Raw genomic sequence first — 56,229 nt, 5'->3', positions numbered from 1 at the left:
ACCGATGGCAGTTACAGCGCAAATCTAATTGTGACGTTTGTTCTACAAAAGAGTGAAAATAATCGATTTATTTTGATATAAAAAATTGGTTTTGATAATTTACTATATTGTCGGCTCAGTAGCTTAAATATTGGCTTTTTTGCACTCAATAAGCTGGGTATAAATAATAAATCGGGAACAATAATATAAGGTCAGTATACCCTATACCTATTGTCTTTATAGGGTATATTGCCTTTGTAATTTTAGTATTTTGTTTAAAAATAAAGATATATATTTTTTTAATAGTAAAAGTATGTTTGATTGAAAAATGCACTAAATATTGTTGGGGCGGCTATATTTTTTAACTACTGAATCAATAAAACCTTCATTACGTAATTTATTTAGATTTTCATTTAATACAGATACAACCTCATCACTTATATTCTTATTTAGTGCTAACCATAAAGGACTTTTGTTAAATTTGTAAACAACTTCTAAGTTATGCATGCTATAGCGTTTGGCTATTATAGGGCCAGAAAGCGAGCTAGTTGCCCATAAATCAATTTTCCCAAGTTTTAATTTAGCAGCGTTTACTACATCCCCTTTTGCTTTAATAAGCTTAATGCCATTTCTCATTAAATATTTGCTGATTTCATCCTGTTCATAACTTCCTACCCGGTACTTGTTTAATTCTTTTAACTGACCTATGGTGATATTTTTATGCTTTGGCGCAAGGATAATCCAGTCTTCTTCAAAAAGAGGTCCAACCCATTTGAAGGTACGTTGGCTTTGTTCGGTTTTAAAAGCTGTGAAGATACCATAGTTATTACTTTGAATAACTGTTTCTTGGCTTTCTTCTGAAGAAGGTTGCAGGGTTATTGTGTATTCAATATTAGCTCTGGTAAACAGTTGATTTATAATTTCAGTTGCAAGGCCTGTTACATTTTCATCTTTACCAAAACCATTGTTGCTAACAGTCATGTGTAATGGTGGAAAGGGGTTGGTAAGTAAATGAATAGGTTGGCTGTAGGTTTGAGTGGAGATTGTTAGAAAAAAAAATACACTCAAGAGACTTTTTATATAAAAATTCATAGAACAATCCGTATCCAAGTAAAAAAAATAACCAAATAAAATAAATAGTACCCAAGCAAATAAGTAAGGCTTCTGAAGGGTAAGTTGGCTCCTCATTATATGAAAAAAATAAAATATTACAATATATTACCTGGTTATAAGAGGATATAGTTTCTAACCTAGAAATTAGAAACCTTAGAGTTTGTATCATTAGTGTTTAGTTTTGTTACAAACGAGTATATTTGTTTTTTATGCGTGAAGATAATTAAAATAGTACCATCGTTTTGTATGATAAGTCGATAAAATAGGTGTTTAAAAATCATACATTTTATGCTGTTTGAAGGCGTAAATGTACATACTTTCTTAGTTATACTAAAGTATTAAATTTGCCAATTTTTATAAATTATATGGCAGTTATATTATTGAATGTTCTTACAAATATTTGATTAGAAAACACTAATATTAGAGAACTTAATAATAGGTTAATAATTAACTGCTAATTATATCTTCAAATTCACAAATATCCCCTTAACTAGAGTTTTACAGTGTATATGTTATGTGAATTTTGATAGTAATTTATATTTTCGGTTACAAAAATAATAACAAGGAAAAACTATGTCTGCTAATATTGGCCGAAGAACTTTTGTTAGTTTGCTTGGGGGGGTCATAACAGCCCCTTATTTATTAACGATAAATAAGCTGAGAGCCAGCACTAATAATACCCCAGCAGAAAGCTATCATGGTGTTAATGGGTATAATAATGCTGATTTGCCAGATAATACTTCAGTAGATTCAGAGCTTTCTAATACCGTGTTTCCTGTCTCGATAGCTTCTGGTGATCCAAGTGATACGGGTATTATTCTTTGGACCAGACTAAGCCCAACTGAATATATAGAATATGAACCGTTGGTTTTTGAAATTTATGCTGACTATAAGGCAGATATTTTATTAGTTCAGGGGCAAGTTGATACCAAATTAATTCAGTATACTGATTTTACGATTAAAGTTGACTTATCTGGCCAGCTACAACCTGCGACTACTTATTATTACCGATTTATTTATAAGGGAGTAAATAGTCGAATTGGTCGTTGTAAAACTTTACCTGCTGCCTCTCATGAAATTGAAAAAATTAAGTTTGCAGTATTAACTTGTCAGGATTACACCAATGGCTATTATGGCGCTTATCATGCAGTAGCAACAAATCGTGAAATTGACTTTGTCGTACACTTAGGGGACTTTATATATGAAAGTGTTGGTGATAAACGCTTCCAATCAGATAAATATACTGATCGAAAAATAAAACTTAGCAATGATTATGGTGTGGCAATGAGTTTGGATGATTACCGAACAATTTACCGTACTTATAGACAAGATCCCTGGTTGAGGCAAGCATTAGAAAATCATAGTTGGATCATTACCACTGATGACCATGAAGTTGCCAATGACTGCTATTGGGATTATCAACAAGACACTTTGGGGGCTCCAGATCACCCTTATGCAAATAAACCGGAGTTTGCCCATCAACGACTTGATAAATTACGGGAATTAAAGTTATCTGCTCAGCAAGCCTGGTGTGAGTACACGCCTACTCGAATTAAGTTAAACCCAAGCAACACTCATCCTCACCGTTATAGTCAAATTTATCGTCAGTTTCAGTTTGGCAATTTAGTTAATCTGTTTATGTTAGATACTCGTACCTATCGTACTGCTCAACCTTGTGGACAGGGTGATGTATTTGAACGCTATTTACCGATTGGTTGTACCAACGGTGCCAATCAAAATAATACAATGTTTGGAAGCCAGCAACGAGACTGGCTATTTAGCGGTTTAGCAAGTAGTCGTTGTCGTTGGCAAGTGTTAGGCAACCAAACCTTTATGGGGCGTTTAGCAGCTACCTTGCTAGGGCAGGAATTAGCACCTTTTTCCGTTGATAGTTGGGATGGTTACCAGGCGGAAAGACAACAACTGGCTGAGATTTCACAAAACTATGGAGTAGACAACTTAGTCGTATTAACAGGTGACTTGCATGCTAGCATGGCCTCTTATTTAAAAGTTGATTATAGCAAATCACTGAACTGGAACTGGAATAATCTGTCGGGTGTTGAATTTATGACGCCTGCTATGACTTCAGCAGGACTGATTGAAGGGGCTAGCCGACTATTGAAGTATAAAGTTAAGCGCCCAGAAGTTGTGAAAATGCTTAGTGAAGCCATGGTGAGATTGAATAACCCTCATATTAAACGGTTCAATGCTAATGATCATGGTTTTGCAACCATTGAGTTTAACCAGAGTCAATGTGAGTGGCGGGTGTATAAAGTAAGTAAAGAGCTAAAGAAACCAGATGGTAAGCAACAAACAATGAAAATTACCAAGTATGACGGAGTACCTTGGTTATACAGCTAATGAAATAATTCAATATATGTATTTATAAAGTCGGTTACTAAACGATCTTGACTATGAATATAGTCATTCGCGAAAAGTATACTTACTGAGTAGATAACTGGCCTGAATATTTCATCAAGTATCAAAAGTTGCGAGGCTTATGATAAGTTCTGTGGTTTGGTGAAATATTCAGGGTAGTCTTGTTTGTATTTTATATAAAATTAGTCGTTACTTAATACTGGCACAGGCTAGTCGTCCACCAGAGCCGCCAATGGGTTGGCTGGTATGATCATCTTTGTTGGCATGAATAATTAGTGCTGAACCATCTTCATCAAGCAATTTCGCAGGTCCTTCCTTTAACTGAACCATTTGACTATATAATTCTACCTCTACTGTTCCATCATTGCTAACAATTAGATTAGGTAAGTTGCCTTCATGAGGGCCTTTTGAGTTCAAAAAGCCATGGGGTTTTTGATGTGGGTCAATATGGCCTTCTGCTGATTTAAATGTGGCCAGATCACCGCAGTCCCCTTTACGATGAAAATGCATGCCGTGATAACCGGGAGGTAAATCCTTTGCTTTTATATTGATCAATACACCCTCGGTTCCTTGCACTATAGTAACCTTGCCAATGGTTTTACCTTTGTTATTAATAAGAGGGAAGTCAGCTCCTGCCAAGATACTTGAAGAATAAAAAATGGCCAGAGGTAAAAGCATTTTTTTTAACATAGTAAACACCCTTTAAATATTTGGAGCATGTATACAGTAACTGTTGTTGTGAGTATTTTTGAAGCGTTGAGTATGACATTTAGTTGAGGATAGTTGACAATTAGTATCGTTAATATATTTGATAGAAATATCTAAATGACTAGCTATATCCATCGCTTTAACTGAGGCAAGTTGATGCCAGAAGCTATTTTTTGCAAGCTGAATTTCTATTTAAGGTTCAATTAATCAAAGTCAATTATTCTGGCTACAGATTCGAGAATGACTATTCGCGAGAGCAAGTTATCAATGTTCTGATTGACCGCACATTGGTTAACAGGAGTACATTTTAGGTTTGAGGCAAAAAGCCACCTTAATCAGGAGTAGCAGCATATGCAAAAAACTAAATTTATACCTTTTATTGGTAGTCTGGTTGGTTGTATAGTTGAGCCTCAGGCTGTTGCATGGGAGTATTACGAGCCTCAAGCACAATATCCGTCTCAGGCTAGTTATCAGCATACTCCTCCAATACCGAAAAGAAAGCGTGTCACTTTATTTAGGCACTGTGACTTTCAGGGTAACTATGCTAATTTAAAACGAGGAAAATACAACTTAGCGAAGCTTAGTCGTTATGGTGTATTAAACGATGATGTATCATCTCTCTATATACCGTCTGGCTATCAAGTTACTTTATTTGAGCATGATAATTTTCGGGGCCGGTCAATAACGCTAACAGGGAATGATCGTTGTCTTGTTAATAATGGGTTTAATGACAAAGTTTCTTCATTAGTAATTAGTAAATATCGCCCTGCACCTCAACAGCCGTATAGACCATATGACCCTAATTTAGTTACAGCCTACCAGCATTGTAAATTTAAAGGCTATCGCTCATCATTACGGCCTGGACAATATAACTTAAGACAGTTGCAGAAGCTTGGTATTCAAAATGATGACATTTCATCATTTAGTGTACCAAGAGGGTATCAAGTTACACTATACGAGCATGATAATTTCCGGGGACGTTCTATTACCTTACAAGGAAGTGATAAATGTCTGGTGAATAATGGCTTTAATGATAAGTTATCATCATTAGTTGTTCGTAAAGTGCGTCCTTCATGGCCAGTTGCTACTAAACCACCAGCCACTGTTTACCAGCACTGCAATTTTGATGGGTATCGTGTTCGTTTAGCACCCGGACATTATAATTTGCGACAACTGAGAGGCTTGGGTATTAAAAATGATGATTTATCATCTATTCGAGTACCCTATGGGATGTCGGTTACTTTATACGAACATGATAACTTTAGAGGTCGTGCCTGGAGGTTAAATTCAGACACTAGTTGTCTGGTTAGCAGAGGGGCAAATGATCAAGTGTCTTCTATAGTGGTTGAGTAAAGTACTCGTTTATCAGCACTCTCTTAGGAGAGTACTGAGTAAGAAATAATAAATATTAGAAATTAGCCCACTTTGGGGGTAAGTGCCTCAATTACTGCATTAGCCAAATCATTGGTGACAAATTTGGTTAAAGAAGCATTGGCACCGCAGAGTGTGGCATTGACAGAACTTACGGTACTAGCTAAAGAGGTATGTAACAAAATATAGGTTGAAGATAACTCTTCATCAGAGTCTCTTCTAATCTCTTGGGTTAAGGTGTAGCCATCCATTGTAGGCATTTCGATATCAGAGATAATCATATCTACCCGTTTGTTATGGGAATTCAACTCATGAATTTTTTCGATTGCTTGCTTCCCATCACAAGCTAATACATATTGTACACCTATCGATTTGAGAGTGTTGGCTACTTGTTTACGGGCCATTAATGAGTCATCAACTACTACAACTAACTTATTTTTTAACTCTTGTTTAAACTCATAAGGTAGTTCACTGGCGAGCTGGGTATTATAGTCTGGTGTAGGAGTGATTTCATTTATTACTTTTTCAACATCAACTATCTCTACTATTTCCCCATTTAGTTTGGTGATTCCAGTGATATAAATATCATTACCAATAGCTTTTGGGGTAGTAGAAATATCATTCCACTTACAGTTAATAATGCGATTAACATGGTTAACCAGAAAACCCTGCATAGAACGGTTAAACTCTGTAATAATAATCGAGCCATTTTGATCAGTTGTTTGGTAGTCTGCTATGCCTAGTGCATGAGCAAGGTCTATAACCGTCAAAGGGGTTCCACGCAGTTTGGCGATTCCGACGACAGCAGGGTGAGAAAAAGGAAGTTTAACTAGTCGTTGAAGTGGGATGATTTCTTTAATTTTAAGAACGTTAATACCAAACAGTTGCTTGTCTATTAATTGAAAAATTAACAGCTCTTGCTGGTTTAGCAGAGATGTTTGTTGGGCAGTGTTTTGTATGGGCATTGTCTATCCCTGACAAGTTTTGAAATGCTACTCCTTATTATAGACAATGCCACTAATGTGGTTATTAACAGCTTATGCTAAAGAAAAGCTTAGTGATTATTTTTCAATAAGATGTCTTTTAGATAACCAAAATATTCTGCTCTGATTGAGTGGCTTTCGTTAACCAAGTGGTGACGAGCTGTTGAATGATAATAGATAGTAGGCTCACTAAATAATTTTTGTAAAACAGGAATATTATATTGCCAGTCAACAGTTTGGTCATCTTTGCCTTGAATAATAATTGGCGATAAAGAAGAGGCTGGCATTTGTTCTATTCGCTTAATCCATTGTTTAAGGGCGCCTAACCACTTTACCGATGAGTGGCTGGGCTGAAGGGGATCTTTATTTTTTACAAAATCCAAAAATGCCTCATCATGGGAGTTTGGTGCGTAACTGCGTTTAACGTTACGAATCCACGATCCTAAAACACGGTGTGCTAGCTCAATAAATCCCCAGTTTTTGGGGCGAATCAGCGGTGCAAATAATACTACTTCGCTAAAAGGGTTGTTAGTTGTGGTAAATTTCTCGCTTAAAAGATAATCAGTAATAACTGCTCCACCAGTACTTTGTCCTAATAAAAACCAGGGTTTTGGTACTGTACTGGTAGCCATATTGATGCACTGTTTTAACGCTGTCACATAGTCTGCAAAATCAGCAATGCAAGCCCGATTGCCTGAGGACAAGCCATGGCCTGGTAAGTCAAAGGAGATTACATTGAAGCCTTGGTCCAATAGAAACTTAATTAAATTACCGTATAAACCAACATGATCATAATAGCCATGAACGACAAAAGCGGTACCTTTGCTTGAGGGTTGCCAATAATAGTGGCAAGCAACCCGATAATGGATTGAGTCAAAATAACCCATACAGTGCTTGATATCTGGACTTTGAGTATCAAAGTCGATTCCATAAAAAGCACTGTATTGTTGCTCAGCTTCTGTTAATGGTTGAGGGGTAGCCAAGTGAAGTGGCTTAAGTTGAGTAATGAGATGCTGGTTGATAATTGGGTGTTGCATTATGACACCTGGATAGAGGGTTTTGCTGAAACACTATAATCACTATTCAAACATATGTTTGAAATGGTTGCAAACCCCACTTGTTTCCTCCAGTTTGTTTTGTATTCAACTTTTTTGTTTAGTTCTTCATTTATAGACACTGTTACACCATTTTTTTATAAACTACTGGTATTGTACCATTATGACGTTAGGTATCGCTTTGTTTGGTTTTTTTAGTTTATGCCAACTACTGCAAAGAACAAGATAAGCTTGAAATGTGTAATGAATACTCTTTGAGTATCTGTTGTCGTTTTGTTTTCCTTTGAAAATAAATAAATCTTATGGCCATGCTTTAATTTCCAAGTTTTATTCTAATAATTTAGTTAGCTCAGGTGTATTATATTTTTTTAAGATGGCTTTGTACTTCCCTTGTTTTTTTAAATTAATATAAACAGCATTAAATTTATCTAACAAGACTTTTGCATTAGGCCATGCTTTGCTCACTCCAGCATGGAATGAACGAATTGGACCAATAGATTTTGGTATGTAGTCAATATTATTCTGCCATTTAGGGTTGTTCTTTAAATGAAACAAACAAACATTGATTTCACATATAACTAAGTTAACACGAGAGTTATAAAGGTTTTTTAAGTGCTGTAACTCGGGTCTGTCACTGGCTGCTATTTTTCTAGCTATGAATTCTTTATTTGTTATTGCTTTCAGAAAACTACTGTGGTAATTGTAACCATCTGTGTATCCAATTCGATAATTTGCTAAGTCTGATAATTTTTCCCATTTAGTTTTTAGTTGCTTCTTTTTAAAGAAAACATCTGCTATAGGTATAATTTCATCAGTAAAGAAAAAGTCTTGTTTGCGTTTTTCATTTTGAGTAAAAGTAAACAAAATGGCTGCTTCACCTTTGGCTGCTGTTAGGTAGGCACGCTTCCAAGGTAGCATTCTTACATGTGGCTGATAGTTCATTTCTGCTACAACTGTGGTCACAATGTCATAACTGATACCATGCATCTTTCCTTGCTGATCAACGTAGTTAAAAGGAGGAAAGTTAGCAAATAAGACTGGCAACCTATTTTCAGCCAGAGATGTTTGATAGGTTAAAAAAACAATCAATAAAGCAATCGCTGTTCTAGCCATTAACTGCTTTCCTTACTACAGAGTAAAATCTAGTAAAGCTTTTAAGGATTTCACTTATTTAATAAGCATAGCAATTTTGAAACATAATACTGAGTGAATGTTATTTACTGAGGCTTTTAGTTGAAAAGTAACGAGATAGCTATAATAGCAAGATAAGCTATGTAATAAAAAATAATTATAACAATGGAGAGTTATATGCAAAAATCCGTCAACTACTGCTTACCTTACGCTGTAGCTATTGTACCTGGATTGTCTTTTGTGGTTGGGGGCTGGGGTTATAGCATCTTTCTGGCTGTTTACCTTGGTTTCCCATTATTAGATTTTTTTATCGGAAAAACTTTCCATAACCCGACTACTAATGAAGAAGCTGCTCTTAGTCGGCAGTGGCGTTATGCTGCTATTTTGTGGGGCTATAGTGTAGTCCAACTCAGTTATTTAGCTGCTGGTAGTTATCTGGTTTGTTTACGACAAAATTGGTTTGATACTTGGTTTTTTGCGATGAACACAGGCTTATTGATAGGGGCAGCTAGTATTACAGTTGCACATGAATTGATTCACAAGACCAATCGCTTTGAGCGTGGTTTGGGTGGTTTTATGTTGGCGTTGGTTTGTTATGGTACTTTCAAGATCGAGCATGTAAGGGGACATCATGTTAATGTAGCAACGCCTAAGGATGCTTCCTCAGCACGACTGGGTCAGTCAATTTATCATTTTGTCCCCAAGGCAATAGTGCGTAATGTTTTAAATGGATTTCGTTTAGAGGCTAAACGCTTGAAACGAAAAGAGCTTCCTATATTACACTGGCATAATGAAGTGCTTGCTTGGACTTCTTTAAGTATTTTAGTTGCCATTGCCTGTTATATATTAACCGGAATTCATGGTTTGGCTTTCTTTTTAGTCAGCAGTTTTTTTGCGGTATTGGCTTTAGAAATCGTTAATTATGTCGAACACTATGGTTTAGAACGTCGGCAGCTGAATAGTGGTCGTTACGAAAGGGTAAGCCCACTACATTCGTGGAATGCCAGTGAAAAATTAGCTAATGCGGGTATATATAATCTTCAGCGCCACTCAGACCATCATGCTTTTCCTACCCGCCGGTATCAAATTTTACGTCACTATGATCAAAGCCCTCAATTACCTACCAGTTACGGTGGAATGATTATTTTAGCTTTGCTGCCCCCTCTATGGCGCAAAATTATGGACCCTTTGGCCAAAGAACATATGGAAAAGCTTCGGCAGTCAGAACCTGATCCAGTGGATTTTGAGTATAAGTCGCTAAGCTGACTTATGATAGGTAAACAGCGCAGTAAGCTATATCGGAAATCAGGGTTAGTTTTCTTGTGCTGCTTTTTCTTTATTAGTCATAATGCGTACAATTAGTCGAGCAAATACGGTAAATAAAATAAGGGGATACCCAAAACTAATATTACCAGCAAAACGAAAAGCAGTTGGGTCTTGGACTAGTTGGTAAGCAAAGATGCCAATACCGGCTATGCCTGTGAGAACTGCGAGTGTACCGAGTAGTGTCTTCATAATACAACCCAAAACTATGTCGATGGTGAAATAGTATACTGGTATAAGGTAGTTAATACTATTGTACCTTTGTCTTTGTTACTTAAGGTATACTCAGTAGTTATTTATTTGATTGGTAGGGAGAAATCGTTTGTTACAACTAGGTCCAAACCTGATTCAGTTTCAAACAGCTGAGGAGTTACTAGGGCTCTGCCCAGCTGCGAAGGAAATTTTGCAGGAATTAACCACAATAAATCAACAAAGTGGAATAACCTGGGTGTTTGCGAATGGCTTCTGGGATCAAGCAAAAGACAAGTGTAGTGTGATTTATCATAATGCTAGTGAACTGAGTAATGAAGACTTCCAGCTTACCGTTTTTGCCAAATTAGATGGCAGTGCTTGGCAAATTAGTCACCAGCTCAAATTACCATGCTGAAGATATATAAGTAAATACTGAAAAACTTTAAGTTGTTGTTAAAGTGCTCGACCTGTAAAGATAACTTTTCCCACAATGGAGCAAGTGCCTTTCATGGGAATAATTTTTTCTGGCCAGTCGGGATTAAGTGGCTTTAAGTAATGGCGGCCATCTTCAATAATTAGTTGTTTGAATGTGGCTTCATTAGGCTCATCTAATCTAGCTACGATAAAAGAGCCGCTATGACAATGGGCTTCTGGGTCAACAAATAACAAGTCCCCTTCATGAAATACTGGCTCCATGCTGATGCCCTGAACTCGTAGTACAAAAGTTTGATCACTACACTTTACTGGACAGGGAATCAAGTCAGCATCATTAGAATCAACTTCATAAATTGGTTGCCAGCTACCAGCTTGAACCCAGCTAATAAGTGGGCAACGCCCCTTTTTGGGCTCAAATGTAATAGCATGTGAGGTGTTATCAAACCAATTAGGTGGGTTAATGCCGTACTGTAGCCATTCAGGCGACACTTTTAATGTTGTTGCTAGCTTTTTGGTGGACCGAGGCTGTTGTGTAATCCCATCTTCAATTTTATAAATAGCCGTTTGGGAAACACTTACTAACTCTGCTAGTTCTTCTTGGGTTAGCCCCAAATGTTCCCGTGCTTGTTTTAATCGTTTGCCAATCATGAATTATAACTTTTTGTGGTAGCGAAGTTCAAATTTAGATAGTATTATACAACTTATAGTTGTATAATAAGTTCTGATGATGGTCATTGGCAATACCAATAAAGAAATATTTTTGATCGTTATTTCCTCTGGCCTATCTATGACTGATTGTTCCTGTGTAGTAGTCGTGTTGTAAACTGTGGCATTTTTTGTTGTTTTGCTTTATTAGGAAACTGTTGACTATAAGTCAATTATATAGCTCTGTCTTTAATTTATAACCTGTGGTGAAGCACATTGAAAGGTTAAGTAAATCTAAAAGCTGTTATAACAAGGAGGGTTTAACATTTTATGGCTCAAGCAAAAGTTATCAGCTCTAAAAGAGCGGGTGACATATTTGGTCTAGTACCAAGCACAGGTGCTATCCATCACTAATGGATTAAAAAAATATCCAGCAGTAACTAGTCTGGGATTATCTACTGTATTGGGTCAACATGTCTTAGTAAAAAGAAGTGAAATGCGAAAATATCAGTTTTTTGATAGGTGGATACCTATACATTAAAAACTTGAGTTTTTTCGATAACATCAACAACAAGAGAAAAACATGGGATATACACTAACACCACAAGACTTAAATGGTACGCTTGAAGAAGTTGCCCAGGTTATTGGGGTGCCTGCAGCTATTATGTTAGCGCAACGAATGGGTGGAGCAAGAGTTTACATTCCAGAAACCTCAAGACAGGACCATCCGATTGCTTTAGCTATTGGTTTTGATAATGCAAAAAAACTAAGCGAAAAATTTTCTAGAGAATACCTGGAAATACCAAGTAAGTCAGCGTTTCGTAAAATAAGAAACAAATTGATTTGCAAACTATATATTGATGGTAAAACAGCCAATGTAATAGCGCCTTTGTTTGGTCTAACACGAAGGCAAGTATTCAATATAGTAAGTGAAGTAAAAAGACATACAATACATTAAGAGTATTGTAATAATGTCCTTTCTCTGTAGTAGAAATTTATTATAAAAATAAAATTAAGTGAAATTTTTCACCTGATCAAAGCTAAAAGTGCATATTAAAATATATAACAGAAAGCATAGAGTATTAAATGAGAATGTATTTTTATAATACTTCCTAATTATCACTATACCTAAGCCATTAACTGCTGTATATTTGAACAGCATGGAAACTTAATTGAGAAGGTATAAATAATGGCTATCAACAAAGTTCAATTTCAAAAAGGCCTGAGTTTAAACGAGTTTCTCAAACAATATGGTACAGAAGAACAATGCTTTAATACCTTATACAAATTGCGATGGCCAGAAGGTTTTCAGTGCCCCAATTGTGGATACGACAAATGCTGTCAACTCACTACTAGAAAGCTTCAGCAGTGCTATAAATGTCACCAGCAAACATCTGTAACTGCAGGTACTATCTTTGAATCAACCAAATTACCATTAAAGACTTGGTTCCAAGGGATGTATTTGATCTCCCAAGACAAAAAAGGTATATCAGCCATAGAATTACATCGCCATTTAGGTATTTCCTATCAAGCTGCCTGGAGAATGAAACATAAGCTCATGAAAGTGATGCAAGAAAGAGAAGGCACCAAGCAATTGTCGGGTTTTATTGAAATTGATGATGCCTATCTTGGTGGCGAGCGTACAGGTTGCAAAAGAGGTAGGGGAGCAGATGGGAAAATACCTTTTGTAGCAGCCGTAGAAACAACAAAACAAGGTCAACCGACACGAATTAAACTGAGCATTTTAAAAGGGTTTAATAAAGAAGAGATAACGGCTTGGAGTAGGCAGAATTTGGCCAAGGGCAGTACCGTAATCTCCGATGGACTGGCCTGTTTTAATGGTGTCATAGAAGCAGGTTGTCTTCATGATAAAATTGTATGCGGTGGTGGTCGTGCATCAGTAGAGGAACCTGAATTTTATTGGGTTAACACCATCCTTGGAAACTTAAAAAGTGCTTTACGTAGTACTTATCATGCTATTCGGGCTAAATATGCACAACGTTATCTTGCTGAATTTCAGTATCGATTTAATCGAAGATTTAGCTTAGTAGAATTTATTCCTAGGCTAGCATTTGTAGCACTGAGAACACCTCCACTACCAGGTAAGCTACTAAATATAGCTTAGGTATGATGATAATTAGGTAATACTTCATAAAACAGTTTATAAAACCGTTCTAGAAAAGGGATAAATATGAACATACCGGGACAAATAAATCCATTAGAAGAGGCCCATGTAAAGAACTGGCACTTAGATAGAACAGTTAGTATAACGCATATAGTTAGTACAGTAGCAGTTGTGGTTTCACTTTTTGCATGGGGTGGCTCAATTGATAAACGAATTGACCAAAACTCGCAAGCTATAAAACATTTAACTGAATTGCAAAAACGTCAGGAAAATAGAATTAATGAAGTGAAGAGTGAAATAAGAGGTGATTTGCAGGCTATAAATAGCAAGCTAGATAGAATGATGGAAGGGAGAATAAGTAAGTAATGTGAAATAAGGGTGATTAACTCTTTTAAAGAAGGCATGCAGGTGAAATTTATATTTTTGCTTTGGGCGTGCCTTTATCTAAAATATTAGATGAAATCTAGTATTATATTAATGTAATATTCGTTACAAATTATTTGCAGGTGTAAAGCAGGTTTTTTAATTATTAAACTCAACCATCTTGACTACTCATGATGGAAAAAATTCTTGATAGTGTTTATTATGACTGCTTAAGCAATTTTAATGAGCTTTTTTGATGGAAGCAAATTTATCATAATAGCAGATATATCAAACGTTGTTTCATGATATGTTTTTAGGATTTTGGGCCTACTGTAATAATTATCATATTTTCTAGGTCTACATATTTAGCAAAGGCTTGTTTAATGTCCTGTGTGGTTACCTTTTGAATACTTTTCATAAAATCATCTAAATAAGTTAAGGGTAGTTGGTAAAAACCAATAGAACCTAATTGACCAACTATATGACTATTGCTTGCGTTACTTAAGGGGAAACTACCTAAAATATTTTGTTTGGCATTTGTTAACTCTTTTTCGGTGGGACCTTCCTTAATGAATTTTTGAATGGTTTTTTTGATGATATTTAAGGCTTGTTCTGTTTGGTTGGCTTTAGTTTGTAGGTTAATTAGGAAAGGCCCGGCAGCACGCATTAATATAAAGCCACTGCCCACACTATACGCTAGCCCTTTTTTCTCCCTCACATTTTCAAATAATCGAGAGCCAAAGCCGCTGCCTCCTAAGATGTGATTACCCACATAAATAGCAGGGTAGTCTGGATTACCTTTTTTAAGTCCTAAAGCACCAAAATACACATGAGTTTGGCTGGAAGGAAACTCTATCTTATTTTTCAGTTGTTTGATTGATTTTGGTTCGGCAAGGACTTCTGCATGACCACCAGCATTCATTGGTGAAGTAATTTGATTAGCTAGTTGTTTTGCTTGTTGTTGAGTAATATCACCAACCATGGCAATAATTAAGTTTTTAGCTACGTAGTATTCCTTATAAAAAGTAATTAGATGATTTTTTTTAATGCTGGGAATGGATTTCTCGGTGCCTTCTTTCGGAGTACTGTAAGGGTGGTCACCATAAAGCTTTGTATAAAATGCTTGCTCAGCTAATTTACCAGGTTGTTGTTTTATATATTGTAAACTGGTCATGATCTGGTTTTTAACCCGGTTAATAGCATCATCAGGAAAGCTGGCATCAGTAACAACTTCTGTAAATAGCTTAACTGCCGGCTGAAGATATTGTTCATCAGTTAAGGTGCGTAAAGAAGCAATTGCCATATCACGATAAGAGCCATTACTAAATTGTGCGCCTAATGATTCGAACTGTTCCGCAATTTGATCATTAGTTAGATTTTTTGTGCCTTCACCTAACATGCCATTAGCCAAATAGGCTAAACCTGGTATATAAGCATCTCTTGCAGAACCAGCATCAAACACTAGGCGAATATCCAGCATAGGGGTTTCAGGTGCAGTCACAAAATAAACCTGGGCTCCATTATCGGTTTTCCACTGTTTAATTGAAATGTTTCTTTTAGGTAAGTCTTTACTGGTTAACACTTCGAGTGACTCAAAGCGTGGATCAATCATTTTTTTATCTGATTGTTGATGGGGCTTTTTAGGTGCTGTTTGCGGGTTAGGTATTGGTTGAATTTCTTCTGATGCTTTAACAACCGGTCTTGTGTTATCCTGCTTTTCCGCTGGCTTCTGTTCGAGTGGTTGTTTAGCATCAGAGGTTTTTATTTCTTTTTTAACTTGTTCCTCAATTGATTTAGCTTGTTGAGCTGGCTTTTGGTCTACAGTTACTGGTTCTAGTTTTTTTTCTGATTTTGGAATCAACTCAGGTTGTGCTCTTTGTTGTGGTTTAATCAGAGTGACCGGTTTTTCTCGTTGTTCAGGCAAATCTGGTGGAGTAGGTTTTATCTCTTTAACTGTAGGAGTAGCTTGCATTGTTGCAGTTTCTTTGACTGGCGGCGTTGTTTCTTCTTCAGAATTTTTTACTTCTTTATTTGTATTATTAGTTATTTCGGAAGCTTCGACTGGCTGTTGTATCCCAGCAGGTTCTTTGCTTAACTTATCTGGGTTAACATCAATTGTTTCTGTAAATTGTTCTTGAGCTATTGGTTTTTTGGTAGGTGTTGTATCAGGTGTTTGTTTTACAGCAACTGGCTGCTCTTGAGATTGATTAATTGTGGGTGTTCTGGTTTTGCTCTCATCTTTTTCTTCAGAGGACCTAGTTATGGCGCTTTTTTTAGCTTGGGACGCTGGTGAACCAATTAAAGTTGCCTTTGCTTCTTCATAACCTGTTTTGTGTAGTGCCAAAATCACTATAGGTAAAATAAAAACTAGCGCCCATAGTACTTTACGCTTATGTTTTTGGTTCTTTAATAAGTACATCATTTTAGGTGTAATCCTTTAGGTTTTAGTTCCGCTATAGTAAGACGTTCTCTCACTAAATATTTTTTGGCTACTTGCTGGATTTGATGTGGGGTGATGGCTTTTAATTTATCTAAATCTTGGTCGGCCAGTTGCCAATCTAACCCAATGGATTCAAGCCCACCAATAAGGTTGGCTTGTGTCCTGATAGAATCTTGTTGATAAATTAATCCTGAAATAACCTGAGCAACAATTCTGTTTAGTTCTGTTACTGTGGGGGGGGCTTGTTGTATTGCGGTTATTTCTTGCCATAAAGCATTTTCCAGGTCTTGCATGTTTTTTTGTTTTTGCCGGTTTGGAGATCCATTCAATATAAATAATGAATCGGAACGACTAAAGGCGTTATAGGAGGCGTTAGCAAAGGCGGCAACTTCTTTTCCTCGCACAATATTCTTTTGAATACGAGCGCTATAACCTCCATCTAAAACGGCAGCAAGCAACCTAAGTGCATAGGGTTCCCAAGCTTGTTTGGTGGTTTTAATAACAGGTACATTGAACCCCATTAATAACACAGGAAGCTGTGCTGGTAGCTCAACAGTCAGTCGGCGTTCACCGGGTGTATTATGCTCATAAATGGGTTTAAGCACAGGTAGTTGTTTAGGTTTGATAGGACCAAAGTACTTTTTAGCCAGTTCTAAGACTGCCTTTGGCTGTATATCACCAACCACCACGATAACTGCATTATTGGGGGCATACCATTGTTGATACCAATGTCGTATATCTTCGCTGGTCATGGCTTCTAAGTCCCGTTGCCAGCCGACAATAGGATTTTTGTATGGGCTAGTTTGATGAGCGGTGGCGAGAAAACGCTCATAAGTTAATGATGTAGGCTTGTCGGTGGTGCGTAATCGACGTTCTTCCATTACCACTTTAATTTCTTTACTAAACTCCTGGTCATCAATAATCAGGTTTTGCATCCGTTCGGCTTCAAGCTCAAAACTAACGGGTAGTCGCTCTGCACTTAGCATTTGGTGATAGCTCGTTGCATCTTTGCTAGTAAATGCGTTTTCCTGAGCGCCGATTTTAGACATGATGCGTGAAAACTCGCCTGTCTTCAGTTTTTTGGTGTTTTTAAACATCATGTGCTCCAGCACATGGGATACCCCTGTTAGCCCAAGAGGCTCGTAACTGCCACCTACTTTGTACCACACCATAGATACAACAACTGGGGCTCGATGGTCTTCTCGCACAATCAGCTTTAGTCCATTATCAAGTAAGAACTCGTGAGTAGCAGTTGTTTTGGCTGTGGCTAAAGTAGCTGACAGGCTTAGCCATGTTACAATTACTAGTGTTTTAAGCGAGTGCTGGATCATCAAACGATTCCTTAAGTCAGTGATTTTTCGTACCCCCAAACAATGAGAAGTGTTACGATATCCAGTATAGATTTATCAAACCGATACAGCTGCTAAGTGCTCAAATTTAGCCAATACAAAGGTTATAAGACCTGATTTGTTGTTTTCATTGGGCGGCAGCAAGCTTTTAAACCTGGGAATCACCCCGCAAACTATAGATTACGTAATAAGATATGTTTGGTTCACGTAAAGGGAAGAAAACAGCTTCCGATTCTGCGGCTAGCCCTGAAGAGCAAACCGTAAACACTAGTCAAGATAAACCAAAGAAGCGCTTTTGGCAGTTTGGTCGTAAGCATAAGCTGGAAGATAATGTAGAACAGGTTAAACAGGAACAGTCACCAACTGCCGAACAAACAGTAACCAGTGCTGATTCTGCAGTAGATTCGTCAACAACAAGTACTACTCAGCTTGTTGAAGGGAAAGCCGTTGTAGAGCAAACGACTAACGATGCAACTCAGAGTCCTGTAGAGGCAACTATTGCCGAAACTAAAGTTGCGGAGACAAAAGAAGTCTCGGTTGGAACTCAGCCTAAAACTGACCCACTAGCTCAAGCCAGTCAACCACTTGCAGCTGATGACGTTAGCAAACCAACACCAGAGCCTGTGCAAGCTGCAGTAGCAGAATCCTTACCTGAAGCTGAAGAGCCAGAAAAGCCAAAGAAAACTGGCTTTTTTGCACGGATGAAAAAGGGGCTGACTAAAACTCGCTCTAGTTTTGTAGAAGGGGTGACCACGCTCTTTATTGGTAAAAAAGAAATTGATGATGATCTGCTGGAAGAGCTGGAAACTCAGCTATTACTTGCTGATGTTGGTATAGCTGCTACCAATGAAATTGTTGAAGGCTTAACCCAACGAATTAAGTATAAAGAATTGGATGATGCTGATGCCTTATTAAATGCGCTGAAAAAAGAGCTGCGGACACAGCTTGAGCCATCAAATGAGCAGCTGATTATTGATACTACAAAGCAGCCATATGTCATCCTGGTGGTTGGAGTGAATGGGGTAGGTAAAACTACCACCATCGGTAAGCTGGCCAAACGACTCCAGCAGGAAGGTCAAAAAGTGATGTTGGCAGCCGGAGATACTTTCCGTGCTGCAGCTGTGGAGCAATTGCAAGTATGGGGCGAACGCAATGAAATCCCTGTAGTTGCCCAACACACAGGAGCTGACAGCGCCTCAGTAATTTATGATGCCGTTGAGGCAGCTAAAGCTAGAGGGGTTGATGTATTGATTGCCGATACAGCGGGCCGCTTACATAATAAAGACAACTTAATGGAAGAGTTGAAAAAAGTTAAGCGTGTTACTCAAAAATTAGATAACACAGCACCCCATGAGGTGATGCTAGTTGTTGATGCCTGCACAGGTCAAAATGCACTAAGTCAGGCTAAGCAGTTTAACCAGTGGATAGACCTGACAGGAATGGTACTCACCAAGCTAGATGGTACCGCCAAAGGTGGTATTGTTTTCGCGCTTGCCCAGGAAATGAAATTACCTATTCGTTTTGTGGGGGTAGGTGAGCAAATAGATGATCTCAGGCCATTTAGTGCGGATGAATTTGTTGATGCACTGTTTGATATGGAAAAGCTAGCGTAAAATATAAATTATTTTATTGCTAATCTAGACCTATGGGTTTAAAGCAAAAAGGCTTAGAGATTAGTAAAGTATAATAATATGTGTGAAACCAAAGACTGTAATTCTAAAGAGTTTGTGTCTTGGTTTCATATATGTGACAGCAGAAATCTGTAGTCAAATAACTATATTTCATTAAAGCTTTTAATGAAATTTTCAAATTGATCAATAGGTTGTGGTTTACTATAAAAAAAACCTTGTAATAAATCACAATTATTATCAACTAAAAAATTTCTCTGTTCCTCATTTTCAACGCCTTCGGCAACAACTGACATATTAAGGTTGTGAGCCATAGCTATAATTGTTCTTACAATTGATGCATCTCGTTCATTATGAATTACATTATCGATAAATGACTTGTCAATTTTTAATGTTTCAAATGGATATTCTTTGAGGTAGCCTAAAGAGCAGTATCCTGTTCCAAAGTCATCAATAGCAAGTCCTACATCCATTCCTTGGATAACTCTATAGTCCGTATTACCTTCTTCCACACTTTTAATAAGTGTATCTTCAGTTATCTCAAGTTCTAGCCAGCTTGGACTGATATCGTATTTCATAAACATATCCAATAAGTGCTGTAGAACTTCTCTTTTTACAAACTCTTTTCCTGAAACATTAACTGATATTTTTATTAAAGGAAAATTGTTATTTTTCCATACGACTAACTGTTGCAATACCGTTTCTCTGGTCCACTTTCCTATATCTATGATGAGGTCGCTTTTCTCTGCTATAGGTATAAATTCACCAGGTGAAATTATACCTTTTTCTGGATGTATCCAACGAATTAGTGCTTCTGCTCCTGAAATACGCCCCGTTTTGAAATCAATTTTAGGTTGATAATAAAGAGAGAACTCGTTGTTTGTTAGAGCATTACGAATACCGCTTTCCATTTCTAACTGAGCACATGCTATTTTATTCATTATGTCTGAATAAAACATGTAGCAATTTCTCCCCGATTTTTTAGCGTTATACATTGCTGTATCAGCTTTTTGTATAAGCTTTTCTGCGGTGTCTTTTTTATCAATTAACACAGCAATTCCAATACTGCTAGTTATATAGATTGGCTGTTTATTTAAATACATGGGTTTAGAAAATGCATTCAATATTTTTTTTGATATATTTATTAGCTCTATAGAGTCGATATCCCCTTCAATTAGTAATGCAAATTCATCTCCTCCTATTCGTCCAAATACATCACTTTCTCTAACTATACTTTTAACCCTATCAGATACTTGTATTAGTAAGTGATCGCCGATAGAATGGCCATATGTGTCATTAACTTTTTTAAAATCATCTAAATCAAAGTAAAGGATTCCAAGGCTCTTATTATTACGCTTAACTAATGCTATAGCATGTGAGGTATATTCGACAAACATCCGACGATTGTAAAGGCCTGTTAGTGAATCATAACTGGATAATTCGGTTAGTTTTTGATTAGATAGCTTTAGCTTTTTTGTTAGCTTCATTAATTTAGATATAAGCTGAGCTTTTTCTAAAGCATTTTTGACGGAAAAAAGTAATCTATCAGAGCTATTGAGTGGCTTGTTAAAAAAGTCAAAAATACGGTATTCTTGTAATAAGCTATATGCATTTTCTAAACTGCCATGGCCAGTTAGTACTATAACAGGATGGGTCAAACTGATTTTTCTAATGTGAGCAAGTAAAGCCATGCCATCCATACGAGGCATTTTTAAGTCTATAATTAAAAGATCGAATGATGATGGTTGCTGTTTAAACTTTTCTAATGCCTCAACACCATCACATGCTTGCTCAGTTGTATATTCTTCTGTACTTAGTATTTCACACAGAATTTCACGTATGAGGGGCTCATCATCAACAATTAATATATTAGGGTTGCTAGTATTCGTTGTAAGGCCATTGGTATTTTCTTCTCTGAGTAAGTTAGACATATAATCGCCTCACGTATCATTAAGCCTAGTAAACCATCTATTAAGCAATTAGTTCTAGCTTGCATTTTGAGCTGGCAGTTCAATTTGGAATGTAGTGCCTTTTCCTGTTGTACTGCGAACGGATAAATTACCGGCTCTTCGCGTCTTTGCGTGGATCGTCTGATTTATGTACAATGACGACCAGTCCACAGAATCGATGATTTTACTGCACGACATATGTTCACAAAACGTTCAAACTCGCTCAACATTACACCCGAATTATTAGGTTTATCTGACGTTGAAGTGGTCAAGGTACGCTCTAATTTATCAGCACGGGAAATTACCATCGAGGTAAAAAGTACACGAGAGAGCGTGCCTTGCAGAGTCTGTAATAAGCCTACAAAAGGGCATGGTTTGGGGCGGATGTTACGGCTACGGCATTTGCCCATGTTTGGCAAAAACACCTTCATTGAAATAACCCCTCGCCGCGGCCTGTGTGCGAATTGTGATGGTGACCCTACCACGACAGAAACACTCGATTGGTATGAGGTCAATGCTAAAATGACTAAACCCTTTGAACATCACCTGTTGTTTGAGTTAGTCAATTCCACTGTTGCTGATGTGAGTCGTAAAGAGTCAGTCGACTACCACGTAGTTGAAGCATTAATTGATCGCTACGTAGAATCAGAAATTAATTATTCTATTATTCAAGATTTGGGTATTTTAGGGATTGATGAAATTAGTCTGAAAAAAGGCTACCGTGATTTTGTGACCCTGATTACCTATCGAGTGCATGATCAGGTGCACCTGTTGGGAGTAGTAGAGGGGCGAGAAAAAAGGGATATCATCAGGTTTTTGCGTACAATACCTCGCCGTTTACGGAAGACGATTCGAGCGATTTGTTGTGATTTATATGAGGGTTACATGAATGCTTGTAAAGCAGTATTCAAAGATAAAGTACCCATCGTGGCGGATCGTTTCCATGTTAGAAAACTATATCGTAAAAGCCTCATTAATTTGCGAAAATCCGAGTTAAGTCGACTAAAGAAGCTACTAACACCGACAGAGTATACTGCCTTAAAACCAGCCATTGCTTTACTACGAAAACAAAAAGATCATTTTACGGAAGCGGAAAAGCCAATTGTTGAAAAGCTGTTTAAGCGGTCACCTAAACTGAAGCTAGCCTATCAATTTAGCCGTGAATTAAGTGCTATTTTCGATAGCCATATAACGCCAGAAATAGCCAGAGATAAAATAACCGAGTGGATTGCTGAGGTCACTGATTCTGACCTAACCTGCTTTGATCATTTCATTAAAACCTTAGTGAAATACCAGCAGCCAATCACGAATTATTTTATTGGTCGTCACAACAGTGGGTTTGTAGAAGGTTTTAATAATAAGGTGAAAGTATTAAAGCGTCGGTGCTATGGGTTGTCCAGTCCCAAAAAGCTCTTTCAGCGGTTAATCATTGATACGATGGGGTTAGATCGGTTTGCTCCAGGCATGCTGGCTTTTTGATCATTCCACGCAAAGACGCGAAGAGCCAAATAATACCTCTTTTGTAGTATTATGTTCTACCCCTAGGAATCCATATAGAGCCTTAAATATACTTATCCAACCGAACAAAAAAAATATATAAATTATTTTTGGTTGTTTAAAAATAGTTCACAGACTTAACTATAGGGTTGCAATAAAGTAACTATGTACTTACTCACTGTACTCAATGATGGTTGAGACTTCAAAAGAGTGCTTGTATAATAGTTAATACAATATAAAAAAAACTTATTAATAATAATAAACTAAGCTGATTTTTTTCAGCAATTATTGGATGACAATATGAAAAAAATAGACACCCTTTTTCTCGCTGTATTACTTTCCTCGAGCTTTAATGTTGCCGCAAATGAATCAACAATGAACTTAAACGGACCCTCAAAGAATGGAACCAACAATCAATATATTGCCGCCGTTGCCTGGAAGCAAACCGCAGCAGAATACAGAGCACTATATTACCAAGGCTATACTCTTGCAAAACTCCGTGTGCAAGATGCGCTTAAAACCCGTAAAAAGGGTGATAAGCCCTTAGCAATTGTAACTGATTTAGATGATACCGTTTTACTACCACTTGCTTATTGGAGCATATTGATGAAGCAAGGTAAAGACTTCTTTGATGATCCCACTTGGGATGCTTGGGTACCTCTCAACCAAATGACCCTTGCTCCTGGTGCTGCTGACTTTTTTAAATTTTGTGAAAAAAATAATGTAGAAGTATTTTATGTTACAAGCCGAAATCAAGGTAAGCCTACTTATGAAATTGCTATGTCAAATATAAGGCATGCTAAATTACCTAATGCAGATACAGATCACTTAGTTGTTCTTAGTGATACATCTAATAAAGAGAAACCACAAAGTAAAATCGAAAAAACTCATAATATTATTGCATTTTTAGGAGATAACCTTAATGATTTTTCGAGAAAGTTTTATTCATCAAATACAGAAGAAAGACTCTCATTAATGGAAGAAGAAAAGCACCAGTTTGGGAAACGTTATATTATTTTTCCAAATCCAACTGATGGGCATTGGCTCAAAGCAATTTTTGGCGATTCAGAGCCACCTGCAAGCGACAAAAATAGAAAAATATTTCTAGAATCTACAATAAAAGTTCTAAGTAAATAATCCTCCTTCTTAGAAGGTGGTTTTTCTTTTGGACCTTAAAAGGTGGCATCAGCTTGCCCTATTAGAAGGTGAGCATGCCATCCCCCATAGAAAACATAACTAACTAAATATCAAATTATTTTTGTCGCTTTTCAAGCTGTTCTTGATATCTAACATAGTTTTTAATCATTTCTTCATTTAAGCCAACTGTATCAACACAATACCCTTTAGCCCAAAAATGATTGCCCCCTTAAGGCCTCTTTTTCGGCTCTTCGCGTCTTTGCGTGGATCGTCTGATTTATGTGCAATGACGACCAGTCCACAGAATCGATGATTTTACTGCACGACATATGTTCACAAAACGTTCAAACTCGCTCAACATTACACCCGAATTATTAGGTTTATCTGACGTTGAAGTGGTCAAGGTACGCTCTAATTTATCAGCACGGGAAATTACCATCGAGGTAAAAAGTACACGAGAGAGCGTGCCTTGCAGAGTCTGTAATAAGCCTACAAAAGGGCATGGTTTGGGGCGGATGTTACGGCTACGGCATTTGCCCATGTTTGGCAAAAACACCTTCATTGAAATAACCCCTCGCCGCGGCCTGTGTGCGAATTGTGATGGTGACCCTACCACGACAGAAACACTCGATTGGTATGAGGTCAATGCTAAAATGACTAAACCCTTTGAACATCACCTGTTGTTTGAGTTAGTCAATTCCACTGTTGCTGATGTGAGTCGTAAAGAGTCAGTCGACTACCACGTAGTTGAAGCATTAATTGATCGCTACGTAGAATCAGAAATTAATTATTCTATTATTCAAGATTTGGGTATTTTAGGGATTGATGAAATTAGTCTGAAAAAAGGCTACCGTGATTTTGTGACCCTGATTACCTATCGAGTGCATGATCAGGTGCACCTGTTGGGAGTAGTAGGGGGCCAGTGGAAGAACCCTCGAAAATGACGAGTTAGTAAATAATAATCTTAGGATGCAGTAAAATTTAGCGTACAGACTGGTAATGACAGCTCGGCAGTAAACCCTCGAATTATTTCCTGTAGCCTAAGTCAGACAAAAGGGTTTGGTATTCACTTTTTTGAACCATTGTTGTCTGGCCAACCGACACGGGCAAGCGTATCGATGAGCGTAGTCCGCTTAACGCCGAAGTTTCTACAGACAGCTGCCTTGGACATACCACTATCTAGAGCAGTAATAATGGCCTCTAGTTTTTCTCCTGTGATAGCCAGTGGTCGCCCGCCGACACGTCCACGCCGCTTAGCTGCCGCCAAACCAGCAATGACACGCTCGCGTATCAAGCTGCGCTCGTACTGTGCCAGTGCGCCAAACACTTGGAATAGCAACTCACCAGATGCCGTGGTGGTATCCATTCCCTCAGTCAAAGAACGAAAGGAGACCTTTCGCTCTTGTAACGTGTTAATGATAGTCAAGAGGTGCGACAACGATCGACCAAGCCGGTCAAGCTTCCAAACGATCAGTACATCGCCAGGATTTACAAATGCCAGGGCTTTTGATAACCCAGGTCGATCATCTTTAACACCAGAAGCATGGTCTTCGAACAGAAACCGCTCATCTACGCCAGCCGCCAGCAACGCATCGCGTTGTAGATCAGTGTTTTGGCGATCAGAGTCAGATGATACGCGCATGTAGCCTACAAGCATATGCGGAAAACCCATAGTTTATGATTTCCGTATAGTATATGATATCGACAGGGTTTTCCGTACATTTCTTAGCATACAAAAAGAGTAATTTTTTTCTAAATGTTGTGCCGACCGGAAAACAACTGTTTCCCGACAGCTTCAGCTAAAGTACCAGTGGCCCTTGTGGGTAGGAGTAAAATAGTTACTTGTGATGGAAGACACTAAACGCATCCACCTGTTATCCCGCTCGGAAGTCGAAGAGCTTTATGTACGGCCAATATTTAATACGCATGAACAAAAGTTATATTTTTCACTAAGTGAGTCAGAGAAACAAGTGTTGGCCCAGTATGCCAACACAAAAACATGTGTATATTTTATACTTCAACTAGGGTATTTCAAAGCTAAACAGCAATTCTTCAATTTCACCTTTGATGAAGTCAAAAACGATGTCCAGTTTATCGTAAACACCTATTACAGTAGACCAGTCTCGAAAATGTTCACTGGGCGTATTTCTCGTGACTATGTTCGAATTCAACGCCAGGCGATTCTTTATTTATTCAGCTATCGCAATTGGACATCGGATTTTACACCTGAAATACAAGCTCATGTTGGTGATTTACTGCATTACTATCCTAAAGGGCATAGTGCCTTCCGCCAGCTATTAGCCTACTTTGATCACCAAAAAATTATTATACCTTCCTATACGACACTTCAGGATATTTTCAGTCGAGCATTTTCTGATGAGGAAAATCGATTAAATACCATCATTGCATCAATACCTACGTCAATGAGTAATCAGCTTGCTGACCTGATTTATCGGGATGATGGTATTACTACACTTAACATTATCCGCGCTGATCAAAAGGACTTTCAATACACAGCAGTCAAAACAGAAGTGGACAAAGCCTTGCGCATCGAGAAACTGTATACCTTTGCCAAAAGATTTATTCCTTTACTAAATCTATCAAAAAATGCGGTTCGTTATTATGCTGATATTGCTGAGCAATACACAGCGTCTCGATTAAGAAGGCTGAGTCAACCTCAGCAGTGGTTGCACACCCTCTGTTTTGCTTTTCACCGTTATCAGCAAATAATAGACAACCTGATAGTTAGTTTTAACTATCATACCCGAGCGATCATGGATGCAGGTAAAGCCTACGCTTCGATAGCTCAAATGGAACACAGCTCTAGTATCGTCACTAATTTTCCAAAACTGGCTAAATTCCTGAAGTGGTTTCCAGCTCGAAGTTCGAGTATGACTCAAGAAGAGTTAAATGAGGTGGCCTACAGTATCTTACCCAAAGAGCAATTTTCGGCTTTGGCCGAATTTCTGGATGGCAAATCCTTCGATAAAAAAGCTGCTTTATGGGAATACTACGCTAAATCATCTCGGCTTTTTTCACTGTACCTTCGCCCTATTTTCACGACAGTGACGTTCGAATACTACAAAGACAACAGCTATATTGGCGGGTTGATTGACGTGTTGAAATCACATTACGCCAGAGGGAAAAGCCCATCAGACTTGAAGATTTACGATGATCTTGGATTTACTGTGCCGAAGAGCATGGTTAAATACTTGAAGCGAAAGCCAACCGATACCCATATTGATCCATACCTCTTCGAATTTTTTATTTACCAGAAAATTTATCATGAAATTGATCGGGGCAGATTATACTGCAATGACAGTATTTCCTATTGCGATATCGATAATGACTTAATTGATGACAAGCTGGTAGACAACGTAGAAAAGATCGCTGCAGATTTTGGCTATCTCAAAATACCAATTTATTGCGATCAACGACTTGATGATGTACTTCAAGAACTCAATGATGCTTGGGAGCGAACTACCTGCAATATCCAAGAAAATAATAATCCTGGATTTAGCATTAGGGAAACCAAAACTGGGTTGCAACACTGGAGCCTACTACATGACAGCACTGAGAAGCTGGACGATGCATTCTTCAAAAACCTTCCCAAAGCTGAAATAGCCAATATCGTGATGTTCATTGGCGATCGAATTGGTATGTGGAACGGATTTACCCACATGAAAGACCGCTATGCCAAGCGGAAAAAACCACTGCCTCAGGCAATAAACGCTTGCTTATTATCGGAAGCCTTTGGGTTTGGTGCTTTAAAAATGGCGGACATGTCAGACTTAGAGCTTAATCAGTTGCGATCAACTCGGGAGGATTTTATTCGTATCGATACACTGTGTGCAGCTAATGATATTGTCAGTAACTACATTCATTTGCTGCCGATTTTTAAACAGTGGAATTTAATGGATGAAAAGGTGCTGGCTGACGCTGATGGGCAAAAATTTATGACTACTGATAGCACTATTCAATCACGCTATTCCAGAAAATACCTAGGTAAAGGTCGAGGTATATCCCTCTATACACTGATCGCTAATTACGTTGCTGTGAATGCAAAAAACATCGGTTTGAATGAGTATGAAGGCCACTCACTTTACGACATGATATACAACAATAAAACTGATATTGATATTCACATGGTGACTGGTGACAACCACTCACTAAACAAGCTGAACTTTGTAGCGCTGGACTCTATTGATGTAGATTATGTCCCTAGTATTAAAAATGTACGGGAAGCTGCTGACAATTTATATGCTGCTCAACCCTTAGATTACGATACTAGCGTTATCAAGCCTAAAGGAGTTATTAACGTTGAACGCATTCGTTCTCAACGGCGGGGTGTGATGCGGGTATTATTGTCCCTGATAATGCAAGAAAACACCCAAAGCAATATCATTCGAAAGCTCAACTCCCATTCACGCTACGCCAGGTTAAAAGCCGCACTGTTTGAATATAACACTATTTTTAAGAGTATCCATGTGCTTAACCTGATTGATGACATGCAACTCCGAAAAGCAATTCGAACCGCAAGAAACCGAACTGAAGCTTATCATCAGCTACAAAACAACATCAGAAAAACCTACAAAGGCGTATTCCAAGGCAAAAAAATTGTCGAAAATCGCATCAGTGCCCATGCTGCTAGGCTAGTTGCCAATTGCATCATTGCATATAACAGCATGATCCTGAACTCAGTGCATGAGAAAATGTTAGCCAATGGTGCGTCTCAAAAGGCTATTGATGAATTTATCCGAGTATCGCCCATTGCTTGGACGCACATGCTATTTACAGGCCGTTATAGCTTTAAGAAAAGTAACGGAAAAATTGACGTGGAGGCTATGGCGCAGATTCTGGAGAAGCATGTAAAACAGCTCTTTTGGAGAGACAGTCAATCAGACTTGAATATATCAGAAGACAGTAAAGAAGCTCAGTTATTACTCGAACTTTAATCAATTATCCCATGCACTCGTCATTTTCGAGGGTTCTTCCACAGGACCCCTAGTAGAGGGGCGAGAAAAAAGGGATATCATCAGGTTTTTGCGTACAATACCTCGCCGTTTACGGAAGACGATTCGAGCGATTTGTTGTGATTTATATGAGGGTTACATGAATGCTTGTAAAGCAGTATTCAAAGATAAAGTACCCATCGTGGCGGATCGTTTCCATGTTAGAAAACTATATCGTAAAAGCCTCATTAATTTGCGAAAATCCGAGTTAAGTCGACTAAAGAAGCTACTAACACCGACAGAGTATACTGCCTTAAAACCAGCCATTGCTTTACTACGAAAACAAAAAGATCATTTTACGGAAGCGGAAAAGCCAATTGTTGAAAAGCTGTTTAAGCGGTCACCTAAACTGAAGCTAGCCTATCAATTTAGCCGTGAATTAAGTGCTATTTTCGATAGCCATATAACGCCAGAAATAGCCAGAGATAAAATAACCGAGTGGATTGCTGAGGTCACTGATTCTGACCTAACCTGCTTTGATCATTTCATTAAAACCTTAGTGAAATACCAGCAGCCAATCACGAATTATTTTATTGGTCGTCACAACAGTGGGTTTGTAGAAGGTTTTAATAATAAGGTGAAAGTATTAAAGCGTCGGTGCTATGGGTTGTCCAGTCCCAAAAAGCTCTTTCAGCGGTTAATCATTGATACGATGGGGTTAGATCGGTTTGCTCCAGGCATGCTGGCTTTTTGATCATTCCACGCAAAGACGCGAAGAGCCGATGTTTTTGAGTTGCACTTGTTAGTTGAATCCACGGTTTCATTACTATATATTAATATTCTTTATTCCATACTTTATAAAAATTTTCTTAGCAACTCCTTGTTCTCGAAAACGAATTAATTCTTGATTAATTTTAACCAACAATTGTAAGGACCTTGGAGACTGCTTCGAAATAATTCCATAGTAAGTTTTGTAAAATTTATCAAATACAATATAGCCTATACTTGGCGGAAGAAAATTATTTTCAATTAAACTTCTACCCATTATTGGCTCGATTTCACTCGGAAAAAAATCACATCTCCCTTTGTCTAACATATTAAGAACTTGCTTGGCCTTATAAACTCTTCTTATTTTAAGTACATTAAAATTAGCATAATTATACCCTAAAATACCACAAATAGAATATTTATTTAAATCAGCAATTTTTATATGAGGTATTCTTTCGTATGTATTTCTCGAGAAGAAAATGCCTTGGTTTAGTCGGTATAAAGGAACTGTGTAATAACTATATTTAGCTCTTTCATCTTTATAACTTGCATCCCAGGTCATTTCACAAACATTATTTTTACCAAACCTTGATATTTGATAGTGAACTCTACTCCATGCTAAATATTTAATTTCATAACTAAAACCACTTTTTTTTAATGAACTCAATATTAATTCTGTAGCTATCCCAATTGTTACTTTTTTATTGACTTCCCATTAACCCTTTCATAGTATGTAAATGGAGGCCATTCATTACCATCACCCAAACATATTTTTACCGGGTTGCAGTGTGCTAATGGTATAAAAATAAAGATAAAAAATTTAAAGAACGCTTTTTTTAAAAACAAAATATAAATCTCTCTAATACATCTATAAAAAACAAAATTAATGATAATTTTTACTAAAAAGGCGATAATGACAGTCAGTTTAAACTTAAATATCTCTTTTTGATAGATTCAACCAATTCTTCATTGGATAATACTTTTTCTAAAGCTTTTTGATGTTCTAGTATAATACTGTCACTAACCGACTTATTAAAGGCTATGTGGTTTCCTTTGCTATTAGGCCGTGGAATATCTACTATTGACTTTATAGTATCTGGGTTTATATTATTCTTTTTCATTAAAGCACTTGCAGTAATAAAATTATATGGAATAGCATCAACTTGATTATTTTGTAGTTTTTTTATCATCGATAGAAACTTAGTTGAATAACTTAAATTTTTCTTTGGTACATTTCTTGCTAATAATAGGCTTTCTGCTGAGTCATCTCTGATAACAGCATATTTATATTTAAGAAAATCAGCATCTGAGCTAATGCTTACATTATTTGGGTTACTTTTTAATACTATCAAACTTGTCGTACCTCCAACTAAAGGACCAACCCATTTAAATAATTCTTCTCGTTTAGTAGTTCTAGATGTAGTAAATAGAGCTGTTTTCTCAGTAGTATCTTTAGTTGTTCTATAAGCTCTTACCCAAGGTTGTAGTTTTATATCTTTTCTACTCTTTGAGCTACCAAGCAGTTTAAACATTTCAACTAAAATGTCTACATTAATTCCAACAACATTACCTTCTTCATCCTTAAAGTTATATGGAGGGTACTCTTCAGTTAGATATGTAATTCCTTCGGTAGAGTCAGCAAATGAGTTTAAACAGATTGTTATCGTGAAAATAAATAAAAATGATTTCATAACTTAACCTCTCATTTAAAAATCATTTTACACTAGGTAGTTGATACTGCTTACTATAATTGTTCATAATTAAATCATACGTACCATTTTCTTTTATTTTTTCAATTCCATTATTTATTTTCTTTAAAGTTGTTTCAGATGTGGAAGCCTTGCTAAGCATGAGATGAACATCTCCTGTTTTTACTATAGAGTTAGGAAGAATTTTTATTTTATCTTCTAGTTTATTTTTCTTGATCTTAATTAATTCTGTTGGAATATAGGATATATATCCATCAATTAACTTGGCTTGCAAGGCTTTTCTATTTTTAACTACCGTCTTATTTCTCTTGATTTTGCTCCCCATTCTCTCTATAACACCATCAACTTTTGGTCCGTAAATATTACTCAAACCTACTCCAAGTAAAAAATCATATTTACTTAAATCTTCAATTTTTGATATTTTGAATTTTTCATATTTAAGATCCTCGCTTCTTATAAAAATAGCAATATATTCACTTCGATATGGAGAACTAAAGTTTGCATACTTTTCTCTTTCTTTACTGAAAGAGGCTTGAAGAGTAAGATCAATTTTACCAATACTCAACAATGATAAATTTCGTTTCCACGATAATGTATTTAAATCTTCAATGACTGCTTCACAGTCTACAATTTTTAATGCTGAGTTTAAAATTTCTATATCAATACCCGAAGGTGCTTTAGCACTTCCCAATATAAATGGCTCACTTAAACCTGTCCAAGCATATGTCAATTTCCTATCACAGCCAGCTTCATTACTTACAATAGATATATTTTTTTTATCGTAATATATCCAAACTATAGTAACAACAGCTATTAAGAATAAAGTTATTATATATTTTAAGTACTTCATATATAAATTTTAAACTCTTATGAATGAAACTATACTGGTAACTTATTAGTTAACATAATTATATAAGTCAATTTTTTTCATGTTTAAAGTGACTAACAGGCAAAGGGAAACTATCGGCTCTTCGCGTCTTTGCGTGGAATGATCAAAAAGCCAGCATGCCTGGAGCAAACCGATCTAACCCCATCGTATCAATGATTAACCGCTGAAAGAGCTTTTTGGGACTGGACAACCCATAGCACCGACGCTTTAATACTTTCACCTTATTATTAAAACCTTCTACAAACCCACTGTTGTGACGACCAATAAAATAATTCGTGATTGGCTGCTGGTATTTCACTAAGGTTTTAATGAAATGATCAAAGCAGGTTAGGTCAGAATCAGTGACCTCAGCAATCCACTCGGTTATTTTATCTCTGGCTATTTCTGGCGTTATATGGCTATCGAAAATAGCACTTAATTCACGGCTAAATTGATAGGCTAGCTTCAGTTTAGGTGACCGCTTAAACAGCTTTTCAACAATTGGCTTTTCCGCTTCCGTAAAATGATCTTTTTGTTTTCGTAGTAAAGCAATGGCTGGTTTTAAGGCAGTATACTCTGTCGGTGTTAGTAGCTTCTTTAGTCGACTTAACTCGGATTTTCGCAAATTAATGAGGCTTTTACGATATAGTTTTCTAACATGGAAACGATCCGCCACGATGGGTACTTTATCTTTGAATACTGCTTTACAAGCATTCATGTAACCCTCATATAAATCACAACAAATCGCTCGAATCGTCTTCCGTAAACGGCGAGGTATTGTACGCAAAAACCTGATGATATCCCTTTTTTCTCGCCCCTCTACTACTCCCAACAGGTGCACCTGATCATGCACTCGATAGGTAATCAGGGTCACAAAATCACGGTAGCCTTTTTTCAGACTAATTTCATCAATCCCTAAAATACCCAAATCTTGAATAATAGAATAATTAATTTCTGATTCTACGTAGCGATCAATTAATGCTTCAACTACGTGGTAGTCGACTGACTCTTTACGACTCACATCAGCAACAGTGGAATTGACTAACTCAAACAACAGGTGATGTTCAAAGGGTTTAGTCATTTTAGCATTGACCTCATACCAATCGAGTGTTTCTGTCGTGGTAGGGTCACCATCACAATTCGCACACAGGCCGCGGCGAGGGGTTATTTCAATGAAGGTGTTTTTGCCAAACATGGGCAAATGCCGTAGCCGTAACATCCGCCCCAAACCATGCCCTTTTGTAGGCTTATTACAGACTCTGCAAGGCACGCTCTCTCGTGTACTTTTTACCTCGATGGTAATTTCCCGTGCTGATAAATTAGAGCGTACCTTGACCACTTCAACGTCAGATAAACCTAATAATTCGGGTGTAATGTTGAGCGAGTTTGAACGTTTTGTGAACATATGTCGTGCAGTAAAATCATCGATTCTGTGGACTGGTCGTCATTGTACATAAATCAGACGATCCACGCAAAGACGCGAAGAGCCGTTGTTTTTGCTTAAGCCCTCGATGTTCACGCCAGACCTTTACAGGGTTTTCACCATCCAGCAGACGAGTTACAACAGCATCAGGCACTAGCTCTGTTTCACCATTTTTAATGGCCTTTTTAATCTCGTCATACTCTTTAATATTGGCTAGCTCTTCAAATTTTGATGGCATTTACCCTTGCTCCATGACTAACGCAGACTCAACGACATATGCTTGACCTATGCCAAATCATGACATATGCTAGGCATATACCAATATTGAAGCAAAAAGGGTAGGTACTTACTATGCCTGATAGAACTGCCAAGCTATTCACCAATGGGCGGAATCAAGCCGTTAGGCTGCCAAAGATGTTTGAGTTTAGCGGTATTGACGAAGTCTTTATCCGCAAAGAAGGTGATTCAATCATATTAACACCTAAACGAAAGTCGTGGCTTTCCTTTGCTGAATTACCAGCCGCTGATGATGACTTTATGGCTGAGCGCGCCGATATAATGGAAACAAATAGGGTTGAGTTCTAATGCTGTACATGCTTGATACAGATATGTGTAGTTACATTATTAGAAAGCGCCCTATCTCAGTACTGGAAACCCTGCAAAAGCAGTCTGAATTCGGGGCTAGCATTTGCATTTCTGCTATTACTTATGCAGAGCTTTTGCTGGGGGCTGAGCGTTCTCAAGCGCGAGAAAAACACTTAAATTTAATTCATGGCTTAATTGAGCGAATAGATAAAGTGTTGCCTTGGAATGCTCAAGCGGCTGAGTCATTTTCTACATTACAAGCCTATTTATTTTCTCAAGGTACACCAATAGGCTCAAATGACACTATGATAGCAGGTCATGCCTTAAGTGTTGATGCGATGCTTGTGACAAATAATCAGCGACATTTTAGCAAAGTGCCTGATATTAAATTAGACAACTGGAATTCAAAGTAGGCGGATTATCCCGCCTTAACTACACCCTTATGGACAAAAAACAATTTGACGAACTTCTGGCCAGCATCCATGAAGCCGATGATATAATCAAAGGCAAAAAGAAAGCAGAAGATGTACTCAAAAAGCTGCTTTCAGACAGCCCCAAAGATAGTCTAGTAACTGGTGATGATCGAGACTGGCTAGACATGAAGCCAGAGGGCAGAGAAGAATAAGCCAGCATTTGTTACACGGTAACAAGATCAACATGCTATATCCAAACAAATCCTGTACCCTAACTTATGAGCTATATCGACAAGCTCATCCAAGTTAAAATCCCCCATATTGCCATTTAAAAGCACACTTACTGCTGTATGGGAAATATTTAGCAACCTGGCTGCGTCAGTATTAGTTAGCTTACGTCGTTTAATTTGTTCAGTAATAGCACTAGTTAAAGCAGACCTCAGCATATAGTTTTTGGCTATTATTGGGTCATCATTAAGGAGTTCTCGCCAAACACTGGCAGTATCTGAAGTGTCTATCGTTACTTGAAACTCTGGCCTTACGCAATCGGGTATAGAATTTTGCCCTCGGTATTTACTGACATCAACCTCAACCATAAACCAAAAGCCGTCTTTACAGTCTTCATCATCAAGGTGCTGCTCTACTGCGGTAGGGCTTGGTATTTCCTGGCCATCTTCAATCAGCAAATCAAAATGTCCAGTAAAAGCGCTTTTAGCATCCTTGATACAATCCTCAATATCCTTACCAGCAAAGAACAATCCAAATACTCCAGGCGCAAACCCGCCAACCGCGCCATTTTCATCGGTATGAATATAAACAGGGTATAATGCTAATTTACTTTTTCTCTCTTCTTTCAAGTCATCAAATCCTTGTTTTATTTCTTCAAACAGCATCATTTTAACGCTTCCAGCTCTATGTAGTTGTTGCTATACAGGTCAAGTATACCATTGCGTACAAGATTAAGTACAAGTACAATAACAAGTACAATGCATAGAAAGGTGTTATTATGGACACAATCAGTTATTCAGCCTTCAGAAGTAAGCTAGCTGGGACTTTAGACAAGGTTAACGATGACCATACGCCTGTCTTGATTACCCGCCAGAATGGCAAACCGGCTGTCTTGATGTCTCTGGAAGACTTCAAATCTTATGAAGCCACAGCTTACCTTATGGCTAGCCAACGTAATGCAGAGCGCTTGAATCAAGCCATTGCTCAAGTTGAAGATGGTAAAACGGTTGAGCGTGGATTGATTGAAGAATGATTCTATCTTGGGCAGAACTGGCTTGGGAGGATTATCTATATTGGCAGCAAACAGATAAAAAAACGCTCAAGCGGATTAATACTCTCATTAAAGATATAAAGCACCAGCCGTTCGATGGCTTAGGCGACCCAGAACCACTAAAACATAACTGGTCTGGCTACTGGTCTCGGCGGATCGATAGAGAGCACCGCCTAGTATACAAGGTAACAGACACAGCTATTATTGTTGTTCAGTGTCGTTATCATTACTAAGCAAGGCTATTGTTAGCAGATGCTTTCTCAGTTTACCTTAACTTTCTGCTTGTCCCATGTCCTAGGACACGGGACAACGAAAGGCATTGAAGCTTACCTGCACTACAAACTACACCAACTTAGAACTAACATACCTATTCAAACTAACACCAGATTCAGCCGTTCTCATGGCTAGGAAACTCAGTGCACAAGCCTACATACTCCTGATCTTCCTCAGACCAAGTAACCCTATATGTGTAATGTTCGTGATTAATCATTCTCTAAACCCTCTAACTTTGCTATTGCTACAAACCCCACCTGATTTGATTGAGCTTAGTGAAAGTGCCGTAAACCTGTGCCCAGTGCTGGCGGGGAGCAGTCACCTTTTTGAGGTGGGAGGCTTGACGGGCACTTAATCAAAATATATAATTTAAAATATATATTTTAAAGGAGAGTGACATGCAAATCACTGCATCACAGCTACAAAGCCAGCACAAAGCGCTCATAGATGCGCTAAAGCGCGGTGAGCTAGTAGAGATTACTTATCATGGTGAGGTTTTAGGGGTGGTTCATCCCAAATCATCAAGCATTAAGCCTATAGAAGCAGATAAAGAGGCTGATGCTTTTTTTGGTATGCACGGTGACAACACCACTTCAGTTGAACAAGTTGAGGATGAAATACGCCAACTACGAAAAGGAAGAAGGGCGCGTTTAGATGATATTTGATACCAGTATTCTGATTTATGCGGCTCGTGGGTATGAAGCAGCTAAAAGTATTATCTTAAATACACCAGAACGGGCTATTTCAGCTGTTACCTACATGGAATTTGTGCCATTTTGCCGCAATAAACAGGAACTAAAGCACTTTGAAAAAATGCTAGAAAATCAGCAATTCAAAATCTATGAAATTGACCCACAAATTTCTATCAATGCACGCAGCTATACAAAACAGTTTGCGCTTAGCCATAGTGTAGAAATGGGCGATGCTTTAATTGCCGCAACAGCTGTTCGCTATGGTGAAACACTATGCACAACCAACCTAAAGCACTTTAAGCCTATTTCTGGTATTGAGTTACAGCAATTTTCTGTTGAATAACTGCTACCCTGCTCTACTCATCAGGATTTTAAGCGGCCTGATCTTTCGGATCTTCGCGTCTTTGCGTGGATCGTCTGATTTATGTACAATGACGACCAGTCCACAGAATCGATGATTTTACTGCACGACATATGTTCACAAAACGTTCAAACTCGCTCAACATTACACCCGAATTATTAGGTTTATCTGACGTTGAAGTGGTCAAGGTACGCTCTAATTTATCAGCACGGGAAATTACCATCGAGGTAAAAAGTACACGAGAGAGCGTGCCTTGCAGAGTCTGTAATAAGCCTACAAAAGGGCATGGTTTGGGGCGGATGTTACGGCTACGGCATTTGCCCATGTTTGGCAAAAACACCTTCATTGAAATAACCCCTCGCCGCGGCCTGTGTGCGAATTGTGATGGTGACCCTACCACGACAGAAACACTCGATTGGTATGAGGTCAATGCTAAAATGACTAAACCCTTTGAACATCACCTGTTGTTTGAGTTAGTCAATTCCACTGTTGCTGATGTGAGTCGTAAAGAGTCAGTCGACTACCACGTAGTTGAAGCATTAATTGATCGCTACGTAGAATCAGAAATTAATTATTCTATTATTCAAGATTTGGGTATTTTAGGGATTGATGAAATTAGTCTGAAAAAAGGCTACCGTGATTTTGTGACCCTGATTACCTATCGAGTGCATGATCAGGTGCACCTGTTGGGAGTAGTAGAGGGGCGAGAAAAAAGGGATATCATCAGGTTTTTGCGTACAATACCTCGCCGTTTACGGAAGACGATTCGAGCGATTTGTTGTGATTTATATGAGGGTTACATGAATGCTTGTAAAGCAGTATTCAAAGATAAAGTACCCATCGTGGCGGATCGTTTCCATGTTAGAAAACTATATCGTAAAAGCCTCATTAATTTGCGAAAATCCGAGTTAAGTCGACTAAAGAAGCTACTAACACCGACAGAGTATACTGCCTTAAAACCAGCCATTGCTTTACTACGAAAACAAAAAGATCATTTTACGGAAGCGGAAAAGCCAATTGTTGAAAAGCTGTTTAAGCGGTCACCTAAACTGAAGCTAGCCTATCAATTTAGCCGTGAATTAAGTGCTATTTTCGATAGCCATATAACGCCAGAAATAGCCAGAGATAAAATAACCGAGTGGATTGCTGAGGTCACTGATTCTGACCTAACCTGCTTTGATCATTTCATTAAAACCTTAGTGAAATACCAGCAGCCAATCACGAATTATTTTATTGGTCGTCACAACAGTGGGTTTGTAGAAGGTTTTAATAATAAGGTGAAAGTATTAAAGCGTCGGTGCTATGGGTTGTCCAGTCCCAAAAAGCTCTTTCAGCGGTTAATCATTGATACGATGGGGTTAGATCGGTTTGCTCCAGGCATGCTGGCTTTTTGATCATTCCACGCAAAGACGCGAAGAGCCGCCATTTTCATCGGTATGAATATAAACAGGGTATAATGCTAATTTACTTTTTCTCTCTTCTTTCAAGTCATCAAATCCTTGTTTTATTTCTTCAAACAGCCTCATTTTAACGCTTCCAGCTCTATGTAGTTGTTGCTATACAGGTCAAGTATACCATTGCGTACAAGATTAAGTACAAGTACAATAATAAGTACAATGCATAGAAAGGTGTTATTATGGACACAATCAGTTATTCAGCCTTCAGAAGTAAGCTAGCTGGGACTTTAGACAAGGTTAACGATGACCATACGCCTGTCTTGATTACCCGCCAGAATGGCAAACCGGCTGTCTTGATGTCTCTGGAAGACTTCAAATCTTATGAAGCCACAGCTTACCTTATGGCTAGCCAACGTAATGCAGAGCGCTTGAATCAAGCCATTGCTCAAGTTGAAGATGGTAAAACGGTTGAGCGTGGATTGATTGAAGAATGATTCTATCTTGGGCAGAACTGGCTTGGGAGGATTATCTATATTGGCAGCAAACAGATAAAAAAACGCTCAAGCGGATTAATACTCTCATTAAAGATATAAAGCGCCAGCCGTTCGATGGCTTAGGCGACCCAGAACCACTAAAACATAACTGGTCTGGCTACTGGTCTCGGCGGATCGATAGAGAGCACCGCCTAGTATACAAGGTAACAGACACAGCTATTATTGTTGTTCAGTGTCGTTATCATTACTAAGCAAGGCTATTGTTAGCAGATGATTTCTCAGTTTACCTTAACTTTCTGCTTGTCCCATGTCCTAGGACACGGGACAACGAAAGGCATTGAAGCTTACCTGCACTACAAACTACACCAACTTAGAACTCACATACCTATTCAAACTAACACCCGACTCAGCCGCTCTCATGGCTAGTAAACGGTGCTGCTCTGGCGGAATGCGAACCATAAACTTACCGCTGTATGCTTTCTCTGAGATTGGCTCTGGCACTGTCTCGCCATTTTCCTTCATATCAGCAGCAACGCTTTTAACTAGGCTGCAAATGCCTTCTAGTGCATTCATACGGCTTTCATCCAGATATGAAAGGCTAGGAAACTCAGTACACAAGCCTACATACTCCTGATCGTCCTCAGACCAAGTAACCCTATATGTGTAATGTTCGTGATTAACCATGCTCTAAACCCTCTAACTTTGCTATTGCTACAAACCCCACCTGATTTGATTGGGCTTAGTGAAAGTGCCGTAAACCTGCGCCCAGTGCTGGCGGGGAGCAGTCACCTTTTTGAGGAGGGAGGCTTGACGGGATGCCAATTAAAATATATAATTTAAAATATATATTTTATGGGGTAGCAACATGCAAATCACAGCATCACAGCTACAAAGTCAGCACAAGGCCTTGATTGATGCCCTCAAGCGCGGGGAGTCTGTCGAAATTACGTACCATGGCGAAGTGCTTGGAGTCGTTCACCCTAAAACTACCAGCCTCCAGGTGCCTAGCGCTAACAAAAACGTTGATGCATTTTTTGGTATGCATAGTGACAACACCACTTCAGTTGAACAAGTTGAGGATGAAATACGCCAATTGCGGAAAGGAAGAAGGGCGCGGTTAGATGATATTTGATACCAGTATTCTGATTTATGCGGCTCGTGGGTATGAAGCCGCTAAAAGTATGATCTTAAATACACCAGAACGGGCTATTTCAGCTGTTACCTACATGGAATTTGTGCCATTTTGCCGCAATAAACAGGAACTAAAGCACTTTGAAAAAATGCTAGAAAATCAGCAATTCAAAATCTATGAAATTGACCCACAAATTTCTATCAATGCACGCAGCTATACAAAACAGTTTGCGCTTAGCCATAGTGTAGAAATGGGCGATGCTTTAATTGCCGCAACAGCTGTTCGCTATGGTGAAACACTATGCACAACCAACCTAAAGCACTTTAAGCCTATTTCTGGTATTGAGTTACACAATGCCGCTATAGATGGAGAATTCCGCGAAATCCGTTAAATGGGCTCTGAACCCTTCAAAATCTTTGTCTGAATACAGTAGTGGTATTTTATTTTCAATACAGAATGTGGCAATCATACAGTCAATCGTTTTCCTGACTGTAATACCCTTCTTCCTTAAAGTTCGGTAGTTTTCGGCACTCTTAATGGCAAGGTGCTGGTTACACAAAGGATAAATATCAAGTGCTGTGAGTAGCTCTTTAGCTTTTTTAAAGTTTTTATCTTGCCGAAAACCTTGGAGTATTTCAGCCAGGATTAAATCACCAATCACCACTATGTCAGTAGATAGTAGGTTGTCTAATTTGTCAGTGTGGGCAGTTTTTTTACCATTGAAGTAGTCAATCCAAACGCTTGTATCAACAAGAACCACTAATTAGTCCTCATCTCATCTAGATCACCTTCCCAGTTTAGTTTGCCGCGAAACTGCTTAATCTTCTCTTGCTGCTTAAGTTTAATAAGCATCTTCAAACCAGCTTCTACAGCATCCTTTTTGGTCTTCAAGCCAGTAATCTTAAGAGCTTCAGCCATTAAGTTGTCATCAATATTGATGTTGGTCCGCATTGCTATTTACCTTTAATGTGTATGCTTTAATAAAATTATACACATCAAAGGCATGACAAACAACTTACTTGGTTGATTACTAGTCAAGCTATAATTTGACATCCTCCCCGCCATCAAAGGACGGGGTTTTACGCACTTTCTGCTAAAATATAACTTTTAAATTATATAACTTTGAAGTTATACTAGACTTAAACTAATAGTAAGATGGGTACCTATGTGGAAGGTTGTTACCGTAGATGAGTTTGACCAATGGTTTTTGGGACTTAACGAGGCTGAACAGGTATCTGTATTGACTGTTATTAAACTGCTTGAAGTTCGTGGGCCTGAACTAGGCCGACCTTATGCAGACACTTTAGAAAGCACTAAGGAAGTCAAAAACCTGAAGGAGCTAAGAACACAACATCAAGGCAGGCCATATCGCATATTCTTTGCCTTTGACCCCAAGCGGCAAGCAGTATTGCTTTGTGGTGGAGATAAAACAGGCGATAAACGCTTTTACAAACGGATGATTCCAATAGCAGAGGGTGAGTTCTTAAAACACTTAGAAAAAGAAGAGCTGCACTAACCGGAGGGTTTGAACATGGCAAAACCATTATCTGAATTACTAAAACAGGTCTCACCTGAAGTGCAGGCAAAAGCCTCTGCTAAAGCAGCTGAGCTACTTACAGAGATGACTCTTGCAGAGCTTCGCCAGTCAAAAGACATTACCCAAACTGAGCTAGCAGAAGCCTTAAGCACAACACAGCCTAATATTGCTAATGTAGAGAAACGGTCAGACGTTTATCTGTCTACCCTTCGCAACTACCTTCATGCGCTAGGTGGTGAATTAGAGGTAGTGGCGCGTTTTCCTGATGGTTCAGCAGTAGCTATTAACCAGTATGACAACAATCACACGACATGATAATTCCATATCCGTCCTAGGACACGGGACAACGGTATGTTTCGGCTGTGTGAGATCTAAGGGGTTAGAGTCATGTACAACCCTTGATCACTGGTTCTGTCGGTGGGCTTTTGTTAGTGTTGGCAAGCCTTGTACTGGCCATAACAGACAAAGTGCGGCTCTTCGCGTCTTTGCGTGGATCGTCTGATTTATGTACAATGACGACCAGTCCACAGAATCGATGATTTTACTGCACGACATATGTTCACAAAACGTTCAAACTCGCTCAACATTACACCCGAATTATTAGGTTTATCTGACGTTGAAGTGGTCAAGGTACGCTCTAATTTATCAGCACGGGAAATTACCATCGAGGTAAAAAGTACACGAGAGAGCGTGCCTTGCAGAGTCTGTAATAAGCCTACAAAAGGGCATGGTTTGGGGCGGATGTTACGGCTACGGCATTTGCCCATGTTTGGCAAAAACACCTTCATTGAAATAACCCCTCGCCGCGGCCTGTGTGCGAATTGTGATGGTGACCCTACCACGACAGAAACACTCGATTGGTATGAGGTCAATGCTAAAATGACTAAACCCTTTGAACATCACCTGTTGTTTGAGTTAGTCAATTCCACTGTTGCTGATGTGAGTCGTAAAGAGTCAGTCGACTACCACGTAGTTGAAGCATTAATTGATCGCTACGTAGAATCAGAAATTAATTATTCTATTATTCAAGATTTGGGTATTTTAGGGATTGATGAAATTAGTCTGAAAAAAGGCTACCGTGATTTTGTGACCCTGATTACCTATCGAGTGCATGATCAGGTGCACCTGTTGGGAGTAGTAGAGGGGCGAGAAAAAAGGGATATCATCAGGTTTTTGCGTACAATACCTCGCCGTTTACGGAAGACGATTCGAGCGATTTGTTGTGATTTATATGAGGGTTACATGAATGCTTGTAAAGCAGTATTCAAAGATAAAGTACCCATCGTGGCGGATCGTTTCCATGTTAGAAAACTATATCGTAAAAGCCTCATTAATTTGCGAAAATCCGAGTTAAGTCGACTAAAGAAGCTACTAACACCGACAGAGTATACTGCCTTAAAACCAGCCATTGCTTTACTACGAAAACAAAAAGATCATTTTACGGAAGCGGAAAAGCCAATTGTTGAAAAGCTGTTTAAGCGGTCACCTAAACTGAAGCTAGCCTATCAATTTAGCCGTGAATTAAGTGCTATTTTCGATAGCCATATAACGCCAGAAATAGCCAGAGATAAAATAACCGAGTGGATTGCTGAGGTCACTGATTCTGACCTAACCTGCTTTGATCATTTCATTAAAACCTTAGTGAAATACCAGCAGCCAATCACGAATTATTTTATTGGTCGTCACAACAGTGGGTTTGTAGAAGGTTTTAATAATAAGGTGAAAGTATTAAAGCGTCGGTGCTATGGGTTGTCCAGTCCCAAAAAGCTCTTTCAGCGGTTAATCATTGATACGATGGGGTTAGATCGGTTTGCTCCAGGCATGCTGGCTTTTTGATCATTCCACGCAAAGACGCGAAGAGCCGATAGTTTCCCTTTGCCTGTTAGTCACTTTAAACATGAAAAAAATTGACTTATATAATTATGTTAACTAATAAGTTACCAGTATAGTTTCATTCATAAGAGTTTAAAATTTATATATGAAGTACTTAAAATATATAATAACTTTATTCTTAATAGCTGTTGTTACTATAGTTTGGATATATTACGATAAAAAAAATATATCTATTGTAAGTAATGAAGCTGGCTGTGATAGGAAATTGACATATGCTTGGACAGGTTTAAGTGAGCCATTTATATTGGGAAGTGCTAAAGCACCTTCGGGTATTGATATAGAAATTTTAAACTCAGCATTAAAAATTGTAGACTGTGAAGCAGTCATTGAAGATTTAAATACATTATCGTGGAAACGAAATTTATCATTGTTGAGTATTGGTAAAATTGATCTTACTCTTCAAGCCTCTTTCAGTAAAGAAAGAGAAAAGTATGCAAACTTTAGTTCTCCATATCGAAGTGAATATATTGCTATTTTTATAAGAAGCGAGGATCTTAAATATGAAAAATTCAAAATATCAAAAATTGAAGATTTAAGTAAATATGATTTTTTACTTGGAGTAGGTTTGAGTAATATTTACGGACCAAAAGTTGATGGTGTTATAGAGAGAATGGGGAGCAAAATCAAGAGAAATAAGACGGTAGTTAAAAATAGAAAAGCCTTGCAAGCCAAGTTAATTGATGGATATATATCCTATATTCCAACAGAATTAATTAAGATCAAGAAAAATAAACTAGAAGATAAAATAAAAATTCTTCCTAACTCTATAGTAAAAACAGGAGATGTTCATCTCATGCTTAGCAAGGCTTCCACATCTGAAACAACTTTAAAGAAAATAAATAATGGAATTGAAAAAATAAAAGAAAATGGTACGTATGATTTAATTATGAACAATTATAGTAAGCAGTATCAACTACCTAGTGTAAAATGATTTTTAAATGAGAGGTTAAGTTATGAAATCATTTTTATTTATTTTCACGATAACAATCTGTTTAAACTCATTTGCTGACTCTACCGAAGGAATTACATATCTAACTGAAGAGTACCCTCCATATAACTTTAAGGATGAAGAAGGTAATGTTGTTGGAATTAATGTAGACATTTTAGTTGAAATGTTTAAACTGCTTGGTAGCTCAAAGAGTAGAAAAGATATAAAACTACAACCTTGGGTAAGAGCTTATAGAACAACTAAAGATACTACTGAGAAAACAGCTCTATTTACTACATCTAGAACTACTAAACGAGAAGAATTATTTAAATGGGTTGGTCCTTTAGTTGGAGGTACGACAAGTTTGATAGTATTAAAAAGTAACCCAAATAATGTAAGCATTAGCTCAGATGCTGATTTTCTTAAATATAAATATGCTGTTATCAGAGATGACTCAGCAGAAAGCCTATTATTAGCAAGAAATGTACCAAAGAAAAATTTAAGTTATTCAACTAAGTTTCTATCGATGATAAAAAAACTACAAAATAATCAAGTTGATGCTATTCCATATAATTTTATTACTGCAAGTGCTTTAATGAAAAAGAATAATATAAACCCAGATACTATAAAGCCAATAGTAGATATTCCACGGCCTAATAGCAAAGGAAACCACATAGCCTTTAATAAGTCGGTTAGTGACAGTATTATACTAGAACATCAAAAAGCTTTAGAAAAAGTATTATCCAATGAAGAATTGGTTGAATCTATCAAAAAGAGATATTTAAGTTTAAACTGACTGTCATTATCGCCTTTTTAGTAAAAATTATCATTAATTTTGTTTTTTATAGATGTATTAGAGAGATTGGCTCTTCGCGTCTTTGCGTGGAATGATCAAAAAGCCAGCATGCCTGGAGCAAACCGATCTAACCCCATCGTATCAATGATTAACCGCTGAAAGAGCTTTTTGGGACTGGACAACCCATAGCACCGACGCTTTAATACTTTCACCTTATTATTAAAACCTTCTACAAACCCACTGTTGTGACGACCAATAAAATAATTCGTGATTGGCTGCTGGTATTTCACTAAGGTTTTAATGAAATGATCAAAGCAGGTTAGGTCAGAATCAGTGACCTCAGCAATCCACTCGGTTATTTTATCTCTGGCTATTTCTGGCGTTATATGGCTATCGAAAATAGCACTTAATTCACGGCTAAATTGATAGGCTAGCTTCAGTTTAGGTGACCGCTTAAACAGCTTTTCAACAATTGGCTTTTCCGCTTCCGTAAAATGATCTTTTTGTTTTCGTAGTAAAGCAATGGCTGGTTTTAAGGCAGTATACTCTGTCGGTGTTAGTAGCTTCTTTAGTCGACTTAACTCGGATTTTCGCAAATTAATGAGGCTTTTACGATATAGTTTTCTAACATGGAAACGATCCGCCACGATGGGTACTTTATCTTTGAATACTGCTTTACAAGCATTCATGTAACCCTCATATAAATCACAACAAATCGCTCGAATCGTCTTCCGTAAACGGCGAGGTATTGTACGCAAAAACCTGATGATATCCCTTTTTTCTCGCCCCTCTACTACTCCCAACAGGTGCACCTGATCATGCACTCGATAGGTAATCAGGGTCACAAAATCACGGTAGCCTTTTTTCAGACTAATTTCATCAATCCCTAAAATACCCAAATCTTGAATAATAGAATAATTAATTTCTGATTCTACGTAGCGATCAATTAATGCTTCAACTACGTGGTAGTCGACTGACTCTTTACGACTCACATCAGCAACAGTGGAATTGACTAACTCAAACAACAGGTGATGTTCAAAGGGTTTAGTCATTTTAGCATTGACCTCATACCAATCGAGTGTTTCTGTCGTGGTAGGGTCACCATCACAATTCGCACACAGGCCGCGGCGAGGGGTTATTTCAATGAAGGTGTTTTTGCCAAACATGGGCAAATGCCGTAGCCGTAACATCCGCCCCAAACCATGCCCTTTTGTAGGCTTATTACAGACTCTGCAAGGCACGCTCTCTCGTGTACTTTTTACCTCGATGGTAATTTCCCGTGCTGATAAATTAGAGCGTACCTTGACCACTTCAACGTCAGATAAACCTAATAATTCGGGTGTAATGTTGAGCGAGTTTGAACGTTTTGTGAACATATGTCGTGCAGTAAAATCATCGATTCTGTGGACTGGTCGTCATTGCACATAAATCAGACGATCCACGCAAAGACGCGAAGAGCCGAAAAAGAGGCCTTAAGGGGGCAATCATTTTTGGGCTAAAGGGTATTGTGTTGATACAGTTGGCTTAAATGAAGAAATGATTAAAAACTATGTTAGATATCAAGAACAGCTTGAAAAGCGACAAAAATAATTTGATATTTAGTTAGTTATGTTTTCTATGGGGGATGGCATGCTCACCTTCTAATAGGGCAAGCTGATGCCACCTTTTAAGGTCCAAAAGAAAAACCACCTTCTAAGAAGGAGGATTATTTACTTAGAACTTTTATTGTAGATTCTAGAAATATTTTTCTATTTTTGTCGCTTGCAGGTGGCTCTGAATCGCCAAAAATTGCTTTGAGCCAATGCCCATCAGTTGGATTTGGAAAAATAATATAACGTTTCCCAAACTGGTGCTTTTCTTCTTCCATTAATGAGAGTCTTTCTTCTGTATTTGATGAATAAAACTTTCTCGAAAAATCATTAAGGTTATCTCCTAAAAATGCAATAATATTATGAGTTTTTTCGATTTTACTTTGTGGTTTCTCTTTATTAGATGTATCACTAAGAACAACTAAGTGATCTGTATCTGCATTAGGTAATTTAGCATGCCTTATATTTGACATAGCAATTTCATAAGTAGGCTTACCTTGATTTCGGCTTGTAACATAAAATACTTCTACATTATTTTTTTCACAAAATTTAAAAAAGTCAGCAGCACCAGGAGCAAGGGTCATTTGGTTGAGAGGTACCCAAGCATCCCAAGTGGGATCATCAAAGAAGTCTTTACCTTGCTTCATCAATATGCTCCAATAAGCAAGTGGTAGTAAAACGGTATCATCTAAATCAGTTACAATTGCTAAGGGCTTATCACCCTTTTTACGGGTTTTAAGCGCATCTTGCACACGGAGTTTTGCAAGAGTATAGCCTTGGTAATATAGTGCTCTGTATTCTGCTGCGGTTTGCTTCCAGGCAACGGCGGCAATATATTGATTGTTGGTTCCATTCTTTGAGGGTCCGTTTAAGTTCATTGTTGATTCATTTGCGGCAACATTAAAGCTCGAGGAAAGTAATACAGCGAGAAAAAGGGTGTCTATTTTTTTCATATTGTCATCCAATAATTGCTGAAAAAAATCAGCTTAGTTTATTATTATTAATAAGTTTTTTTTATATTGTATTAACTATTATACAAGCACTCTTTTGAAGTCTCAACCATCATTGAGTACAGTGAGTAAGTACATAGTTACTTTATTGCAACCCTATAGTTAAGTCTGTGAACTATTTTTAAACAACCAAAAATAATTTATATATTTTTTTTGTTCGGTTGGATAAGTATATTTAAGGCTCTATATGGATTCCTAGGGGTAGAACATAATACTACAAAAGAGGTATTATTTGGCTCTTCGCGTCTTTGCGTGGAATGATCAAAAAGCCAGCATGCCTGGAGCAAACCGATCTAACCCCATCGTATCAATGATTAACCGCTGAAAGAGCTTTTTGGGACTGGACAACCCATAGCACCGACGCTTTAATACTTTCACCTTATTATTAAAACCTTCTACAAACCCACTGTTGTGACGACCAATAAAATAATTCGTGATTGGCTGCTGGTATTTCACTAAGGTTTTAATGAAATGATCAAAGCAGGTTAGGTCAGAATCAGTGACCTCAGCAATCCACTCGGTTATTTTATCTCTGGCTATTTCTGGCGTTATATGGCTATCGAAAATAGCACTTAATTCACGGCTAAATTGATAGGCTAGCTTCAGTTTAGGTGACCGCTTAAACAGCTTTTCAACAATTGGCTTTTCCGCTTCCGTAAAATGATCTTTTTGTTTTCGTAGTAAAGCAATGGCTGGTTTTAAGGCAGTATACTCTGTCGGTGTTAGTAGCTTCTTTAGTCGACTTAACTCGGATTTTCGCAAATTAATGAGGCTTTTACGATATAGTTTTCTAACATGGAAACGATCCGCCACGATGGGTACTTTATCTTTGAATACTGCTTTACAAGCATTCATGTAACCCTCATATAAATCACAACAAATCGCTCGAATCGTCTTCCGTAAACGGCGAGGTATTGTACGCAAAAACCTGATGATATCCCTTTTTTCTCGCCCCTCTACTACTCCCAACAGGTGCACCTGATCATGCACTCGATAGGTAATCAGGGTCACAAAATCACGGTAGCCTTTTTTCAGACTAATTTCATCAATCCCTAAAATACCCAAATCTTGAATAATAGAATAATTAATTTCTGATTCTACGTAGCGATCAATTAATGCTTCAACTACGTGGTAGTCGACTGACTCTTTACGACTCACATCAGCAACAGTGGAATTGACTAACTCAAACAACAGGTGATGTTCAAAGGGTTTAGTCATTTTAGCATTGACCTCATACCAATCGAGTGTTTCTGTCGTGGTAGGGTCACCATCACAATTCGCACACAGGCCGCGGCGAGGGGTTATTTCAATGAAGGTGTTTTTGCCAAACATGGGCAAATGCCGTAGCCGTAACATCCGCCCCAAACCATGCCCTTTTGTAGGCTTATTACAGACTCTGCAAGGCACGCTCTCTCGTGTACTTTTTACCTCGATGGTAATTTCCCGTGCTGATAAATTAGAGCGTACCTTGACCACTTCAACGTCAGATAAACCTAATAATTCGGGTGTAATGTTGAGCGAGTTTGAACGTTTTGTGAACATATGTCGTGCAGTAAAATCATCGATTCTGTGGACTGGTCGTCATTGTACATAAATCAGACGATCCACGCAAAGACGCGAAGAGCCAATATAATTAGTCTAATATTTCAAGATGAGATGCGATAATAGGCCAACAACTATACTCCAGAGCAAACAGGAACTGATTAAAAATTAATTGGGGTTGATAAATATTAGCTCAAATACAAACTAACAGGCCTCTGTAGAAAATTGGGTAGCTGTACGATCAGATATGAGTTAGTACAAATTAGCGCTGAAAAATCAATTTTATGCTAATTATTATTATTCAATAGATTAGTGTCTGTCAAAAAAATATCACTATTCGCCATACAATATAACAAAAAATTGACCTTCTCTTTTTTTATTGAAACAGTTAATTTAATTTAGTGACTGAATTTTACTTTTTATTAGAATTATTTCACATCTTTTAATCCTTCGCGTATCAAAAAATAGTCAACATGATATTTTGATTACTCCAAAGTTAGTGAGAAGGAAAACAACCTCCCCATCCCAAAAAATAAAGCTTTTTAAAATAGGAATTTATAAATGGCTAAAAATATTTATGCATTGCCTATATTTATAGGCATGCTATCTGCTCCTTATTCTTTACTTTCAAGTGCCGAAACAACAAGCTCCATCGGCGATCGTGTTTGGGCTGACAGAAATGCAAACGGTATTCAAGAAACCGGAGAGGCGGGTGTAGAAGGAGTCGCTGTGGAACTGGTTCAGTGTGAATTGGAAGGTGCTGTTGCTTCTACATTTACAGATGGAGAGGGTTACTATAGCTTCAATAATATTGAAGCGGGATCTTATAAAATAGTTTTTAAGCCTTCTCAAGGAGAGTTTGTTACAGAGCAGAATCGTATTAAGCCTAACATACAAAAAGTTGAGTTAAAAATTACAGTGCGACAGGACTGGGGAAGTCGCTCTTATCAAGGTACTGCAAAAGGAATTTTTGAGCTTATAGATAAAAGTGGCAACGTTGTTGCCAGTAAAACATGGGAAAAAACCCGTAACACTGGAAACTCATATCTAGATAATAATAATGAAACTATTACGTTAGCCGGACAGGGAGAAGGGTTAACACTACGTATTCGTGACAATGGTAGCAGCGGTAGTACTTGGGGAGATGACTGGAGTGTCAAGTCTTTACTTCTCAATGACAAAAAAGTGGACCAGGTTATTCATTGGAAAGAGATGGGCGTTGAGGTTGATAGTAATATCATTGCCTACGGAGCATATACTAGAACTGGCTTTACCTTTAATTATGCAGGTAAAAAAACATTATCGAGTAGCGCTATTACCATCCCGCTGGGTGACGATGAGGGCTCTCTAGAAAATAGTGATAACGATCATTTAAATAGCGATGTCATATCTGAATCAGGTGAAACCGCTTGTTTTAACCTACAAGCAAATGAACATAAAAAAGACATTGATGCTGCGTTGCTTGTTGAAACAGAAGTGCCTGAAGAAGGAGATGGAATAAGTATCATAGGGGATACCGTATTCAATGATACCAATGGTAATGGCCAACAAGATGGTACTGAAACGGGTATAGAGAATGTTACTGTCAATTTATTTTATCCAGACAATACCTTGGCTTTGACAACTAAGACTGATAAAAATGGTAATTACCGATTTGAACTAACAAGCCCTGGCTGTTACAAAGTTGACGCTGTTAAGCCAGATAATTATGAGTTTACTTTGCCACAAACAGGGTCATTTTCTAATATTTGCTTATCTGGTGGTGATGAAAGAGATGACATTGATTTTGGATTGAAGAAAAAGCCTGAAAATGTATGTCTAGAACTTAAGGGGCCAACCACTATTTGGGAGGGTGGCTCAGGCTCCTATCAGTTAGTCACTTCCACACCATCTGAAAAAGATGCTTATTACCAAGTAAGGTTTAGCAATGGTTCAGCCAGGTTTGTAGGAAACCAACCAGGCAAAGAGCGTCAAGATATTATGTGGGGAGGCTATTATACAGTTACCCAAAAAACTTGTTGGTGGATTTTCTGTAATGAGCGTAAATGGAATGTCTATAATCGAGTACCTAATGGCACTTATACTACCAGCAATCGTCCAATGGTTGGGCCTAAAGATGCTACATGGGATTTTTCAGTGTTTGATAAAGGACGCTATAGCAACACAAATACTGTACAAGTAAAAATCCCTGCAGGCAGCACTACTTCCCCAATTATCCGAGTAAATGCATGGCGAGAAAGGATTACTATTGATAATGAAATTCATAACAGAAACTCTGGTAGAGAAGGCCGCGAAACCTTTTATGCTAGTGTGATAAATCCTCCTAAAAACAACTCTTGTAAAACCCAGACTACCGTTGGAATCAACGACTCGCCATATATTACTGCGGTAAGCCCAATTGGACTTGACTTAAATAATGATGGGAAAATTGGCGTAACAGGCGATTCTACCAAGAAACTAAAAACTAATGGTATTATTGGTAAAACTGTTCAATTTGATATTGATAGTGATGGGGCACTTGAAACTATCGAGTGGTTTGCTGGGGATGGAGATGGCATTCTAGTGGACAACAAAGATGGTAAAGCCTCAACCAATATGAACGGTAGTCGATTATATGGCGATGATAATGGACGTTATCAACACGGATTCAATAAACTAGCCTTGCTTGATAAAAATAAAGATGGTCGCTTAACAGGTGATGAACTCATCGGAATCCAATTATGGGTAGACAATGGCAATGCTATCGTCGATGAGGGCGAGTTAAAAGACTTGGTGCATTATGACATTATCGCCATTAGTGTTGAGATGTCCCCTGCTGATGGTTACATGCGCTCTACTGCATTAACGTCAGAAGGAAAAAACATTATGACAGAAGATGTGTGGTTTAAAATGTCTAAGGAGAATACTCAATAAACTATAACTGGCAAAAATCCTATATTGCTAAGGCCTAAAAAGGCCCTAGCAATATAGATCATCTAATTAGTAAAAGAGTGTTGTTAAACTATGAATATCAAAGCCAGTATAATTATCTCTAGTGCACTATCTGTTGGTTTAACCATTGGCCTATTAACGAGTAATTATCAAAGTCTTTTTTCAACAAAAACAGTAACAACTGTTAATGCCGGATCTCCAACGCTTGAGCAAACACATCCAGATCAAACCCAAGAAACATCCTTTGTTACTCATAAGCAAAAACAACTAAAGCAAAACAATAATAACAAAAGTGATCTAAATAAATTTCAAAGCATCGACCATGAAAGGTCACAAATTTTAGAGAAAGTAACTATCGTAGAAAATGGTAATCTAGTGCATAACTACCCAACGGAGTCTGAGGATAAACCTTCACTTCTCGATATAATATCACCAGCTTCCAAACAACTGAAAACAGTAACAAATTACTCTTTCCCAGAAATAATTGATTTGGGTAATAATGAATATACGCTAGCGAGTATAGGAGAAGCACTACCAGGTATATCTAAGTATAGAAAAGTGAACTCCCAAGAAAATAACGCCTCTCTTCATACCAGAGTTAATATTGGCGATACTGTGGCTATTAAATATAACATGTATAGCTGGAAGTCAGGTAAAAAAGTAGAGAGTACTCAAGATCAGTTTGGTGGGCCATTGGAGTTAGTTGTTGGTAGTAAAAAAGGCCAAGTGACCATACCAAAATTTTTGAATAATACAATAATGGGAAGTCGTGTTGGTGAACGTTATCAAGTGGTTTTTGAAACAGGAATGAAAGATTTACCAAATTATTTAGATAAAGACGATGCCTATATATTAGTAGTCGATATAGTTAATAAGAACTAATGTATTTACAAGCCGTAGCAGGCTCAATCTGACTTCGTGAAGACTTTTGGCTCTTCGCGTCTTTGCGTGGAATGATCAAAAAGCCAGCATGCCTGGAGCAAACCGATCTAACCCCATCGTATCAATGATTAACCGCTGAAAGAGCTTTTTGGGACTGGACAACCCATAGCACCGACGCTTTAATACTTTCACCTTATTATTAAAACCTTCTACAAACCCACTGTTGTGACGACCAATAAAATAATTCGTGATTGGCTGCTGGTATTTCACTAAGGTTTTAATGAAATGATCAAAGCAGGTTAGGTCAGAATCAGTGACCTCAGCAATCCACTCGGTTATTTTATCTCTGGCTATTTCTGGCGTTATATGGCTATCGAAAATAGCACTTAATTCACGGCTAAATTGATAGGCTAGCTTCAGTTTAGGTGACCGCTTAAACAGCTTTTCAACAATTGGCTTTTCCGCTTCCGTAAAATGATCTTTTTGTTTTCGTAGTAAAGCAATGGCTGGTTTTAAGGCAGTATACTCTGTCGGTGTTAGTAGCTTCTTTAGTCGACTTAACTCGGATTTTCGCAAATTAATGAGGCTTTTACGATATAGTTTTCTAACATGGAAACGATCCGCCACGATGGGTACTTTATCTTTGAATACTGCTTTACAAGCATTCATGTAACCCTCATATAAATCACAACAAATCGCTCGAATCGTCTTCCGTAAACGGCGAGGTATTGTACGCAAAAACCTGATGATATCCCTTTTTTCTCGCCCCTCTACTACTCCCAACAGGTGCACCTGATCATGCACTCGATAGGTAATCAGGGTCACAAAATCACGGTAGCCTTTTTTCAGACTAATTTCATCAATCCCTAAAATACCCAAATCTTGAATAATAGAATAATTAATTGGCTCTTCGCGTCTTTGCGTGGAATGATCAAAAAGCCAGCATGCCTGGAGCAAACCGATCTAACCCCATCGTATCAATGATTAACCGCTGAAAGAGCTTTTTGGGACTGGACAACCCATAGCACCGACGCTTTAATACTTTCACCTTATTATTAAAACCTTCTACAAACCCACTGTTGTGACGACCAATAAAATAATTCGTGATTGGCTGCTGGTATTTCACTAAGGTTTTAATGAAATGATCAAAGCAGGTTAGGTCAGAATCAGTGACCTCAGCAATCCACTCGGTTATTTTATCTCTGGCTATTTCTGGCGTTATATGGCTATCGAAAATAGCACTTAATTCACGGCTAAATTGATAGGCTAGCTTCAGTTTAGGTGACCGCTTAAACAGCTTTTCAACAATTGGCTTTTCCGCTTCCGTAAAATGATCTTTTTGTTTTCGTAGTAAAGCAATGGCTGGTTTTAAGGCAGTATACTCTGTCGGTGTTAGTAGCTTCTTTAGTCGACTTAACTCGGATTTTCGCAAATTAATGAGGCTTTTACGATATAGTTTTCTAACATGGAAACGATCCGCCACGATGGGTACTTTATCTTTGAATACTGCTTTACAAGCATTCATGTAACCCTCATATAAATCACAACAAATCGCTCGAATCGTCTTCCGTAAACGGCGAGGTATTGTACGCAAAAACCTGATGATATCCCTTTTTTCTCGCCCCTCTACTACTCCCAACAGGTGCACCTGATCATGCACTCGATAGGTAATCAGGGTCACAAAATCACGGTAGCCTTTTTTCAGACTAATTTCATCAATCCCTAAAATACCCAAATCTTGAATAATAGAATAATTAATTTCTGATTCTACGTAGCGATCAATTAATGCTTCAACTACGTGGTAGTCGACTGACTCTTTACGACTCACATCAGCAACAGTGGAATTGACTAACTCAAACAACAGGTGATGTTCAAAGGGTTTAGTCATTTTAGCATTGACCTCATACCAATCGAGTGTTTCTGTCGTGGTAGGGTCACCATCACAATTCGCACACAGGCCGCGGCGAGGGGTTATTTCAATGAAGGTGTTTTTGCCAAACATGGGCAAATGCCGTAGCCGTAACATCCGCCCCAAACCATGCCCTTTTGTAGGCTTATTACAGACTCTGCAAGGCACGCTCTCTCGTGTACTTTTTACCTCGATGGTAATTTCCCGTGCTGATAAATTAGAGCGTACCTTGACCACTTCAACGTCAGATAAACCTAATAATTCGGGTGTAATGTTGAGCGAGTTTGAACGTTTTGTGAACATATGTCGTGCAGTAAAATCATCGATTCTGTGGACTGGTCGTCATTGTACATAAATCAGACGATCCACGCAAAGACGCGAAGAGCCCATCTTTTTTTACCTGTATTTGATCCTTGATGTTTTCAGCCGCAAGGTGGTTGGCTGGGAGGTGCACGATTGTGAGCGTAGTAGCCTAGCGGCAGACTTAATACAGAAAGCCTTCTGGCGGGAAAATCTCCATAAAATTCACCAGCAGCCCCTGATATTACATTCAGATAATGGGAGTCCAATGAAGGGAAGCGCTTTACAAGTCAAACTCGCTGAACTTGGTATTGAGCCTTCTTATAGTCGACCGCGAGTTAGCAATGACAATGCTTATGCAGAGTCCATATTTAAGACCACTAAATACCGACCAGATTTCCCTCACCAAGGGTTTACCTCATTAGAAAGCGCTCAACGGTGGGTTGATCAATTTGTTCATTGGTATAACCATGAGCATCAGCATAGTGGATTAAAGTTTGTAACACCGGTACAACGCCATACAGGTGAAGACCTAGTTATTTTAAGCCGGCGGAAACAGGTTTATGAGCAAGCTAAAGCAGCTTCCCCTAACCGATGGAGTGGGAATATACGAAACTGGGAGTTGGCAGATGAAGTCCACTTAAACCCTGAGAGAAATCAAACTCGTTAATATCCATTTAAAACTGTGCAACTCCCCTCTTTAATTGAAGCTGCTGAGGATGGATGCTTTGCATCGCAAGGCGTCCACCAGAAGGAGCAATGGG

60 protein-coding genes and 2 pseudogenes (1 of these 62 running past the window's edge) are annotated in these 56,229 nt (G+C 38.1%); 35 read left to right on the top strand and 27 right to left on the bottom strand.

Features of this window, described 5'->3' with window-relative positions:
- A protein-coding gene (locus G4Y78_RS27455; protein WP_163836127.1) for a HesA/MoeB/ThiF family protein crosses the window boundary here: on the top strand, nt 1-56 show its 3' portion. Its footprint begins 709 nt before the window's first position; 56 of the gene's 765 nt are visible here — the last part of the coding sequence; the start codon falls outside the window, past its left edge; its stop codon occupies nt 54-56.
- Nucleotides 57-312: 256 nt separating this feature from the next.
- Here the strand turns inward: G4Y78_RS27455 and G4Y78_RS27450 are convergent, their stop codons facing one another.
- Nucleotides 313-1,071 carry a substrate-binding periplasmic protein gene (locus G4Y78_RS27450; RefSeq protein ID WP_163836126.1) on the bottom strand — a complete coding sequence of 253 codons (759 nt, stop codon included), beginning with the start codon at nt 1,069-1,071 and terminating at the stop codon, nt 313-315.
- Between the two features lie 594 nt (nt 1,072-1,665).
- Here G4Y78_RS27450 and G4Y78_RS27445 point away from each other — a divergent pair.
- Nucleotides 1,666-3,453, top strand: coding sequence for an alkaline phosphatase D family protein (locus tag G4Y78_RS27445; RefSeq protein WP_163836125.1), 1,788 nt, complete (start codon nt 1,666-1,668; stop codon nt 3,451-3,453).
- Nucleotides 3,454-3,660: 207 nt separating this feature from the next.
- On the opposite strand, the gene G4Y78_RS27440 is transcribed toward G4Y78_RS27445, so the two are convergent.
- Entirely contained in the window at nt 3,661-4,161 is a 501-nt protein-coding gene (locus G4Y78_RS27440; RefSeq protein WP_163836124.1) for a superoxide dismutase family protein, read from the bottom strand.
- Nucleotides 4,162-4,530: 369 nt separating this feature from the next.
- Between G4Y78_RS27440 and G4Y78_RS27435 the strand changes: the two genes are divergently transcribed.
- The gene (locus tag G4Y78_RS27435; RefSeq protein WP_163836623.1) at nt 4,531-5,532 is read left to right on the top strand and encodes a beta/gamma crystallin-related protein; all 1,002 of its coding nucleotides are present in this window, start codon (nt 4,531-4,533) and stop codon (nt 5,530-5,532) included.
- A gap of 62 nt (nt 5,533-5,594) precedes the next feature.
- On the opposite strand, the gene G4Y78_RS27430 is transcribed toward G4Y78_RS27435, so the two are convergent.
- The 3 genes from G4Y78_RS27430 to G4Y78_RS27420 form a co-directional block, all read right to left on the bottom strand.
- Nucleotides 5,595-6,515, bottom strand: a complete 921-nt coding sequence (locus G4Y78_RS27430; RefSeq protein ID WP_163836123.1) for a chemotaxis protein — start codon at nt 6,513-6,515, stop codon at nt 5,595-5,597.
- A gap of 89 nt (nt 6,516-6,604) precedes the next feature.
- Nucleotides 6,605-7,570: an alpha/beta hydrolase gene (locus G4Y78_RS27425; RefSeq protein ID WP_163836122.1), complete on the bottom strand. Its 966-nt coding sequence runs from the start codon at nt 7,568-7,570 to the stop codon at nt 6,605-6,607.
- A gap of 345 nt (nt 7,571-7,915) precedes the next feature.
- The gene (locus G4Y78_RS27420) at nt 7,916-8,677 is read right to left on the bottom strand and encodes a substrate-binding periplasmic protein (protein WP_163836121.1); all 762 of its coding nucleotides are present in this window, start codon (nt 8,675-8,677) and stop codon (nt 7,916-7,918) included.
- 219 nt (nt 8,678-8,896) lie between these two features.
- On the opposite strand from G4Y78_RS27420, the gene G4Y78_RS27415 reads away from it, so the two are divergent.
- A complete protein-coding gene (locus G4Y78_RS27415) occupies nt 8,897-9,985 on the top strand; it encodes an alkane 1-monooxygenase (RefSeq protein ID WP_163836120.1) in 1,089 nt (362 codons plus the stop codon).
- 45 nt (nt 9,986-10,030) lie between these two features.
- On the opposite strand, the gene G4Y78_RS27410 is transcribed toward G4Y78_RS27415, so the two are convergent.
- A complete protein-coding gene (locus G4Y78_RS27410) occupies nt 10,031-10,234 on the bottom strand; it encodes a hypothetical protein (RefSeq protein WP_163836119.1) in 204 nt (67 codons plus the stop codon).
- 130 nt (nt 10,235-10,364) lie between these two features.
- Here G4Y78_RS27410 and G4Y78_RS27405 point away from each other — a divergent pair, with 130 nt between their 5' ends.
- Nucleotides 10,365-10,649, top strand: a complete 285-nt coding sequence (locus G4Y78_RS27405) for a hypothetical protein (RefSeq protein WP_163836118.1) — start codon at nt 10,365-10,367, stop codon at nt 10,647-10,649.
- A gap of 38 nt (nt 10,650-10,687) precedes the next feature.
- Here the strand turns inward: G4Y78_RS27405 and G4Y78_RS27400 are convergent, their stop codons facing one another.
- Nucleotides 10,688-11,317 carry a LexA family protein gene (locus G4Y78_RS27400; protein WP_163836117.1) on the bottom strand — a complete coding sequence of 210 codons (630 nt, stop codon included), beginning with the start codon at nt 11,315-11,317 and terminating at the stop codon, nt 10,688-10,690.
- Nucleotides 11,318-11,897: 580 nt separating this feature from the next.
- On the opposite strand from G4Y78_RS27400, the gene G4Y78_RS27395 reads away from it, so the two are divergent.
- The 3 genes from G4Y78_RS27395 (at nt 11,898) to G4Y78_RS27385 (ending at nt 13,805) form a co-directional block, all read left to right on the top strand.
- The gene (locus tag G4Y78_RS27395) at nt 11,898-12,272 is read left to right on the top strand and encodes a hypothetical protein (protein WP_163836116.1); all 375 of its coding nucleotides are present in this window, start codon (nt 11,898-11,900) and stop codon (nt 12,270-12,272) included.
- A 231-nt stretch (nt 12,273-12,503) separates the two neighbouring features.
- The gene (locus G4Y78_RS27390; RefSeq protein WP_163830705.1) at nt 12,504-13,439 is read left to right on the top strand and encodes an IS1595 family transposase; all 936 of its coding nucleotides are present in this window, start codon (nt 12,504-12,506) and stop codon (nt 13,437-13,439) included.
- 66 nt (nt 13,440-13,505) lie between these two features.
- On the top strand, nt 13,506-13,805 hold the full coding sequence (locus tag G4Y78_RS27385) for a lipocalin/fatty acid-binding family protein (RefSeq protein WP_163836115.1): 300 nt from the start codon (nt 13,506-13,508) through the stop codon (nt 13,803-13,805).
- Between the two features lie 310 nt (nt 13,806-14,115).
- On the opposite strand, the gene G4Y78_RS27380 is transcribed toward G4Y78_RS27385, so the two are convergent.
- The gene (locus G4Y78_RS27380) at nt 14,116-16,224 is read right to left on the bottom strand and encodes an insulinase family protein (RefSeq protein WP_163836114.1); all 2,109 of its coding nucleotides are present in this window, start codon (nt 16,222-16,224) and stop codon (nt 14,116-14,118) included.
- Entirely contained in the window at nt 16,221-17,573 is a 1,353-nt protein-coding gene (locus G4Y78_RS27375; RefSeq protein WP_163836113.1) for a M16 family metallopeptidase, read from the bottom strand. The genes G4Y78_RS27380 and G4Y78_RS27375 overlap by 4 nt, the downstream gene beginning before the upstream one ends.
- Nucleotides 17,574-17,785: 212 nt before the next feature.
- Here G4Y78_RS27375 and ftsY point away from each other — a divergent pair, with 212 nt between their 5' ends.
- Nucleotides 17,786-19,204 (top strand): signal recognition particle-docking protein FtsY, encoded by a 1,419-nt coding sequence (gene ftsY / locus G4Y78_RS27370; RefSeq protein ID WP_163836112.1) that lies wholly within the window; start codon nt 17,786-17,788, stop codon nt 19,202-19,204.
- A 161-nt stretch (nt 19,205-19,365) separates the two neighbouring features.
- Here ftsY and G4Y78_RS27365 read toward each other — a convergent pair whose 3' ends face one another.
- Nucleotides 19,366-21,150 (bottom strand): EAL domain-containing protein, encoded by a 1,785-nt coding sequence (locus G4Y78_RS27365; protein WP_163836111.1) that lies wholly within the window; start codon nt 21,148-21,150, stop codon nt 19,366-19,368.
- Between the two features lie 216 nt (nt 21,151-21,366).
- Here G4Y78_RS27365 and G4Y78_RS27360 point away from each other — a divergent pair, with 216 nt between their 5' ends.
- Both G4Y78_RS27360 and G4Y78_RS27355 read left to right on the top strand, forming a co-directional pair.
- Nucleotides 21,367-22,647, top strand: a complete 1,281-nt coding sequence (locus G4Y78_RS27360) for an ISL3 family transposase (protein ID WP_163836066.1) — start codon at nt 21,367-21,369, stop codon at nt 22,645-22,647.
- Between the two features lie 318 nt (nt 22,648-22,965).
- Complete coding sequence (locus G4Y78_RS27355; RefSeq protein WP_163836086.1) at nt 22,966-23,802, top strand: 5'-nucleotidase, lipoprotein e(P4) family; 837 nt, start codon at nt 22,966-22,968, stop codon at nt 23,800-23,802.
- A 115-nt stretch (nt 23,803-23,917) separates the two neighbouring features.
- Here G4Y78_RS27355 and G4Y78_RS27350 read toward each other — a convergent pair.
- A pseudogene (locus G4Y78_RS27350) lies at nt 23,918-24,028 on the bottom strand (transposase); the annotation flags it as partial.
- A gap of 103 nt (nt 24,029-24,131) precedes the next feature.
- Between G4Y78_RS27350 and G4Y78_RS27345 the strand changes: the two are divergent.
- Entirely contained in the window at nt 24,132-24,746 is a 615-nt protein-coding gene (locus tag G4Y78_RS27345; RefSeq protein ID WP_163836110.1) for a transposase family protein, read from the top strand.
- A gap of 122 nt (nt 24,747-24,868) precedes the next feature.
- On the opposite strand, the gene G4Y78_RS27340 is transcribed toward G4Y78_RS27345, so the two are convergent.
- Nucleotides 24,869-25,459, bottom strand: a complete 591-nt coding sequence (locus G4Y78_RS27340) for a recombinase family protein (RefSeq protein WP_163836109.1) — start codon at nt 25,457-25,459, stop codon at nt 24,869-24,871.
- 190 nt (nt 25,460-25,649) lie between these two features.
- On the opposite strand from G4Y78_RS27340, the gene G4Y78_RS27335 reads away from it, so the two are divergent.
- Both G4Y78_RS27335 and G4Y78_RS27330 read left to right on the top strand, forming a co-directional pair.
- Entirely contained in the window at nt 25,650-28,757 is a 3,108-nt protein-coding gene (locus G4Y78_RS27335) for a Tn3 family transposase (protein ID WP_163836108.1), read from the top strand.
- Nucleotides 28,711-29,508 (top strand): transposase, encoded by a 798-nt coding sequence (locus G4Y78_RS27330; RefSeq protein ID WP_329604980.1) that lies wholly within the window; start codon nt 28,711-28,713, stop codon nt 29,506-29,508. Before G4Y78_RS27335 ends, G4Y78_RS27330 begins: the two co-directional genes overlap by 47 nt.
- Nucleotides 29,509-29,580: 72 nt before the next feature.
- Here the strand turns inward: G4Y78_RS27330 and G4Y78_RS27325 are convergent, their stop codons facing one another.
- The 5 genes from G4Y78_RS27325 to G4Y78_RS27305 form a co-directional block, all read right to left on the bottom strand.
- On the bottom strand, nt 29,581-30,189 hold the full coding sequence (locus G4Y78_RS27325) for a substrate-binding periplasmic protein (RefSeq protein WP_163836106.1): 609 nt from the start codon (nt 30,187-30,189) through the stop codon (nt 29,581-29,583).
- 253 nt (nt 30,190-30,442) lie between these two features.
- On the bottom strand, nt 30,443-31,213 hold the full coding sequence (locus G4Y78_RS27320; protein ID WP_163836069.1) for a substrate-binding periplasmic protein: 771 nt from the start codon (nt 31,211-31,213) through the stop codon (nt 30,443-30,445).
- Nucleotides 31,214-31,235: 22 nt separating this feature from the next.
- Nucleotides 31,236-32,081, bottom strand: a complete 846-nt coding sequence (locus G4Y78_RS27315) for a substrate-binding periplasmic protein (RefSeq protein ID WP_163836088.1) — start codon at nt 32,079-32,081, stop codon at nt 31,236-31,238.
- Between the two features lie 142 nt (nt 32,082-32,223).
- Complete coding sequence (locus tag G4Y78_RS27310; RefSeq protein WP_163836066.1) at nt 32,224-33,504, bottom strand: ISL3 family transposase; 1,281 nt, start codon at nt 33,502-33,504, stop codon at nt 32,224-32,226.
- A gap of 16 nt (nt 33,505-33,520) precedes the next feature.
- A complete protein-coding gene (locus tag G4Y78_RS27305) occupies nt 33,521-33,760 on the bottom strand; it encodes a hypothetical protein (RefSeq protein ID WP_163836105.1) in 240 nt (79 codons plus the stop codon).
- A gap of 113 nt (nt 33,761-33,873) precedes the next feature.
- Between G4Y78_RS27305 and vapB the strand changes: the two genes are divergently transcribed.
- From vapB to G4Y78_RS27290, 3 genes are read left to right on the top strand one after another with little or no spacing between them, the layout of a single operon-like run.
- On the top strand, nt 33,874-34,107 hold the full coding sequence (gene vapB, locus G4Y78_RS27300; RefSeq protein WP_163836104.1) for a type II toxin-antitoxin system VapB family antitoxin: 234 nt from the start codon (nt 33,874-33,876) through the stop codon (nt 34,105-34,107).
- Nucleotides 34,107-34,520, top strand: coding sequence for a type II toxin-antitoxin system VapC family toxin (locus G4Y78_RS27295; protein ID WP_163836103.1), 414 nt, complete (start codon nt 34,107-34,109; stop codon nt 34,518-34,520). The genes vapB and G4Y78_RS27295 overlap by 1 nt, the downstream gene beginning before the upstream one ends.
- A 29-nt stretch (nt 34,521-34,549) precedes the next feature.
- Nucleotides 34,550-34,732: a hypothetical protein gene (locus tag G4Y78_RS27290; RefSeq protein ID WP_163836102.1), complete on the top strand. Its 183-nt coding sequence runs from the start codon at nt 34,550-34,552 to the stop codon at nt 34,730-34,732.
- A 27-nt stretch (nt 34,733-34,759) separates the two neighbouring features.
- Here the strand turns inward: G4Y78_RS27290 and G4Y78_RS27285 are convergent, their stop codons facing one another.
- Entirely contained in the window at nt 34,760-35,416 is a 657-nt protein-coding gene (locus G4Y78_RS27285) for a type II toxin-antitoxin system HicB family antitoxin (protein ID WP_163836101.1), read from the bottom strand.
- A gap of 110 nt (nt 35,417-35,526) precedes the next feature.
- Between G4Y78_RS27285 and G4Y78_RS27280 the strand changes: the two genes are divergently transcribed.
- The 5 genes from G4Y78_RS27280 (at nt 35,527) to G4Y78_RS27260 (ending at nt 38,519) form a co-directional block, all read left to right on the top strand.
- A complete protein-coding gene (locus tag G4Y78_RS27280) occupies nt 35,527-35,781 on the top strand; it encodes a type II toxin-antitoxin system Phd/YefM family antitoxin (protein WP_163836097.1) in 255 nt (84 codons plus the stop codon).
- Nucleotides 35,778-36,032 carry a Txe/YoeB family addiction module toxin gene (locus G4Y78_RS27275; protein ID WP_163836100.1) on the top strand — a complete coding sequence of 85 codons (255 nt, stop codon included), beginning with the start codon at nt 35,778-35,780 and terminating at the stop codon, nt 36,030-36,032. The genes G4Y78_RS27280 and G4Y78_RS27275 overlap by 4 nt, the downstream gene beginning before the upstream one ends.
- Nucleotides 36,033-36,470: 438 nt before the next feature.
- The gene (locus tag G4Y78_RS27270) at nt 36,471-36,737 is read left to right on the top strand and encodes a hypothetical protein (RefSeq protein WP_163836099.1); all 267 of its coding nucleotides are present in this window, start codon (nt 36,471-36,473) and stop codon (nt 36,735-36,737) included.
- On the top strand, nt 36,727-37,107 hold the full coding sequence (locus G4Y78_RS27265) for a type II toxin-antitoxin system VapC family toxin (protein WP_163836098.1): 381 nt from the start codon (nt 36,727-36,729) through the stop codon (nt 37,105-37,107). Before G4Y78_RS27270 ends, G4Y78_RS27265 begins: the two co-directional genes overlap by 11 nt.
- A 131-nt stretch (nt 37,108-37,238) precedes the next feature.
- A complete protein-coding gene (locus G4Y78_RS27260) occupies nt 37,239-38,519 on the top strand; it encodes an ISL3 family transposase (RefSeq protein WP_163836066.1) in 1,281 nt (426 codons plus the stop codon).
- Here G4Y78_RS27260 and G4Y78_RS31465 read toward each other — a convergent pair whose 3' ends face one another.
- Complete coding sequence (locus tag G4Y78_RS31465; RefSeq protein WP_268935028.1) at nt 38,520-38,651, bottom strand: hypothetical protein; 132 nt, start codon at nt 38,649-38,651, stop codon at nt 38,520-38,522.
- Nucleotides 38,652-38,761: 110 nt separating this feature from the next.
- Here G4Y78_RS31465 and G4Y78_RS27255 point away from each other — a divergent pair, with 110 nt between their 5' ends.
- Together G4Y78_RS27255 and G4Y78_RS27250 are read left to right on the top strand one after the other, a co-directional pair.
- On the top strand, nt 38,762-39,016 hold the full coding sequence (locus G4Y78_RS27255; protein ID WP_163836097.1) for a type II toxin-antitoxin system Phd/YefM family antitoxin: 255 nt from the start codon (nt 38,762-38,764) through the stop codon (nt 39,014-39,016).
- Nucleotides 39,013-39,267, top strand: coding sequence for a Txe/YoeB family addiction module toxin (locus G4Y78_RS27250; protein WP_163836096.1), 255 nt, complete (start codon nt 39,013-39,015; stop codon nt 39,265-39,267). Before G4Y78_RS27255 ends, G4Y78_RS27250 begins: the two co-directional genes overlap by 4 nt.
- Before the next feature lie 109 nt (nt 39,268-39,376).
- Here the strand turns inward: G4Y78_RS27250 and G4Y78_RS27245 are convergent, their stop codons facing one another.
- Complete coding sequence (locus tag G4Y78_RS27245; protein ID WP_163836095.1) at nt 39,377-39,700, bottom strand: type II toxin-antitoxin system HicB family antitoxin; 324 nt, start codon at nt 39,698-39,700, stop codon at nt 39,377-39,379.
- A gap of 181 nt (nt 39,701-39,881) precedes the next feature.
- Here G4Y78_RS27245 and G4Y78_RS27240 point away from each other — a divergent pair, with 181 nt between their 5' ends.
- Nucleotides 39,882-40,148: a hypothetical protein gene (locus G4Y78_RS27240; protein WP_163836094.1), complete on the top strand. Its 267-nt coding sequence runs from the start codon at nt 39,882-39,884 to the stop codon at nt 40,146-40,148.
- Nucleotides 40,138-40,539 carry a type II toxin-antitoxin system VapC family toxin gene (locus tag G4Y78_RS27235; protein WP_163836093.1) on the top strand — a complete coding sequence of 134 codons (402 nt, stop codon included), beginning with the start codon at nt 40,138-40,140 and terminating at the stop codon, nt 40,537-40,539. Before G4Y78_RS27240 ends, G4Y78_RS27235 begins: the two co-directional genes overlap by 11 nt.
- On the opposite strand, the gene vapC is transcribed toward G4Y78_RS27235, so the two are convergent.
- Nucleotides 40,495-40,908, bottom strand: coding sequence for a type II toxin-antitoxin system VapC family toxin (gene vapC, locus G4Y78_RS27230; RefSeq protein ID WP_163836092.1), 414 nt, complete (start codon nt 40,906-40,908; stop codon nt 40,495-40,497). The two genes, G4Y78_RS27235 and vapC, sit on opposite strands and share 45 nt — an antisense overlap.
- Nucleotides 40,908-41,099, bottom strand: coding sequence for a type II toxin-antitoxin system VapB family antitoxin (locus tag G4Y78_RS27225; protein ID WP_163836091.1), 192 nt, complete (start codon nt 41,097-41,099; stop codon nt 40,908-40,910). The genes vapC and G4Y78_RS27225 overlap by 1 nt, the downstream gene beginning before the upstream one ends.
- A gap of 214 nt (nt 41,100-41,313) precedes the next feature.
- On the opposite strand from G4Y78_RS27225, the gene G4Y78_RS27220 reads away from it, so the two are divergent.
- The 5 genes from G4Y78_RS27220 to G4Y78_RS27200 all read left to right on the top strand — a co-directional run bounded on the left by G4Y78_RS27220 (nt 41,314) and on the right by G4Y78_RS27200 (nt 45,302).
- The gene (locus tag G4Y78_RS27220) at nt 41,314-41,664 is read left to right on the top strand and encodes a type II toxin-antitoxin system RelE/ParE family toxin (protein WP_163836090.1); all 351 of its coding nucleotides are present in this window, start codon (nt 41,314-41,316) and stop codon (nt 41,662-41,664) included.
- Between the two features lie 15 nt (nt 41,665-41,679).
- The gene (locus tag G4Y78_RS27215; protein WP_163836089.1) at nt 41,680-42,000 is read left to right on the top strand and encodes an XRE family transcriptional regulator; all 321 of its coding nucleotides are present in this window, start codon (nt 41,680-41,682) and stop codon (nt 41,998-42,000) included.
- A 240-nt stretch (nt 42,001-42,240) separates the two neighbouring features.
- Nucleotides 42,241-43,521: an ISL3 family transposase gene (locus tag G4Y78_RS27210; RefSeq protein ID WP_163836066.1), complete on the top strand. Its 1,281-nt coding sequence runs from the start codon at nt 42,241-42,243 to the stop codon at nt 43,519-43,521.
- 142 nt (nt 43,522-43,663) lie between these two features.
- The gene (locus G4Y78_RS27205; RefSeq protein WP_163836088.1) at nt 43,664-44,509 is read left to right on the top strand and encodes a substrate-binding periplasmic protein; all 846 of its coding nucleotides are present in this window, start codon (nt 43,664-43,666) and stop codon (nt 44,507-44,509) included.
- A gap of 22 nt (nt 44,510-44,531) precedes the next feature.
- The gene (locus G4Y78_RS27200; RefSeq protein WP_163836087.1) at nt 44,532-45,302 is read left to right on the top strand and encodes a substrate-binding periplasmic protein; all 771 of its coding nucleotides are present in this window, start codon (nt 44,532-44,534) and stop codon (nt 45,300-45,302) included.
- Nucleotides 45,303-45,397: 95 nt separating this feature from the next.
- Here G4Y78_RS27200 and G4Y78_RS27195 read toward each other — a convergent pair whose 3' ends face one another.
- Complete coding sequence (locus G4Y78_RS27195; RefSeq protein WP_163836066.1) at nt 45,398-46,678, bottom strand: ISL3 family transposase; 1,281 nt, start codon at nt 46,676-46,678, stop codon at nt 45,398-45,400.
- 103 nt (nt 46,679-46,781) lie between these two features.
- On the opposite strand from G4Y78_RS27195, the pseudogene G4Y78_RS27190 reads away from it, so the two are divergent.
- A pseudogene (locus tag G4Y78_RS27190) lies at nt 46,782-46,892 on the top strand (transposase); the annotation flags it as partial.
- Nucleotides 46,893-47,007: 115 nt separating this feature from the next.
- Here the strand turns inward: G4Y78_RS27190 and G4Y78_RS27185 are convergent.
- The gene (locus tag G4Y78_RS27185; protein WP_163836086.1) at nt 47,008-47,844 is read right to left on the bottom strand and encodes a 5'-nucleotidase, lipoprotein e(P4) family; all 837 of its coding nucleotides are present in this window, start codon (nt 47,842-47,844) and stop codon (nt 47,008-47,010) included.
- Between the two features lie 318 nt (nt 47,845-48,162).
- Nucleotides 48,163-49,443, bottom strand: a complete 1,281-nt coding sequence (locus tag G4Y78_RS27180) for an ISL3 family transposase (protein WP_163836066.1) — start codon at nt 49,441-49,443, stop codon at nt 48,163-48,165.
- 561 nt (nt 49,444-50,004) lie between these two features.
- Here G4Y78_RS27180 and G4Y78_RS27175 point away from each other — a divergent pair.
- Together G4Y78_RS27175 and G4Y78_RS27170 are read left to right on the top strand one after the other, a co-directional pair.
- On the top strand, nt 50,005-52,356 hold the full coding sequence (locus tag G4Y78_RS27175; RefSeq protein ID WP_163836085.1) for an SdrD B-like domain-containing protein: 2,352 nt from the start codon (nt 50,005-50,007) through the stop codon (nt 52,354-52,356).
- 90 nt (nt 52,357-52,446) lie between these two features.
- Nucleotides 52,447-53,256 carry a hypothetical protein gene (locus tag G4Y78_RS27170; protein WP_163836084.1) on the top strand — a complete coding sequence of 270 codons (810 nt, stop codon included), beginning with the start codon at nt 52,447-52,449 and terminating at the stop codon, nt 53,254-53,256.
- 75 nt (nt 53,257-53,331) lie between these two features.
- Here G4Y78_RS27170 and G4Y78_RS27165 read toward each other — a convergent pair whose 3' ends face one another.
- Nucleotides 53,332-54,213 carry a transposase gene (locus G4Y78_RS27165; RefSeq protein WP_163836065.1) on the bottom strand — a complete coding sequence of 294 codons (882 nt, stop codon included), beginning with the start codon at nt 54,211-54,213 and terminating at the stop codon, nt 53,332-53,334.
- Nucleotides 54,188-55,468, bottom strand: a complete 1,281-nt coding sequence (locus G4Y78_RS27160) for an ISL3 family transposase (RefSeq protein WP_163836066.1) — start codon at nt 55,466-55,468, stop codon at nt 54,188-54,190. Before G4Y78_RS27160 ends, G4Y78_RS27165 begins: the two co-directional genes overlap by 26 nt.
- A gap of 52 nt (nt 55,469-55,520) precedes the next feature.
- On the opposite strand from G4Y78_RS27160, the gene G4Y78_RS27155 reads away from it, so the two are divergent.
- A complete protein-coding gene (locus tag G4Y78_RS27155) occupies nt 55,521-56,135 on the top strand; it encodes an integrase core domain-containing protein (RefSeq protein ID WP_329604979.1) in 615 nt (204 codons plus the stop codon).
- The last annotated feature ends 94 nt before the right edge of the window (nt 56,136-56,229 follow it).

This window comes from Spartinivicinus ruber, from assembly GCF_011009015.1.
In the GTDB taxonomy this organism is placed as follows: domain Bacteria; phylum Pseudomonadota; class Gammaproteobacteria; order Pseudomonadales; family Zooshikellaceae; genus Spartinivicinus; species Spartinivicinus ruber.
Note: the sequence above shows the minus strand (reverse complement) of the source record. Positions and strands in the feature narration are given on the sequence as shown.

What these genes read in the sequence shown, in the direction of transcription:
- G4Y78_RS27210 (WP_163836066.1), top strand. Translation starts at nt 42,241, where the DNA reads ATGTTCACAAAACGTTCAAACTCGCTCAACATTACACCCGAATTATTA.
- G4Y78_RS27310 (WP_163836066.1), bottom strand. Translation starts at nt 33,504, where the DNA reads ATGTTCACAAAACGTTCAAACTCGCTCAACATTACACCCGAATTATTA.
- G4Y78_RS27275 (WP_163836100.1), top strand. Translation starts at nt 35,778, where the DNA reads ATGATTCTATCTTGGGCAGAACTGGCTTGGGAGGATTATCTATATTGG.
- G4Y78_RS27450 (WP_163836126.1), bottom strand. Translation starts at nt 1,071, where the DNA reads ATGAATTTTTATATAAAAAGTCTCTTGAGTGTATTTTTTTTTCTAACA.
- G4Y78_RS27435 (WP_163836623.1), top strand. Translation starts at nt 4,531, where the DNA reads ATGCAAAAAACTAAATTTATACCTTTTATTGGTAGTCTGGTTGGTTGT.
- G4Y78_RS27355 (WP_163836086.1), top strand. Translation starts at nt 22,966, where the DNA reads ATGAAAAAAATAGACACCCTTTTTCTCGCTGTATTACTTTCCTCGAGC.
- G4Y78_RS27170 (WP_163836084.1), top strand. Translation starts at nt 52,447, where the DNA reads ATGAATATCAAAGCCAGTATAATTATCTCTAGTGCACTATCTGTTGGT.
- G4Y78_RS27245 (WP_163836095.1), bottom strand. Translation starts at nt 39,700, where the DNA reads ATGGTTAATCACGAACATTACACATATAGGGTTACTTGGTCTGAGGAC.
- G4Y78_RS27360 (WP_163836066.1), top strand. Translation starts at nt 21,367, where the DNA reads ATGTTCACAAAACGTTCAAACTCGCTCAACATTACACCCGAATTATTA.
- G4Y78_RS27340 (WP_163836109.1), bottom strand. Translation starts at nt 25,459, where the DNA reads ATGCTTGTAGGCTACATGCGCGTATCATCTGACTCTGATCGCCAAAAC.
- G4Y78_RS27425 (WP_163836122.1), bottom strand. Translation starts at nt 7,570, where the DNA reads ATGCAACACCCAATTATCAACCAGCATCTCATTACTCAACTTAAGCCA.
- G4Y78_RS27235 (WP_163836093.1), top strand. Translation starts at nt 40,138, where the DNA reads ATGATATTTGATACCAGTATTCTGATTTATGCGGCTCGTGGGTATGAA.
- G4Y78_RS27260 (WP_163836066.1), top strand. Translation starts at nt 37,239, where the DNA reads ATGTTCACAAAACGTTCAAACTCGCTCAACATTACACCCGAATTATTA.
- G4Y78_RS27410 (WP_163836119.1), bottom strand. Translation starts at nt 10,234, where the DNA reads ATGAAGACACTACTCGGTACACTCGCAGTTCTCACAGGCATAGCCGGT.
- G4Y78_RS27265 (WP_163836098.1), top strand. Translation starts at nt 36,727, where the DNA reads ATGATATTTGATACCAGTATTCTGATTTATGCGGCTCGTGGGTATGAA.
- G4Y78_RS27175 (WP_163836085.1), top strand. Translation starts at nt 50,005, where the DNA reads ATGGCTAAAAATATTTATGCATTGCCTATATTTATAGGCATGCTATCT.
- ftsY (WP_163836112.1), top strand. Translation starts at nt 17,786, where the DNA reads ATGTTTGGTTCACGTAAAGGGAAGAAAACAGCTTCCGATTCTGCGGCT.
- G4Y78_RS27160 (WP_163836066.1), bottom strand. Translation starts at nt 55,468, where the DNA reads ATGTTCACAAAACGTTCAAACTCGCTCAACATTACACCCGAATTATTA.
- G4Y78_RS27295 (WP_163836103.1), top strand. Translation starts at nt 34,107, where the DNA reads ATGCTGTACATGCTTGATACAGATATGTGTAGTTACATTATTAGAAAG.
- G4Y78_RS27225 (WP_163836091.1), bottom strand. Translation starts at nt 41,099, where the DNA reads ATGCGGACCAACATCAATATTGATGACAACTTAATGGCTGAAGCTCTT.
- G4Y78_RS27185 (WP_163836086.1), bottom strand. Translation starts at nt 47,844, where the DNA reads ATGAAAAAAATAGACACCCTTTTTCTCGCTGTATTACTTTCCTCGAGC.
- G4Y78_RS27430 (WP_163836123.1), bottom strand. Translation starts at nt 6,515, where the DNA reads ATGCCCATACAAAACACTGCCCAACAAACATCTCTGCTAAACCAGCAA.
- G4Y78_RS27255 (WP_163836097.1), top strand. Translation starts at nt 38,762, where the DNA reads ATGGACACAATCAGTTATTCAGCCTTCAGAAGTAAGCTAGCTGGGACT.
- G4Y78_RS27445 (WP_163836125.1), top strand. Translation starts at nt 1,666, where the DNA reads ATGTCTGCTAATATTGGCCGAAGAACTTTTGTTAGTTTGCTTGGGGGG.
- G4Y78_RS27220 (WP_163836090.1), top strand. Translation starts at nt 41,314, where the DNA reads ATGTGGAAGGTTGTTACCGTAGATGAGTTTGACCAATGGTTTTTGGGA.
- G4Y78_RS27205 (WP_163836088.1), top strand. Translation starts at nt 43,664, where the DNA reads ATGAAGTACTTAAAATATATAATAACTTTATTCTTAATAGCTGTTGTT.
- G4Y78_RS27195 (WP_163836066.1), bottom strand. Translation starts at nt 46,678, where the DNA reads ATGTTCACAAAACGTTCAAACTCGCTCAACATTACACCCGAATTATTA.
- G4Y78_RS27345 (WP_163836110.1), top strand. Translation starts at nt 24,132, where the DNA reads ATGTTCACAAAACGTTCAAACTCGCTCAACATTACACCCGAATTATTA.
- G4Y78_RS27415 (WP_163836120.1), top strand. Translation starts at nt 8,897, where the DNA reads ATGCAAAAATCCGTCAACTACTGCTTACCTTACGCTGTAGCTATTGTA.
- G4Y78_RS27240 (WP_163836094.1), top strand. Translation starts at nt 39,882, where the DNA reads ATGCAAATCACAGCATCACAGCTACAAAGTCAGCACAAGGCCTTGATT.
- vapB (WP_163836104.1), top strand. Translation starts at nt 33,874, where the DNA reads ATGCCTGATAGAACTGCCAAGCTATTCACCAATGGGCGGAATCAAGCC.
- G4Y78_RS27290 (WP_163836102.1), top strand. Translation starts at nt 34,550, where the DNA reads ATGGACAAAAAACAATTTGACGAACTTCTGGCCAGCATCCATGAAGCC.
- G4Y78_RS27305 (WP_163836105.1), bottom strand. Translation starts at nt 33,760, where the DNA reads ATGCCATCAAAATTTGAAGAGCTAGCCAATATTAAAGAGTATGACGAG.
- G4Y78_RS27390 (WP_163830705.1), top strand. Translation starts at nt 12,504, where the DNA reads ATGGCTATCAACAAAGTTCAATTTCAAAAAGGCCTGAGTTTAAACGAG.
- G4Y78_RS27200 (WP_163836087.1), top strand. Translation starts at nt 44,532, where the DNA reads ATGAAATCATTTTTATTTATTTTCACGATAACAATCTGTTTAAACTCA.
- G4Y78_RS27320 (WP_163836069.1), bottom strand. Translation starts at nt 31,213, where the DNA reads ATGAAATCATTTTTATTTATTTTCACGATAACAATCTGTTTAAACTCA.
- G4Y78_RS27215 (WP_163836089.1), top strand. Translation starts at nt 41,680, where the DNA reads ATGGCAAAACCATTATCTGAATTACTAAAACAGGTCTCACCTGAAGTG.
- G4Y78_RS27365 (WP_163836111.1), bottom strand. Translation starts at nt 21,150, where the DNA reads ATGTCTAACTTACTCAGAGAAGAAAATACCAATGGCCTTACAACGAAT.
- G4Y78_RS27440 (WP_163836124.1), bottom strand. Translation starts at nt 4,161, where the DNA reads ATGTTAAAAAAAATGCTTTTACCTCTGGCCATTTTTTATTCTTCAAGT.
- G4Y78_RS27250 (WP_163836096.1), top strand. Translation starts at nt 39,013, where the DNA reads ATGATTCTATCTTGGGCAGAACTGGCTTGGGAGGATTATCTATATTGG.
- G4Y78_RS27335 (WP_163836108.1), top strand. Translation starts at nt 25,650, where the DNA reads ATGGAAGACACTAAACGCATCCACCTGTTATCCCGCTCGGAAGTCGAA.
- G4Y78_RS31465 (WP_268935028.1), bottom strand. Translation starts at nt 38,651, where the DNA reads ATGAGGCTGTTTGAAGAAATAAAACAAGGATTTGATGACTTGAAAGAA.
- G4Y78_RS27380 (WP_163836114.1), bottom strand. Translation starts at nt 16,224, where the DNA reads ATGATGTACTTATTAAAGAACCAAAAACATAAGCGTAAAGTACTATGG.
- G4Y78_RS27285 (WP_163836101.1), bottom strand. Translation starts at nt 35,416, where the DNA reads ATGATGCTGTTTGAAGAAATAAAACAAGGATTTGATGACTTGAAAGAA.
- G4Y78_RS27280 (WP_163836097.1), top strand. Translation starts at nt 35,527, where the DNA reads ATGGACACAATCAGTTATTCAGCCTTCAGAAGTAAGCTAGCTGGGACT.
- G4Y78_RS27180 (WP_163836066.1), bottom strand. Translation starts at nt 49,443, where the DNA reads ATGTTCACAAAACGTTCAAACTCGCTCAACATTACACCCGAATTATTA.
- G4Y78_RS27375 (WP_163836113.1), bottom strand. Translation starts at nt 17,573, where the DNA reads ATGATCCAGCACTCGCTTAAAACACTAGTAATTGTAACATGGCTAAGC.
- G4Y78_RS27385 (WP_163836115.1), top strand. Translation starts at nt 13,506, where the DNA reads ATGAACATACCGGGACAAATAAATCCATTAGAAGAGGCCCATGTAAAG.
- G4Y78_RS27270 (WP_163836099.1), top strand. Translation starts at nt 36,471, where the DNA reads ATGCAAATCACTGCATCACAGCTACAAAGCCAGCACAAAGCGCTCATA.
- G4Y78_RS27315 (WP_163836088.1), bottom strand. Translation starts at nt 32,081, where the DNA reads ATGAAGTACTTAAAATATATAATAACTTTATTCTTAATAGCTGTTGTT.
- G4Y78_RS27400 (WP_163836117.1), bottom strand. Translation starts at nt 11,317, where the DNA reads ATGATTGGCAAACGATTAAAACAAGCACGGGAACATTTGGGGCTAACC.
- G4Y78_RS27395 (WP_163836116.1), top strand. Translation starts at nt 11,898, where the DNA reads ATGGGATATACACTAACACCACAAGACTTAAATGGTACGCTTGAAGAA.